44 protein-coding genes (1 of these 44 running past the window's edge) are annotated in these 57,671 nt (G+C 39.9%); 18 read left to right on the top strand and 26 right to left on the bottom strand.

Annotated elements, in window-relative coordinates:
* Both B3C94_RS08535 and B3C94_RS08530 read right to left on the bottom strand, forming a co-directional pair.
* Positions 1-1,111 carry the 5' portion of a cation:proton antiporter gene (locus tag B3C94_RS08535; protein WP_293901992.1) on the bottom strand. 131 nt of this gene lie to the left of the window's left edge, so only the first 1,111 of its 1,242 coding nucleotides appear in the window; its start codon is at positions 1,109-1,111; its stop codon lies beyond the left edge, outside the window.
* A 3-nt stretch (positions 1,112-1,114) separates the two neighbouring features.
* Positions 1,115-1,594 (bottom strand): cation:proton antiporter regulatory subunit, encoded by a 480-nt coding sequence (locus B3C94_RS08530; RefSeq protein WP_046672804.1) that lies wholly within the window; start codon positions 1,592-1,594, stop codon positions 1,115-1,117.
* Positions 1,595-2,184: 590 nt separating this feature from the next.
* On the opposite strand from B3C94_RS08530, the gene B3C94_RS08525 reads away from it, so the two are divergent.
* Both B3C94_RS08525 and B3C94_RS08520 read left to right on the top strand, forming a co-directional pair.
* Positions 2,185-5,214, top strand: coding sequence for a SusC/RagA family TonB-linked outer membrane protein (locus tag B3C94_RS08525; RefSeq protein WP_293901989.1), 3,030 nt, complete (start codon positions 2,185-2,187; stop codon positions 5,212-5,214).
* Between the two features lie 13 nt (positions 5,215-5,227).
* The gene (locus B3C94_RS08520) at positions 5,228-6,850 is read left to right on the top strand and encodes a RagB/SusD family nutrient uptake outer membrane protein (RefSeq protein ID WP_293901986.1); all 1,623 of its coding nucleotides are present in this window, start codon (positions 5,228-5,230) and stop codon (positions 6,848-6,850) included.
* 50 nt (positions 6,851-6,900) lie between these two features.
* Here B3C94_RS08520 and B3C94_RS08515 read toward each other — a convergent pair whose 3' ends face one another.
* A complete protein-coding gene (locus tag B3C94_RS08515; protein WP_293901983.1) occupies positions 6,901-7,683 on the bottom strand; it encodes an MBL fold metallo-hydrolase in 783 nt (260 codons plus the stop codon).
* A gap of 114 nt (positions 7,684-7,797) precedes the next feature.
* Here B3C94_RS08515 and recJ point away from each other — a divergent pair, with 114 nt between their 5' ends.
* The 3 genes from recJ to B3C94_RS08500 all read left to right on the top strand — a co-directional run bounded on the left by recJ (position 7,798) and on the right by B3C94_RS08500 (position 11,892).
* Complete coding sequence (gene recJ / locus B3C94_RS08510; RefSeq protein WP_293901980.1) at positions 7,798-9,498, top strand: single-stranded-DNA-specific exonuclease RecJ; 1,701 nt, start codon at positions 7,798-7,800, stop codon at positions 9,496-9,498.
* A gap of 123 nt (positions 9,499-9,621) precedes the next feature.
* Positions 9,622-10,356: an LPS export ABC transporter ATP-binding protein gene (lptB, locus tag B3C94_RS08505; RefSeq protein ID WP_028072074.1), complete on the top strand. Its 735-nt coding sequence runs from the start codon at positions 9,622-9,624 to the stop codon at positions 10,354-10,356.
* Positions 10,357-10,377: 21 nt separating this feature from the next.
* Positions 10,378-11,892: a GH3 auxin-responsive promoter family protein gene (locus B3C94_RS08500; protein ID WP_293901974.1), complete on the top strand. Its 1,515-nt coding sequence runs from the start codon at positions 10,378-10,380 to the stop codon at positions 11,890-11,892.
* Between the two features lie 196 nt (positions 11,893-12,088).
* On the opposite strand, the gene B3C94_RS08495 is transcribed toward B3C94_RS08500, so the two are convergent.
* Entirely contained in the window at positions 12,089-12,247 is a 159-nt protein-coding gene (locus tag B3C94_RS08495; protein ID WP_293901972.1) for a hypothetical protein, read from the bottom strand.
* A 325-nt stretch (positions 12,248-12,572) separates the two neighbouring features.
* On the opposite strand from B3C94_RS08495, the gene B3C94_RS08490 reads away from it, so the two are divergent.
* Positions 12,573-13,643, top strand: a complete 1,071-nt coding sequence (locus B3C94_RS08490; protein ID WP_293901969.1) for a branched-chain amino acid aminotransferase — start codon at positions 12,573-12,575, stop codon at positions 13,641-13,643.
* A gap of 210 nt (positions 13,644-13,853) precedes the next feature.
* Here the strand turns inward: B3C94_RS08490 and miaA are convergent, their stop codons facing one another.
* From miaA to pdxA, 4 genes are read right to left on the bottom strand one after another with little or no spacing between them, the layout of a single operon-like run.
* On the bottom strand, positions 13,854-14,771 hold the full coding sequence (miaA, locus tag B3C94_RS08485) for a tRNA (adenosine(37)-N6)-dimethylallyltransferase MiaA (RefSeq protein WP_293901966.1): 918 nt from the start codon (positions 14,769-14,771) through the stop codon (positions 13,854-13,856).
* A gap of 46 nt (positions 14,772-14,817) precedes the next feature.
* Positions 14,818-15,408 carry an IS1096 element passenger TnpR family protein gene (locus B3C94_RS08480; protein ID WP_293901963.1) on the bottom strand — a complete coding sequence of 197 codons (591 nt, stop codon included), beginning with the start codon at positions 15,406-15,408 and terminating at the stop codon, positions 14,818-14,820.
* Positions 15,409-15,453: 45 nt separating this feature from the next.
* Positions 15,454-16,887, bottom strand: a complete 1,434-nt coding sequence (locus B3C94_RS08475; RefSeq protein ID WP_293901961.1) for a CCA tRNA nucleotidyltransferase — start codon at positions 16,885-16,887, stop codon at positions 15,454-15,456.
* Positions 16,888-16,942: 55 nt separating this feature from the next.
* Complete coding sequence (gene pdxA / locus B3C94_RS08470; protein ID WP_293901958.1) at positions 16,943-17,998, bottom strand: 4-hydroxythreonine-4-phosphate dehydrogenase PdxA; 1,056 nt, start codon at positions 17,996-17,998, stop codon at positions 16,943-16,945.
* Between the two features lie 146 nt (positions 17,999-18,144).
* Between pdxA and rsmA the strand changes: the two genes are divergently transcribed.
* The 3 genes from rsmA to B3C94_RS08455 are packed head-to-tail and all read left to right on the top strand — an operon-like array spanning position 18,145 to position 21,098.
* Positions 18,145-18,924: a 16S rRNA (adenine(1518)-N(6)/adenine(1519)-N(6))-dimethyltransferase RsmA gene (rsmA, locus tag B3C94_RS08465; protein ID WP_293901955.1), complete on the top strand. Its 780-nt coding sequence runs from the start codon at positions 18,145-18,147 to the stop codon at positions 18,922-18,924.
* 1 nt (position 18,925) lies between these two features.
* Positions 18,926-20,110 carry an FAD-dependent monooxygenase gene (locus tag B3C94_RS08460; protein ID WP_293901952.1) on the top strand — a complete coding sequence of 395 codons (1,185 nt, stop codon included), beginning with the start codon at positions 18,926-18,928 and terminating at the stop codon, positions 20,108-20,110.
* 55 nt (positions 20,111-20,165) lie between these two features.
* Complete coding sequence (locus tag B3C94_RS08455) at positions 20,166-21,098, top strand: NAD(P)-dependent oxidoreductase (RefSeq protein ID WP_293901949.1); 933 nt, start codon at positions 20,166-20,168, stop codon at positions 21,096-21,098.
* A 153-nt stretch (positions 21,099-21,251) separates the two neighbouring features.
* On the opposite strand, the gene B3C94_RS08450 is transcribed toward B3C94_RS08455, so the two are convergent.
* A complete protein-coding gene (locus tag B3C94_RS08450; RefSeq protein WP_293901946.1) occupies positions 21,252-22,130 on the bottom strand; it encodes a hypothetical protein in 879 nt (292 codons plus the stop codon).
* A 184-nt stretch (positions 22,131-22,314) separates the two neighbouring features.
* Between B3C94_RS08450 and acs the strand changes: the two genes are divergently transcribed.
* Positions 22,315-24,231, top strand: coding sequence for an acetate--CoA ligase (acs, locus tag B3C94_RS08445; RefSeq protein ID WP_293901943.1), 1,917 nt, complete (start codon positions 22,315-22,317; stop codon positions 24,229-24,231).
* 48 nt (positions 24,232-24,279) lie between these two features.
* Here the strand turns inward: acs and B3C94_RS08440 are convergent, their stop codons facing one another.
* The 11 genes from B3C94_RS08440 to B3C94_RS08390 all read right to left on the bottom strand — a co-directional run bounded on the left by B3C94_RS08440 (position 24,280) and on the right by B3C94_RS08390 (position 39,334).
* Positions 24,280-25,278, bottom strand: a complete 999-nt coding sequence (locus B3C94_RS08440; protein WP_293901940.1) for an energy transducer TonB — start codon at positions 25,276-25,278, stop codon at positions 24,280-24,282.
* A 378-nt stretch (positions 25,279-25,656) separates the two neighbouring features.
* Entirely contained in the window at positions 25,657-26,088 is a 432-nt protein-coding gene (locus tag B3C94_RS08435) for a nuclear transport factor 2 family protein (protein ID WP_293901937.1), read from the bottom strand.
* Between the two features lie 1,227 nt (positions 26,089-27,315).
* Positions 27,316-27,978 (bottom strand): hypothetical protein, encoded by a 663-nt coding sequence (locus tag B3C94_RS08430; RefSeq protein ID WP_293901934.1) that lies wholly within the window; start codon positions 27,976-27,978, stop codon positions 27,316-27,318.
* Between the two features lie 173 nt (positions 27,979-28,151).
* The gene (locus tag B3C94_RS08425; RefSeq protein ID WP_293901931.1) at positions 28,152-28,592 is read right to left on the bottom strand and encodes a PH domain-containing protein; all 441 of its coding nucleotides are present in this window, start codon (positions 28,590-28,592) and stop codon (positions 28,152-28,154) included.
* Between the two features lie 18 nt (positions 28,593-28,610).
* Complete coding sequence (locus B3C94_RS08420; RefSeq protein WP_293901928.1) at positions 28,611-29,330, bottom strand: hypothetical protein; 720 nt, start codon at positions 29,328-29,330, stop codon at positions 28,611-28,613.
* Positions 29,331-29,527: 197 nt separating this feature from the next.
* Positions 29,528-30,847, bottom strand: coding sequence for a DUF4302 domain-containing protein (locus tag B3C94_RS08415; protein ID WP_293901925.1), 1,320 nt, complete (start codon positions 30,845-30,847; stop codon positions 29,528-29,530).
* Between the two features lies 1 nt (position 30,848).
* Positions 30,849-32,234, bottom strand: a complete 1,386-nt coding sequence (locus B3C94_RS08410) for a substrate import-associated zinc metallohydrolase lipoprotein (protein WP_293901922.1) — start codon at positions 32,232-32,234, stop codon at positions 30,849-30,851.
* Positions 32,235-32,237: 3 nt separating this feature from the next.
* Positions 32,238-33,707, bottom strand: coding sequence for a RagB/SusD family nutrient uptake outer membrane protein (locus B3C94_RS08405; RefSeq protein ID WP_293901919.1), 1,470 nt, complete (start codon positions 33,705-33,707; stop codon positions 32,238-32,240).
* A gap of 12 nt (positions 33,708-33,719) precedes the next feature.
* Entirely contained in the window at positions 33,720-37,346 is a 3,627-nt protein-coding gene (locus tag B3C94_RS08400) for a SusC/RagA family TonB-linked outer membrane protein (protein WP_293901916.1), read from the bottom strand.
* Between the two features lie 256 nt (positions 37,347-37,602).
* A complete protein-coding gene (locus B3C94_RS08395; RefSeq protein WP_293901913.1) occupies positions 37,603-38,760 on the bottom strand; it encodes a FecR family protein in 1,158 nt (385 codons plus the stop codon).
* Positions 38,761-38,806: 46 nt separating this feature from the next.
* Positions 38,807-39,334, bottom strand: a complete 528-nt coding sequence (locus B3C94_RS08390; RefSeq protein WP_293901910.1) for an RNA polymerase sigma factor — start codon at positions 39,332-39,334, stop codon at positions 38,807-38,809.
* Between the two features lie 392 nt (positions 39,335-39,726).
* Between B3C94_RS08390 and B3C94_RS08385 the strand changes: the two genes are divergently transcribed.
* The 7 genes from B3C94_RS08385 to mnhG are packed head-to-tail and all read left to right on the top strand — an operon-like array spanning position 39,727 to position 45,473.
* Positions 39,727-42,036 (top strand): putative monovalent cation/H+ antiporter subunit A, encoded by a 2,310-nt coding sequence (locus B3C94_RS08385; protein ID WP_293901907.1) that lies wholly within the window; start codon positions 39,727-39,729, stop codon positions 42,034-42,036.
* A 60-nt stretch (positions 42,037-42,096) separates the two neighbouring features.
* Positions 42,097-42,519: a Na+/H+ antiporter subunit B gene (locus B3C94_RS08380; RefSeq protein ID WP_046671608.1), complete on the top strand. Its 423-nt coding sequence runs from the start codon at positions 42,097-42,099 to the stop codon at positions 42,517-42,519.
* Positions 42,519-42,875: a Na+/H+ antiporter subunit C gene (locus B3C94_RS08375; RefSeq protein ID WP_293901901.1), complete on the top strand. Its 357-nt coding sequence runs from the start codon at positions 42,519-42,521 to the stop codon at positions 42,873-42,875. The genes B3C94_RS08380 and B3C94_RS08375 overlap by 1 nt, the downstream gene beginning before the upstream one ends.
* A complete protein-coding gene (locus tag B3C94_RS08370) occupies positions 42,872-44,380 on the top strand; it encodes a proton-conducting transporter membrane subunit (protein ID WP_293901898.1) in 1,509 nt (502 codons plus the stop codon). The genes B3C94_RS08375 and B3C94_RS08370 overlap by 4 nt, the downstream gene beginning before the upstream one ends.
* Before the next feature lie 19 nt (positions 44,381-44,399).
* The gene (locus B3C94_RS08365) at positions 44,400-44,858 is read left to right on the top strand and encodes a Na+/H+ antiporter subunit E (RefSeq protein ID WP_227550155.1); all 459 of its coding nucleotides are present in this window, start codon (positions 44,400-44,402) and stop codon (positions 44,856-44,858) included.
* Positions 44,855-45,130 carry a monovalent cation/H+ antiporter complex subunit F gene (locus B3C94_RS08360; protein WP_293901889.1) on the top strand — a complete coding sequence of 92 codons (276 nt, stop codon included), beginning with the start codon at positions 44,855-44,857 and terminating at the stop codon, positions 45,128-45,130. The genes B3C94_RS08365 and B3C94_RS08360 overlap by 4 nt, the downstream gene beginning before the upstream one ends.
* Positions 45,123-45,473, top strand: coding sequence for a monovalent cation/H(+) antiporter subunit G (gene mnhG, locus B3C94_RS08355; RefSeq protein ID WP_293901886.1), 351 nt, complete (start codon positions 45,123-45,125; stop codon positions 45,471-45,473). Before B3C94_RS08360 ends, mnhG begins: the two co-directional genes overlap by 8 nt.
* Before the next feature lie 41 nt (positions 45,474-45,514).
* Here the strand turns inward: mnhG and B3C94_RS08350 are convergent, their stop codons facing one another.
* Entirely contained in the window at positions 45,515-46,606 is a 1,092-nt protein-coding gene (locus tag B3C94_RS08350; RefSeq protein ID WP_293901883.1) for a lactonase family protein, read from the bottom strand.
* Positions 46,607-47,134: 528 nt separating this feature from the next.
* On the opposite strand from B3C94_RS08350, the gene B3C94_RS08345 reads away from it, so the two are divergent.
* The gene (locus B3C94_RS08345) at positions 47,135-48,484 is read left to right on the top strand and encodes a peptidylprolyl isomerase (RefSeq protein ID WP_293901880.1); all 1,350 of its coding nucleotides are present in this window, start codon (positions 47,135-47,137) and stop codon (positions 48,482-48,484) included.
* A gap of 75 nt (positions 48,485-48,559) precedes the next feature.
* Here B3C94_RS08345 and B3C94_RS08340 read toward each other — a convergent pair whose 3' ends face one another.
* The 5 genes from B3C94_RS08340 to B3C94_RS08320 form a co-directional block, all read right to left on the bottom strand.
* Complete coding sequence (locus B3C94_RS08340) at positions 48,560-49,444, bottom strand: DUF4440 domain-containing protein (protein ID WP_293901877.1); 885 nt, start codon at positions 49,442-49,444, stop codon at positions 48,560-48,562.
* A 50-nt stretch (positions 49,445-49,494) separates the two neighbouring features.
* Positions 49,495-50,961: a cysteine--tRNA ligase gene (cysS, locus tag B3C94_RS08335; RefSeq protein ID WP_293901874.1), complete on the bottom strand. Its 1,467-nt coding sequence runs from the start codon at positions 50,959-50,961 to the stop codon at positions 49,495-49,497.
* Between the two features lie 21 nt (positions 50,962-50,982).
* Positions 50,983-52,284, bottom strand: a complete 1,302-nt coding sequence (der, locus tag B3C94_RS08330) for a ribosome biogenesis GTPase Der (protein WP_293901871.1) — start codon at positions 52,282-52,284, stop codon at positions 50,983-50,985.
* Positions 52,285-52,453: 169 nt separating this feature from the next.
* Positions 52,454-54,199: a RagB/SusD family nutrient uptake outer membrane protein gene (locus tag B3C94_RS08325; protein ID WP_293901868.1), complete on the bottom strand. Its 1,746-nt coding sequence runs from the start codon at positions 54,197-54,199 to the stop codon at positions 52,454-52,456.
* Positions 54,200-54,222: 23 nt separating this feature from the next.
* Positions 54,223-57,312: a SusC/RagA family TonB-linked outer membrane protein gene (locus tag B3C94_RS08320; protein WP_293901865.1), complete on the bottom strand. Its 3,090-nt coding sequence runs from the start codon at positions 57,310-57,312 to the stop codon at positions 54,223-54,225.
* Positions 57,313-57,671 lie beyond the last annotated feature (359 nt).

The raw sequence follows: 57,671 nt of genomic DNA, 5'->3' as shown, positions 1-57,671 counted from the left end.
TGAGCACATATACGACTACAAAGGATTGAATAACCGGTAATAGAGCTCCAGCTTTACCAATATTCGCCATAATAATGGAAAATTCTCCCCGCGCAGACAAAGTAAAGCCAATATCAAATGAGGTTTTTGGTTTCATACCCGAAAATTTAGCTGCAAAATATCCCGAAGCAAGATTGCCCATCACCGTTACCAGCGCTGCAATCGAGGCCCACAATACAGCACCTCCAAGCGACATAATATCAATGGACAATCCGAAACTAAAGAAAAACATGGCGCCAAAAAAATCCTTATAAGGCAGCACCATTGATTCGATCTTTTTGATGTATTGCGAATCCGCCAGCACCAATCCGGCCATCAACGCGCCAATAGCCTCTGCCACATGAATCGTTTCGGAAAATCCCGCGACAATAAAAAGGAGCGCAAAGATGATCAATATGAATAATTCGGAAGTTTTCTCTTTCAATAGACGGTCGATCGAAGGCACCAGTTTTCTGCCCAAGATCAAAAAGGTCAATATAAATCCCAAGGCAAGCAGTGAAGTACCGGCAACTGTCCAAAACGAACTGCTCCCCGTCAGTATCAGACCCGAAAGGAAGGAGATATGCATTGCGATAAAAAGATCATCGAACATAATCATCCCCATAATTACCTCCGTCTCAGGGTTGGCCGTACGTTTAAGATCTGTCAGAACCTTTGCAACAATCGCGGTGGATGAACTTGTCATAATACCACATAGCACCATCATTTCTTTAAATGGCATATCCATTAGCCACCCGATCAACAAACCTGAGGTAAAATTCAATAAGACATAAATTGTCCCTCCGGTCACAATTGCTTTACCGGATTTAATAAGCCGATTGACTGAAAACTCAAGGCCAAGGTAGAACAGCAGGAACAAGACGCCTAGTCGCCCCATGAAATCTATAAAGGGCTTACTTTCTGTAAATGTCAAATCCACCATGCCAATTTGCGGAGCGTGCTGACCTAACACCATACCTATGATGATGAAAAACGGAATAACAGAAAACTTAAGTTTATTGGCGATTAAGCCAACAATGGCAACCAGTCCTACAGCGATTCCAATTTCCAGAATTAAGGTATGTGATAGCATAAATTACAGTAAAATTTCCTTTAAAAGTTTGATATTATTCTTCTTTCCGGCAATGACGAGGGTTGTACCCGGGCTAATCAAATAAGATGGTCCAGGATTGATAACCGTGTCATCATCCCGTATGCCAGCAATGATCGAAGCACCGGTACGCTGACGAACTTCCAGTTCACCGATTGTCTTTCCGGCACCCTCATTTTTACCCTCCACTTTGTACCATTCAATACGTAAATCGTCCAAAGCAACCTCAATTGTCTCCAAAGCCTTTGGCTTGTAGGAAAGGCCACCAATAATACCTGCGATCTGACGAGATTCATCGTCATTTAGTGTCATAACGCAACGTGACTCGTGCTCCTCGTCATCATAGCGATAAAGTTCCCGTCTGCCATCGTCATGGATAACAACAACCATGTTGTCTCCAGCATCGGTTTCAATTTGAAATTTTTTTCCAATTCCAATCAGATCGGACTCTCTTACAATAGACATAATCTTCTATTTAAATAAATACTGATAATAAAACCTCCAAAATTTTGTATGCCACAAAAGTGATGGAAACAAAAAAGGTTCTTTCTTGCCAATAACCAAGTGCAACGAGTTCATTGATACCTCTAAAAAGAAAAACGAATCAATAAAAACAAAACGCTTTCAGAAAAACAGCGTTAGCCCTTAGCTACTAAAATACAAATTTACCCAAAAAATCAATCTTAAACGAATCCGCAGGTATCTGACGGAATGGGCTAAAAGAAGCAAATTACCCCAAAATACTAAAAAAACAGCTGAAAAACAACCTTTTTAACCGATTTTCCCAGATTTTCTACCTAAAACTACTTGACAACTCCATTTTAAACACCCTACTAAGTCCACTTCCTAGCTGTTAAAGTGGTAACTCAAACGCTTAGCCTGTCAGATCAGATCGGACCAGATCCAATCAGCTTCCAATTTCATTACAAATGCCTATTTCTATAACGTTTTCGTAGTTCATGCAATCGTTTGTTCCAACAAGCGGAGAATTGACAACGCTTTATTTCTTTATAATTGCCCCCATTAAACACTTACTGAATCTAAATTACACACCTATGGTCAAAAAGAGTCATCTCATCCTTCTGACACCCTTATCAATTCTGTCATTAGCGGCACCTGTTTACGGAGCTGCGAATCCACGAAACTTGGTAGCAATAACTACCCCTTCACCTTTCCAGCAAGCTATTTCCGGTAAGGTCGTTGATGAAAACGGGAAACCAATAAGCGGCGTTACCGTTTCCGAGAAGGGTAAAGCGGCAGCCACGACAACCAATCAAGACGGTGTCTTCTCCCTGAACGTCAGTTCAAAGAGTGCCATCCTAACATTTAACTCCATCGGATTTATAGCGAAAGAAGTTCCTGTCTCACAGGCATCACAAATAACCTTAACGAAGTCCGAGGACGTTTTGGATGAAGTCGTGGTCGTGGGGTATGGTAAACAGAAAAAAAGCGATTTAACAGGAAGTATCGCGACAGTAGAAGCAAAATCGCTGGAGCGAATAAACTCACCAAATGTTGTCGACAAACTTCAGGGTAAAATTTCTGGTCTAGCGATCAATTCAGGATCGGCCAAACCCGGAGAAACAGCGTCCATCAATATTCGGGGCGAGAACTCGATCTCAGCTTCCAACGCCCCGTTGATTATCTTAGATGGTATTCCTTTTAGCGGTTCCCTAGGTGATATCTCCTCCAATACAATTGCCAGTATTTCCGTATTGAAAGATGCATCATCTACTGCAATCTATGGTTCAAGAGCTGCAAATGGCGTCATCCTCATCACGTCGAAAAAAGGATCGGCAGGAAAAGCACGCATCAATTATAACGGTTATTTTGGTGTTCAAAGTGTAGAACGCCGCCTTAAATTGATGAACGGCCCACAATACATCCAGTTTATGCGTGATTACCAGGCTTCAAAAGGAAAAACCGGCGACCAGCTGAATCCGGAGAATTATCTTTTTGCCAACGTTTTGGAACAGTACAAAAAAGGAGAAGAAGTCAATTGGCAGGATGAAGTATTCAATAGTGGCGCACCAGTCCAAGAACATCAGCTCAGCTTTTCAGGCGGAACGGATAAATCCGATTATTATGCTTCTGTCAGTTACCTCAATCAAGACGGCGTCGTAAAAAACACCCCATATGAAAGATACAATGTCAATCTAAATCTCAACCAGAGTTTAAGCTCCTGGTTAAAGCTAGGAATGACCATGCAAGCCTCGCAAGGCAACCGCGATGGCGTGCAGCCCAACCTGGAGAGCGTTGTCAAACTTTCTCCTTACAGTAAAAACCGCGAAGCTGATGGTACTGCTGTTACATATCCAATGTACGCACAAACACTTTGGGCACATCCTTTCGCAGACGAAAAAGGTCAATGGGATCAGACACGAAGAACAGTCTATGCAAATACCTGGCTAGATGTGAAACTCCCGATTGAAGGATTAAGTTTCAAAACCACTTTCGGCACAAATTACCGAAATGTCAACGAAAACTCGTACTACGGTTCAAATACGGTTACTGGACGCGGTGTCAATGGTACCGGTTCCATTTACAACGAACATTTCTGGGATTGGACCTGGGAAAATCTCTTAACCTATGACCGTACCTTTGGTGACCACAAGATTAATGTCGTGGGCCTCTATTCTTCGCAGAAAACAAATTTGAAAACGTCAAGAATGAATGGAGACGATTTTGTATCAGATGCCGGATATAACAACATGGCTTCTGCCTCCAAAAATCTCAAGATCGAATCCAATCTTCAAAATACAGCGATGATTTCCTACATGGGAAGAATCAACTATGCTTTTAAGGATCGCTACCTGTTAACCTTAACCGGTCGTTCGGATGGTTATAGTGCATTCTCTAAAAACAACCGATATGCATTTTTTCCATCCGTTGCAGGAGCCTGGGTAATTTCTAAAGAAGGAAACGTGCAAGACTATTTCGATCTGTTAAAACTTCGTGCTTCTTATGGTAAAAATGGAAATCAGGCCGTATCACCTTACCAAACTTACGACCGTCTGACCAACGTGGATTATATCTATGGTCTTGACCCGGTCAAAGGACTTGTGATGAATTTCAATGGGAGAGGAAGCAATCTAACCTGGGAAACGACGGCTTCGTTAAACCTTGGCTTTGATTTTGGCATCCTGAAAAATAGACTTTCAGGAACGATCGACTACTACTCATCCAAAACATCGGATCTTTTATTAAGCGAACAGGTCCCCGTCATGAATGGTTATAATACCATTTTAACCAACATCGGCGAAACTTCCAACAAAGGGATCGAAGTTACCTTGAACGCCATACCGGTCAAAAACGATAATTTTCAATGGAATGTTAATACAACCTTTGCCTATAACAACAACAAAATCACGAAACTGCGCGCTGATGGAAAAGACGATTTGACCAATGCCTGGTTAATCGGAAAGCCAATCCGCATTTTCTACGACTATAAGGTCATTGGTGTATGGCAAGAGAGCGACGACATCGCAAACTCCTATCAACCTAAAGCGAAACCTGGCGATGCCAAGTTAGCAGATTTGAATAACGATGGTAAAATTGATGCCAGTGACCGCACCGTGATGGGAAACAAAATATCCCCCTATACACTCGGTATCGGCAATGATTTCACCTATAAGAATTTCTCCCTATCATTCTTTATGAATGGAGCTTTTGGCGGAACGAAAATAGATGATTTCAAAAATATCGAACGCTTCTTGCCTAACAACGGGGCTAATTATCTTGCTGATATGCCTTACTGGACACCAGAGCGTACAAATACAGATATTCCTTCGCCGGGATACACACCTGTTAACAACCATACCTACTACATCAATTCATCGTACTGGCGAATCAGAGACTTTAGCCTCGGCTATACCTTTGATGGCGATTTTCTGAAAAAACTGAACCTCTCTTCCATTAAAGCATTTATCAATGCACGCAACCTCTATACATTCTCTAAGATCAAAGGTTACAACGTAGAAGCATTGAGTGTAAGTTCGACGACAGGTAATCCAACGACGACCAACATCGCCAGTCCTTATCCGGTTGCGAGAACATTCTCATTGGGCGTAAATGTTCAATTCTAAACACATCAACATCATGAAGAAAAGAAATACAACTTTATATGCAATGCTAGCCGGCCTAAGCTTACTTTTTATGGGCTGTAGCAAAAACTTCTTAAATGAAGACACCAGCAGTTTTCAGTCGCCAGATAATACTTATATTAATACAAAAGGATTCGAAACTGGTCTAAACGGCTTATATTCTTATGCCCGCATGGAGTTCCTGACCTGGAATGGAAGTATTTTTTCACAGGGAGCAACACCGCAGGAGGCGCTACAGGTTGGAACAGATATTGTTGCCATTAAAACCACGGGAACAGATGCTACATTGGCTCCATTTAGCAATTATACGCTAAACCCTGCTTCATCTTATGTCCGCAATTACTGGAAATATGCCTACGGCTTTATCGGCAATACCAACACGATCCTGGAAGCCTTAAAAAAGGATGGCATCAGTTGGACAGACAAGGATAACGATCCAAAACGTGTGGAAGCAACAGCCCGTTTCTTCCGCGCCTATAGCTATCGTTACTTAGTCAACCTGTATGGCGATGTGCCTTGGGTAGACAAAGTATCCGAAACACCACGCCGTGATTTCACCCGTACACCGAAAGCTGAAATCCTGACGCACATGATTGAAGACCTTAAGTATGCAAGTGAAAACCTACCTGACAATCCAGGGACAATTCAGGAAGGTAAATTGACAAAATGGGCTGCCTTACACTATCTCGCAGAGGCATATATCGAAGCTGGACAGCCAGATCTAGCTGCGGAGGCTGCCAACAAAGTGATTCAAAGCGGTTTCTTTAAGTTAAATGACCAGCGATTCGGCGCCGAAAAAGATAAAGCTGGAGATTATTTCCACGATATGTTTATCGAAAACAATCAAAATCGCGGTTCTGGTAACCAAGAAACAATCTGGGCCATCCAATTAGAATACAACACACAAGGCGGCGGTGACCGTTACACCGATTGGAGCAAACGTGCCTGGGTACCTTTCTATTCACAGCAAAAAGGATTTGCTTTGGCCGACTCACTTGGTGGAAGAGGTCTTGGTCATGTACGTCCTTATCAATGGTGGCTGGATAGTTATGAAAAACAAGATGTCAGAAACTCCTCTTTCAATATCAAACGCGATTGGTATTATAATGATCCTACCGTACCTGAACTCTATGGAAAGAAAATCGAACTTACAGACGCGATCAAGGAATCGGGTAATGTATTCCCGACAACAACCAAATTTTTCTACGGAAAGACAGCTGTTGATCCTGCATTTGAAGGAAATATGAAGGATCGCGTGAAAGTGCGTTTGGCGGAGACTTACCTGCTGTTGGCTGAAGCTTACTGGCGCGCCAATAAACCAGCACAAGCGAAAGATGCCATCAATGCTGTCCGTGCCCGTGCGAAAGCCTCCTTAATCGATGCTTCAGCGGTTAATGCAGACTTCATTCTAGACGAACGCGCAAGAGAACTTATTGGCGAGGAAATGCGCCGCATGACACTTGCCCGTTTCGGTGAGGATATTTTCCTGCGTCGGGTGCAAACACTGAATTCACAGTCGAAGGCCGTCGTCAAGAAAGAATTTATTCTTTGGCCTATCCCACAGGAGGTTATCGACAGTAACACTGGCGCAGCCTTCCCACAAAATCCAGGCTACTAGAACCTTCCTAAAAACCTTCATGTGCCACATAGGCCATGGAGGTTTTTCTTTTATGACTTTGCATCAATCAGCTTATAGGTACTATCTTCACGTAGCTGACTACGGCCGATGCTGATGTTTTTTGAGTGGTAAAATAAAAAAATCCAGCCTGCTGCCGCGCCTTCTGCCCAATACGCCTGACGCAGCTCTTTAGAGCGTCGGCCATCAAAATCATATTTGGCAACATAGTTATGAAAAATCTCTTCGGGCTCAGGCAACACATCACCGCCAAAGAAATAATGTTCACCACGGGTCTCAATGTGAAACGCCTGATGATGTGCCGTATGTCCACCATTGAGTGCATAGCTGATTTCAGCATTTATTCTTCCTTCACCTTCCACCAGAACCAAATTTCCACTGCGTTGAATCACATCAAAAATCTCTGTTCGATATGAACTGGAGATGCCTGAATAGGCATCTTCCCATTCCCCTCGCTGGACAATATACTCGGCTTCTGGAAATGCGATACGCCCAGTTCCATTTTCAAATGTCACCATCCCACCAGCATGATCTTTATGAAGATGAGACATCAAAACATATTTCACATCTGCTGGTGTGAACCCCTGCTTACGAATATTAGCATGCAACTGCAGTCCACCATTTTCATCGGTATAGCCCAATCCTGTATCACATAACACAAGTCCCGCATCAGTTTCAATCAAAAAAGGGTGAACTTGAATAAATAGGGAGCCAGGACGGTCCTGAGGGTTATCTATTAACGGATCAAAGGGGATAAATTTCCGGCTCTTGTCTACTGAAAAAGAACCTTCATATAAAGAATAAGCCTGCACCATATTTAAAACATTGGGAATATGCACGTTAAGCATCAGCGGACCAATACCGGGTTTAGGAATTAGGTAAGTCCAGCCTTAAAACGTATATTTACACTTAAAATATTGTGCAAAGATATGCAAAAAAGGTGGGTACTAAAATCTAAAACTGATGTCAAAATAACCAACAAACTGCGCGAGGAATTAAACATCAACACTGTATTGGCAGAGTTGCTCGTGAGCAGGGGAATTGGGACCTTTGGCGAATCAAAGCAGTTTTTTAGACCTCAATTATCGGATTTGCACGATCCATTTTTGATGCGGGATATGGAGAAAGCCATCACCCGTATTATCCAAGCCATCGGCAACAAAGAAAAAATTCTGATTTATGGAGACTATGATGTGGACGGTACAACTGCAGTGGCCGTTGTTTATAGTTTTTTCAGAGAATTTCATAGTCAGTTGGAGTTTTATATCCCAGACCGTTATGCCGAAGGGTATGGTATCTCCACACAAGGAATTGACTACGCAGCGGCCAATGGTTTCAGCTTGATTATCGCCCTGGACTGCGGTATCAAGGCAATCGATAAAATAGATTACGCAAACAGCAAAGGGATTGATTTTATCATCGGCGATCATCACCTTCCCGGTGAAGAGCTGCCCAAAGCCTATGCCGTATTGGATCCCAAGCGGGCGGATTGTGAATATCCCTACAAAGAACTTTCAGGTTGTGGAATTGGCTTTAAGATAATTCAGGCTTTTATACTGACCAACGGCATGGATATCAATGCCTGTTATCAATTTCTAGATCTCGTGGCCGTCAGTATTGCGTCAGATATCGTTCCGATTACCGGTGAAAACAGAATACTCAGCCACTTTGGTCTAATCAAACTCAATACGAATCCCTGCGTCGGATTAAAGGCACTCATTGACTTATCCAACAACCGAACGAAGATCTTTACGGTCAATGACATTGTGTTCCAGATTGGCCCCCGCATCAATGCTGCGGGCAGAATAGACCATGCAAAAGACGCTGTCAAACTTCTGATCTCCAAATCGCTGCAGGAAGCCAAAGACTTTAGTTCCAGCATAGATGATCAAAACAATGTCCGTAAAGACTTTGACCTCAAAATAACAGAAGAAGCACTTGCACTTATTGAAGATAATGCCCTGCTTAAAAGCCGTAAATCAACGGTATTGTATAAAGCAGACTGGCACAAGGGAGTCATTGGCATCGTAGCCTCCCGTCTGACCGAAAAATATTACCGTCCGACAATTATATTGACGGAAACAAATGGTCATATAGCGGGCTCCTGCCGTTCGGTTCTGGGTTTTGATCTATATGAGGCATTGAGCGAATGCGCTGATTTATTGGAACAATTTGGTGGCCATAAATATGCTGCCGGACTAACGATGTCCTTAGATAATGTTACATTATTCCAGGATCGTTTTGAGGAAGTGGTATCGCGACGTATCAGTCCGGAAATGCTTACGCAGGAAATTTTGATCGATGCAAAGTTAGCATTGAAGGACATCGACGCTAAATTCTTTCGGATTCTCCAACAGTTTGAACCTTTCGGTCCCCAGAATGAAGCTCCTATTTTCCTCAGTAAAAAAGTAAACGCAGTAGGACAAGCCTTTATAGTAGGCACCAATCATCTCAAAATGACGGTTGTTCAGGAAGACTCCCCTTCGTTTGACTGTATCGGTTTTGGCCTGGCCGAACATATCACACATATCAATTCTGGACAAAGTTTCGACATCTGCTACAGCATTGAAGAGAATGTGTGGCGCAACAAAAGAAACTTACAGCTAAACATCAAAGGGATTAAGTATTAGTATTGCAATAGTAAGAAGATATTAAATATATTTACACAAGATTTGTCCGAGGCAAAGAACCCACATACTGGATTGAATACCACGTATGAAAGCATACCATAAAACACAAGACATTCCACGAAGATGATTTTAAAGGCAGAACATCTCATAAAAAAATATAAACAACGCACCGTTGTCAACAATGTTTCCTTCCATGTAGAACAAGGAGAGATTGTCGGATTATTGGGACCTAATGGAGCGGGAAAAACCACTTCTTTCTATATGATTGTTGGTCTTATCAAGCCCAATGAAGGTAAAGTATTCCTCGATGATCAAGAAATTACACAAGATGCGATGTACCAGCGTGCTCAACGTGGCATAGGGTATTTAGCCCAGGAGGCTTCCGTCTTTCGGAAGCTTTCTGTAGAAAACAATATCCTGGCTGTATTAGAAATCCACTATCCAAATAAAGAGGAACGTTTGGCCAAACTGGAAGAACTGCTTACCGAATTCAGTTTACACCGTGTCCGTAAAAATAGAGGCGATCTACTATCCGGGGGTGAACGTCGACGTACTGAAATTGCGAGAGCATTAGCTGCAAATCCATCCTTTATACTTTTGGATGAGCCTTTTGCAGGGGTTGACCCAATCGCCGTGGAAGAAATTCAGACGATTGTAGCCAAACTCAAAACCCGTAATATTGGCATCTTAATTACCGATCACAACGTACAGGAAACCTTATCGATCACCGATAGGGCCTACCTCCTCACCGAAGGAAAGATTATGTTGACGGGTACACCTGAGGAAATTGCAGATAATGAACTCGCCCGTAAATTTTACCTCGGTCGACATTTTGAATTAAGAAGGAAAAAATTTTAAAGACTAAAGAATCTCCCCCCTATGGCCTTATTAAACTCCATTTTTACTTGGTTCATGAAAAAAAGAATCCATCAGATTGAACTTTTCATGAAATACCCTCACGATGTACAAGAAGAATGGTTCCAGAGTTTAATTGCCACTGCTGAGGCGACGGAGTGGGGAAAAAAATACGACTACACCAGTATTTTGACACCGGAGATTTTCAAGGAACGTGTTCCGATACAGGATTATGATGATATCAAAGGTTATGTTGACCGTATGATAAAAGGCGAACAGAATATACTGTGGCCTTCCGATATCAAGTGGTTTGCAAAATCTTCAGGTACCACATCGGATCGTAGCAAATTTATTCCTGTTAGCGAAGAAGCACTCGAGGAATGTCATTTTCAGGGGGGCAAGGATATGCTGACGATCTATTGCCATAATAGGCCCGAAAATCGCGTTTTTACCGGAAAATCCGTCGTTATCGGGGGATCCTCGCAAATAAACAATTTCAGTCCGGATTCCTATTATGGGGATCTTTCATCAATCCTCATCCGTAATCTTCCTTTTTGGGCTGAATTTAAGCGAACTCCCAATATGGAGGTTACGCTAAACCCCAACTTTGAGGAGAAAATTGAGCAAATAGCCCAAATAACGATTAAAGAAAACGTAACGAGCCTAGCGGGCGTACCGACCTGGAATATTGTTATGGCCAAGCGCATCCTTGAAATTACTGGCAAAGACAACCTCTTGGAGGTCTGGCCAAACCTAGAGTTTTATGGACATGGCGGGGTGAGCTTCAAACCTTATCGCGAGCAGTTCCAAAAATTAATTCCTTCGGACAACATGTATTATCTCGAGAATTATAACGCCTCCGAAGGATATTTTGGTTTACAGGATCAATCTGATTCGGAAGATCTACTTCTTATGCTGGATTATGGTATCTATTACGAATTCTTGCCGACAGAGCATATGCATGAAGAAAATCCGTCCACTTTACGTTTGGATCAGGTGGAGCTCGGTAAAAACTATGCATTGATCATCTCTACCAACGCTGGTTTATGGCGTTATAAAATCGGAGATACCATCAAATTCACTTCATTATCGCCTTACCGTTTCCAGATCTCCGGTCGTACCAAGCAATACATCAATACGTTTGGTGAAGAGGTTATTGTTGACAATGCCGAACAGGCACTAGCCGAAGCGAGTAAATTGACACAGGCACGTATAAAAGATTATACAGCCGGACCTGTGTATTTTAAAGATGCTGAAGCTGGAGCACATGAATGGGTCATTGAATTTGAACAACAACCCAATGATTTTAAGCGCTTCTGTGAGATATTAGACGCCAAACTCCGTGAAATCAATTCGGATTACGACGCCAAACGTTTTAAGAATATGGCTCTACGGCCACCTATAATACACAATGCGCCCGAAGATACGTTCTATAAATGGATGAAATCAAGAGGTAAGCTAGGTGGACAAAATAAGGTTCCAAGATTGAGCAATAGTCGCGAATATCTCGACCCGCTCTTGAAAATACTCGCCGAATAATACGACGTATCGACTGGAAAAATACCGTATACTGACTGAATAATAGGCTGGTCTCCGGCTGGAGATTAGCCAAAATTTCCTGGGTTTCCCTATATTTTGGCTAATCTCTTATTGCTGAATTTTGTTGTTTTAAAGAACTGCTGTGAGTTCGTCTAATTGATAAGCTCAAGAAAGCTTAGACTATAATGGAGGTTTATTAAGGTTTAATTGCCGTTTTATATAAAAAAACAAAAAAACCAAGGATAAAATTCATAGAAATACCTTTCTTCTGAACTTCAACATCACCCTGTAACACGGAGCGATTATCGCCTGATGTTACTTCACTACTTTTGTTAAGACTGTGAGTCAATTCCATACTAAGTTTATTTTTATGATAAGTGATTTTATAGCGTTACTGCGGACCAGAAAGCCCATCTAAAGGACCGCATTCTTTACAGCCAAACTTTATGCCATAATATGAAGACCGCGTGTTAATTAATATATTGTTAACGTATTTAATTAAAAATACAGAATAGCATAAAAGAATGTTTTGAAATTCTTCCATTTCAAAAAAAAGTGTAGTAAAATAGGGAACAACTGTCCGAAATAACAGGCATATCAAAGTAAGTAAATTATCGGAATATAGGTACAGCTTATATTTTATTTTTTTCCTAACTTAGCCTAAGTAATTAAACAATAAGATGAACGCGACAGAGAACTATTCAATTCGCGTAGAGCCAACTCAAAATTCAAGACTCTCGCAAGTAGATTTCGACAATCTAAAATTCGGAAAGATTTTATCCGACCACATGCTGGTCGCAAACTATGATGACGGTGAATGGAAAGATGTCAGCATCGTCCCTTATGGAGATATCAGTATTAGTCCTTCGATGTCCGCTTTACATTATGGTCAAGCAATCTTTGAAGGAATCAAAGCTTATAAATTTGCAGATGGAACAGTGAGTATCTTCCGTCCCGACAGAAACTGGGAAAGATTCAACAAATCTGCCGCACGTCTTCAAATGCCAGAAGTACCTGAGGAGATTTTTATGGATGGCCTAAGCAAGCTATTGGAGATCGACCGTAACTGGGTTCCAGCAAAAGAAGGTTCATCCTTGTATATCCGTCCTTTTATGTTCGGAACAGAAGCAGCTTTAGGTGTGCATCCTTCTAAGTCCTACAAATTTATCATTATCACAGGCCCAGTAGGTGCGTATTACAGTAAACCAATCAGCCTAAAAGTAGAGACCTACTATACACGTGCAGCTGAAGGTGGTGTCGGCTTTTCTAAAAATGCCGGTAACTACGCCTTATCGCTTTACCCTACGCAATTGGCTAATGATGAAGGTTATGACCAAATTATGTGGACAGATGCTTCTGAACATAAATATATTGAAGAAGCAGGTACAGCAAACCTTATTTTCCGCATTGGCGATACGATCATCACACCACATGGTGATACAATCCTACACGGTGTGACACGCCGTACCATCATGGAACTGGCAGAGAAATGGGGTTATAAGGCCGAACAAAGAAAAGTATCTATACAAGAACTGATTGACGGAATTAAGGCGGGCACAGTAACGGAAGCTTTCGCAGCCGGTACTGCAGCAACCATCACAGATATCAGCCGTATCGGTTTTGAAGGCCAAGATTATCACTTGCCTCCTGTTGAAGGCCGCGAGTTTTCAAATCGTGTATTGCATTATTTGAACGAATTGCGCTATGGCAAAGTAGAAGATCCGTTCGGATGGAACTATTTAGTGAAGTAAACATTAACTTGAAAATAAAACCTTCATGATTTCAAAAACTACGGCAGCTATGAGATCAAATTGAAGGTTCTTTCTGGTCAATAAAACTTATACTTTCAGAAACAAAGCCTTTGTTGTAAAAAACAAAGGCTTTGTTTATTTCCTGCATGGTATTACCCTGCAGAAGCTGGTTTAGAGGCTTCGTTCAGCAGGGCAAACATTGCGGCTGGATTAGTGTGCTCCTTCCAGCTCTTTCTGAATGAAATCGATAATAGCGGTAGTGTCCTGAGACTGGAACCAATGTGTATGACCATATTTTTTAAACCAGGTAATCTGCCGCTTGGCATAACGCCTCGAATTTTGCTTGATTTTCTCTACAGCTTCTGCCAAAGATTGTTTTCCATCTAGATAATCAAACAACTCCGCATACCCTACAGTGAGCAATGCGGGTTTCGTCTTAAAGGGAAGTAGATTTTTCACTTCGTCCAGTAAACCATTTGCCATCATCAAATCTACACGTAAATTTATCCTTTCATACAACTTTGCCCGATCCATATTCAAACCAATGGTAAGTATATCAAAAGGTCTTTTCTCGACATCTTTCTTATGGTAAAATGACATCGGTTTGCCTGTCGCCTCAAAAACTTCTAGAGCCCGGACTACCCGTTGCGGATTGTCGATGTCTGCAGTTTGAAAATAGACGGGATCGATGCTTTTCAATCGATCTTTTAAAACTTCCAATCCATCAACGGCAAGTTCATGATTAAGTCGCTCACGCACTTCATCACCGGCCTTGGGCAGATCATCCAATCCCTCACATAGCGCGCGGACGAACAAACCGGAACCACCTACCATAATTACTACATTATGCAATTGAAACAGTTCTTCCAGTTTCTGTAAGGCTTCCCGCTCAAAATCACCTGCAGAATAGTCCTGCGTGATCGTATGTGAGTCGATAAAATAATGTGGAGCAGCCTGAAGTTCCTCCGGATCAGGCTTTGCTGTACCAATAGACATTTCCCGATAGAACTGACGGGAATCTGCGGAAATTATCGCTGTTTTAAAATATTGAGCCAATGAAATAGCCATTGCAGTCTTACCAACAGCAGTTGGCCCCACAATGGCTATCAATGTTTTTTTATTCGCCATACTATAGCACTCCACAGACTGAAAAATACCTGTGAAGTATTCTTAATTAATATTCGTCTTCGTAGCCGTTGGATTCCTCACGCTCTTCACCGCCATCTTCACCTTCCTCCTCATCATCGCTATCAAAGCCATCCAGTTCGTCTTCATCGTCTACACCATATTGTGTATCGTCTTCCTCTACATACTCGTCCTCTTCAACAGCATCTGATACCGGGAAATTAGCAGCAGTCATCGTTTTAGGGACTTGACCAATCGATTTAAATAGAGCCGGATAATCCTTGCCATCCTCTTCTTTTAAAATCTTGATCAACTCAACCTGAAAATCATAAGGACGATCAAAATTGTAAACGTAGTAAAATTTTTGATGTGGATCATCGATAAACTTACTTAAACGGATATTCTCCATCAACAACACCTCAGCATCTTTTTTACGCTGTGTAGGCTTAAATGCGATCTCAGTTCCCTTTTTCCATTGATCGTTGCTCACATAGAAAGAGGAAGATGCATCCGCAGCATACCCTGTTGATTTATGGATTTCCTCATGTAGCTCTATAAATGTACTTTTTGAAGGCATGTCGATTTCACGATATACATCTTCATAATCTTCAAAAGTAACTCTAAATCTATAAATTGCCATCTCTGCTATTTTCTTCTTTTAACCTTTTAAAAATAATACTATATTTTAAGAATTGGAAATTTCCAATGGGATTTCTTGTTTGATCGTCAGGTTCATTTCCCTGCCTTTTTTTACCAAGAATTGATACGCCTCTACACGGGAATTTGGAATTTCACCTTCCAAAATAGCTTCTCGGATCAAATTTTTCAGTTGCCCTACTGTACGCCCCGGAGCTAAGCCAAACAAGACCATAATATCTTCTCCGCTGACCGGAGGCTGCCAGTTTCGGACTTTATCCCGCTCTTCAACATCCTTCAGTTTTTGCTTGACAAGTTCGAAGTTCTGGCGATATTTTTTCTTTTTAAACTCATTTTTCGTCGTCACATCGGCATGGCACAGCATCATCAGCGCTTCAATATCATCGCCAGCCTCAAATAGCAGACGACGTACGGCAGAATCTGTTACGATATCTTGTGCGAGGACAATCGGCCGGAGATGCAGCTGTACAAGCTTCTGCACAAATTTCATTTTCTCATTGAGTGGAAGCTTCAATTCTGCAAAAAGCTTAGGTACCATCCGTGCACCACGATCTTCGTGGCCGTGAAAAGTCCAGCCGAGCTTTTTATCGAAACGTTTTGTTGCCGGTTTGGCAATATCGTGCATAATCGCCGCCCAACGTAACCAGAGATCATCCGATAATTCGCATACATTATCCAATACTTCCAAGGTATGGTAAAAATTATCTTTATGCCCCTTGCCATCAATAATATCCACACCATGTAAATTATACATCGCCGGAAATATCAATTCCAATAGACCAGTATCAAACAGGTATTTGAAACCTACCGACGGTTTTGATGAAAGAATAATCTTATTGATTTCATCAATAATCCGTTCTTTGGAAATAATTTTTATCCGCTCTTTGGTATCGGTGATCGCTGTAATGGCTTCGATAGCAATTTTAAAATTTAACTGTGTAGCGAAGCGAATAGCCCGCATCATCCGCAATGGATCATCTGAAAACGTTTCTATCGGATCTAAGGGCGTTCGAATAATGCGCTGTTCAAGATCTTGTATACCTTCAAATGGATCGACTAAAGTACCGTAATCGGACTTATTTAAGGAAAAGGCCATCGCATTGATCGTAAAATCACGGCGATTTTGATCATCGGTTAAAGTACCATCTTCTACAATCGGCTTGCGTGAATTGGCACGGTAGGATTCCCTTCGGGCACCGACAAACTCTACATTCAGTCCTTCATAAACAAGCATTGCTGTACCGAAATTTTTATATACGGCAACTTTGGTATGGAGCTTTTCGCCCAATAAAGTGGCAAATTCAATACCGCTACCGACAACAACAATATCCACATCATTCTTAAAAGGGCGCTTCATTATATAGTCGCGGACATACCCACCGATGACATAACATTCGGTGTTTGTTGTCTCGGCGAGTTCCTTAATGATTGAAAAGATTGGATGTTGTAAATTATCGTACATAGTCAAAACAGCAGGTAAAAAACCAAACAGTTTGCAAAAGTAACAATTTTTTCCCCTAATCCCTATCTTTGGATAATTTACGGAAAGCAAGTGGATTTTTAAGCAATTCGGCTTGTTCACGGCGGCGCTTTACAATGTGCAAAGCTGAAAAAATGGCTTCTACAAAAGAACTTTCGGAAGCTAGATTTTTTCCTGCGATATCATAGCCCGTACCATGATCTGGCGAAGTGCGTACGATGGGTAGACCAGCGGTATAGTTCACTCCTGCACCTTTGGCGATATGTTTGAAAGGAATTAATCCTTGATCGTGATACATCGCCAATACCGCATCAAATTTTTCGTAAGCTCCTTTTGCAAAGAATCCATCGGCGGGGTAAGGTCCAAAACAGAAGATCCCCTGTTCGTTTGCTTTTTCTACCGTAGGTCTAATGATCTGATCATCTTCGGTGCCAATAATCCCATGATCACCAGCATGCGGATTAAGTCCCAAAACTGCAATCTTAGGTTTTTCAATCCAAAAATCTTTCTTTAAAGAGTCATTCATCAACGCAAGCTTCTTAAGAATGGCTTCTTCTGTAATATGAGCAGCGACCTCATGCAGGGGAATGTGACCTGTCACTACACCAATACGCAATTCATCACACACCATAAACATCAGCACATCATCGGCTCCAACTTTGTCTTGCAAGTATTCGGTATGACCCGGAAATTGAAATCCTTCCTGCTGGATGTTGTGCTTATTGATCGGAGCCGTCACCAAAGCATCGATTTTACCCGCTTTTAGATCTTCAACGGCCTTCTCCAGGGATAGGAATGCATATTTGCCGCCTATTTCGTTTTCTTCACCCAACGAAATCTTAACGTCTTCCTGCCAACAATTGATCATATTCGCTCTTTTGGAATGCGCCTGCTCAGCATCATTAATCACATTAAAGCTAAAATCATTTACGCCGATCGCTTTACGGTGAAAAGAAGCAACCTTTGTGTTTCCGTAAACCACTGGTGTAAAAAAGTCACACATACGTTGATCCACCAAAGATTTAATGATTACTTCAAGTCCAATGCCGTTAATATCGCCTACGGTAATTCCGATTTTTAATTTATCGCTCATTCTGTTTAAATGCTTTGATTCAAAAATAGGGATTTTTTTTTAGTATTGGGTATTGTCCTTTATCCTTGTTCTTTGCTCCTGGCTCATTTTTAAGTTTTAGCTTTTTACTTCTGACTTTAGTTTTTAATTTTCATTACTTTTGCAACATGAGTACAGTAAGAGCAAAAAAACATTTAGGACAGCATTTCTTGAACGATAAAAATGCTGCACAAAAGATTGTGGAAGCATTGGATCCTAAATTGGGTTTTAGCCAGGTGCTTGAAGTCGGTCCAGGAATGGGGGTACTTTCGGATTTTCTGTTGCAGAAGGAGGAATATGAGACCTATCTGATCGACGTGGATGATGAATCCATTGCTTATTTGGATGATAAATATCCCCAATTGGGCAAGCGATTGATCCACGGTGATTTTCTGAATCTTGACTTTTCACAATATTTTGGGGAGAAAATGGCCGTTATTGGCAATTTTCCTTACAATATCTCTTCCCAAATTCTTTTTAAAATTTTGGAGGAGCGCCAGCGTGTCGTTCAGATGGCGGGTATGTTCCAGAAAGAGGTGGCAGAACGCTGTACGGCTAAAGCGGGCAGCAAGGAATATGGCATATTAAGTGTCTTTTTACAGGCTTACTATAAGGTAGAATATCTATTTACCGTCAAGGCAGGAGCATTTAATCCGCCGCCAAAAGTACTCTCGGGCGTTATTCGCATGACCCGCAATGACCGCGAGCAATTGAATTGTGATGAAAAACTATTTTGGCGTGTTGTAAAAGCGGGCTTCAACCAACGTCGTAAGACCCTCCGAAACTCACTTTCGGGTGTCGTTCCTAAAGACAGAATGTCCGACAATCCGCTGTATGAACTACGTGCAGAACGACTGACGGTAGATGATTTTGTGGGCTTAACAAATGAAATAGCAAATAGTCTTTAATATGCAGGCGGCAGACAGCACATTTATTATCGTTGGTGGAGGTATCGCGGGATTATGTGCTGCAATAGGACTTGCAAAGCTGGGCATTGAAGCACATGTCTATGAAAGCGTTTCCGAACTCAAGGGCATAGGTGCAGGATTCGGACTTGCGGCCAACGCCATGCAGGCTTTGGAACATTTAGGCCTGAAAGACGAGATCATTCCCATAGGACATTACCTTGCATCCTATAATATCTTGGATCAAAAAGGAAATATCCTGGCCGAACCAGATACCAAATCAATCAGCCAAAAATATCAACAGGACAACTTTGCTATCCATCGGGCAGATCTGCATCAGTTTCTATTATCCAAAATCCCAAATACACAAATCCACCTTGGCAAACGCGCTGTTTCCTTTGATCGCGAGGGCGGAGATATTCGAGTTTATTTTGAAGATGGAAGCCATGCACAAGGTCAGGCCCTTTTGATTGCCGACGGAGTACATTCGCCGTTGCGGCAACAACTCATTCCGGGCTCCGCACCCCGCTATTCGGGCTATACCTGTTGGCGAGCTACCATAGACAACAGCAGCATACAGCTGGAGAAAGGCACAGAAACCTGGGGTACAAAAGGACGCTTTGGCATGACCCCACTTGTCAATAACCGCATCTATTGGTACGCTTGCATCAATACTGAGGCACAGAATCCTGTTTTAAAAAATTGGAAAACAAAGGAGCTGCTCGACAACTTCAGCGATTATCATACTCCTATTCCAACAATCCTCTCGGAAACGAAGGATAGCGAGCTGATAGCAAATGATATCATCGACATTGCTCCGCTCCATCAGCTTGCATTTGACAATATAGTATTGCTGGGAGATGCCGGGCATGCCACGACGCCAAACTTGGGTCAGGGAGCCTGTCAGGCCATTGAAGATATTGCCGTACTGATGGACGAGCTTCAAACAGCAGCTTCTATTACCTTGGCCTTCCAACGGTTCGAAAAAAGGCGATTGGATCGAGTAAATTATATCTGCAATACATCCTGGAGGATAGGCAAAATTGCACAATGGGAAAATCCGTTCCTAATAGGAATGCGAAATTTTTGCATGAAAATCATGCCGAACCGCATGAAACAACAACAGCTAAACAAATTACTTTCTGTAGATTTTATGCAGATTAACCGTAATCATGACGCCGGAAACTAAATCATAATGCTCAACAGAAGCACTATGATTTAGTTCCCGCATAAAAAATAATTGGATGAAAACTACTATTCTGATCGTCGACGACATTCATGAGATCATGCTTGAGAAATTTGAGCAGGCCGGTATTCCTTACGATTATCAACCTGCTATCAGCCGGGAAGAAGCCGAAAAAATTATTCCCAACTATTCGGGTATGGTCATCCGTTCAAAATTTCAGGTCGATAAAGCTTTTTTTGACTTAGCGCCAAACCTCCGCTTTATCGCCCGCGCTGGTGCCGGCATGGACAATATTGACGATACAATAGCTGCTCAACGGGGTGTGCTGTTAATTCCGGCCAACGAAGGCAATCGGGATGCCGTGGGAGAACATATGATCGGCATGTTGTTAAGTTTAATGAACAATCTGAATCGCGGCGACCAGCAAATCAGATCGGGACACTGGCTTCGGGAAGCCAACCGTGGTTTTGAACTTAAGGGGCGCACCGTTGGTTTAATCGGTTATGGGCACAACGGGATGGCGATGGCAAAAAAACTATCCGGTTTTGATGTCCATGTACTCGCCTATGACAAATATCGGACAGACTACACAGATCAGTATGCAGAAGCGGCAGCTATGGAGAAGATCTACCAAGAAGCCGATGTAATCAGTTTCCATATTCCTTTAACAGACGAAACACGTGGAATGATTGATGCGGATTATCTGGCTAAATTTGAAAAACCTATTTTCTTTTTACTCGGAGCACGCGGCGGTATTGTGCAGGTACCTGCAGTGCTTGATCAGCTCGATTCTGGAGCCATTCTCGGTGCAGCATTTGATGTGTTACCTATAGAAAAATTTCCAAAACTTGCTGAACAAACATGGTATACAAATCTGATTCAAAGAGATAATGTGATCTTATCACCACATGTTGCCGGCTGGACTTTTGAAAGTTATTATAAATTATCGGAAGTGGCCGCAGATAAGATCATAGCCTTTCTGGCATCTTAATTTTTGTGCGGCCTATCTGCCAAAATATCCTTTCAATGAATCCAATCAATCAATCAATCAATCAATCAATCAATCAATCAATCAATCAATCCCTCCTATTCATACACGCTTAGGAGGTTAAAGTAACCTATTACTTTTGAAACGTATAAAAACTTATGTTCCAGGACTAAAGATACCAATAAGAACAACGATCAGAAACTGCAACACCAGGCTACCGTCCAGTAGATAAGCGTAGTGGTAATGATCTTTCGTTTTGAAAACTGCCAGTTTTAGTAAGGCAAATATGAGCATGTTCGTCAGAATCAATCCAATTTTTATGGATATTGAATAAGGTACCGTCAAAATCAAAATGCAGTGAAGGCCCAGCAGCACATAAGTTAGATTTTTAGCTTTCTGTTCGCCCAGCATATTAGGCAAAGTCCGTAAGTGATAATAGGAATCCTGCTGAATATCGCGGATATCAAAAGGCAATGTACAGATAACCAAAAATATAAACTTCAATCCGCAAAGGGCGATAAAAACCCACTGATCAATTTTGACACCCACGTTGGCCAATTCTACATAGGGCAGTACCACGCTGCTGCAGACCCAGACCAGCGCAATATGAAAAATCTTGGCTCCCGGGATCTGCCGAAGGCCAACCTTGCGATCATGGAAGGTAAACAGGGGCATCCCGTATAAGAGGCTTAAGATTCCAATGAATCCCAAAAACAGAAAAGAATACAGGTGGATATACCACAAGCAATATACCAGCACCAGCAAAGCAACACCATTATTTAACCACATGACCCATTCATGATTAAAGATCCAGCGTGTTCGGGGGAATTTTGATTCTTTTGGATTTTTCGGTTTGGACCACCATAGGCTAAAATTATAAAGCAACAAAGTCGCTGTCCCTTCCACTAAAACGATGTACCAATTGATAGAGCGTTCGAATATGATATAAGTAAGCGCACATTGCGCCATGGCCGCCATGGCGATCAGAAGATTTGTATAGATTGTAATATAGAATAGCTTTCTTAGAAAAGACATCTTGGTAAATCTTGATGCAAGATAACAATCTTATAGCTAAAAGTAGTTTAACATTATATTAAACATCAATTTTTTGATAAAATGGGCAAAAACCGCTAAATTGTACACCGAAATCGAAACATCAAAAACAATTTCGCAACGATAACAATATAAATTAAAATAATTCATAATAATCCTAATAACGATGAGCCTACAAATAAAATCATTTGAAGAATATCAAAGTGAATATAAGCGAAGTGTAGAACAACCTGAGGAGTTTTGGGCGAGTATTGCAGATCATTTTTTCTGGAAGAGAAAATGGAATAAAGTGCTGAACTGGAACTTTGAAGAACCCAATGTCAAATGGTTTGAGGGTGCAAAATTAAATATTACAGAAAACTGTCTTGACCGCCATATTTATGCGAACGGTGATAAACCAGCCATCATCTGGGAACCTAATGATCCAAATGAAGCACACCGCATTCTATCCTATAAGCAATTGTTACAAAAAGTAGAACAATTTGCCAACGTACTTAAAAATAATAACATCAAAAAAGGGGATCGGGTATGTATTTACCTACCAATGGTTCCGGAATTGGTCATTGCTGTATTGGCCTGTGCACGTATTGGTGCTATTCACTCCGTGGTCTTTGGAGGCTTTTCAGCGCGTTCTATTGCGGACCGTATCGTAGATGCGGAATGCAAGCTGATTGTTACTTCAGACGGTAGTTACCGCGGAAATAAAACCATTGGTCTAAAAAATATTGTCGACGATGCGTTAATGCAATGTGACACCGTTGAGAAAGTCATTGTCTTAACACGTACGCGTACACCGGTTTCGATGATCAAAGGACGTGACGTATGGTGGGAAGATGAGATCAAAAAAGTAGAAACACAAGGAAATCCAGCATGTCCGGCTGAAGAAATGGATGCTGAAGATACCTTATTTATCCTTTATACATCCGGATCCACAGGTAAACCTAAAGGAGTTGTACACACTTGCGGCGGTTATATGGTGTATACAGGCTATACTTTTATGAATACGTTCCAGTATAAGCCAAACGATGTGTTTTTCTGTACAGCAGATATTGGCTGGATTACGGGACACAGTTATATCGTGTATGGACCTTTGTCACAAGGAGCTACTTCATTGATGTTTGAAGGTGTACCAACTTTCCCTGACGCAAGCCGTTATTGGGATATTGTAGATAAATTCAAAGTCAATATTATCTATACTTCTCCCACAGCTATACGCTCATTAATGGCTTTTGGCGACGAATTTGTCGACAAAAACGATCTTTCCTCTTTGCGTGTTTTGGGGTCCGTAGGAGAACCAATCAACGAAGAAGCCTGGAACTGGTTTAACGAAAAAGTTGGTAAAACGAACTGCCCTATTGTGGATACCTATTGGCAAACAGAGAATGGCGGTCACTTAATCACATCGCTTGCCGGCGTAACACCTGAAAAAGCAAGTTATGCGATGTTCCCGATGCCGGGAATTCAACCAGCATTGATGGATGAGAATGGAAAAGAAATTGAGGGCAATGATGTGACAGGCAATCTGTGTATCAAATTCCCATGGCCAGGTATGTTACGCACGACATGGGGAGATCATGACCGCTGTCGTCAAACCTATTTCTCGACGTATAAGGATATGTATTTTACGGGCGATGGATGTTTCCGCAGTCCAGAAGGCTATTACAAAATCACAGGCCGTGTAGATGATGTACTGAACGTTTCGGGCCACCGTATTGGTACAGCAGAGGTAGAAAATGCCATCAATATGCACGCCGATGTTGTAGAGTCTGCTATTGTCGGTTACCCGCACCCAGTAAAAGGCCAGGGCATCTATGCCTATGTGATTGCCAACCACCATACGGATGCCGAAGCAACCAAAAAAGATATCATGGAAACTGTTTCACGCATTATCGGTCCGATTGCGAAACCAGACATTATCCAGTTTGTGGATGACCTACCAAAGACACGCTCAGGAAAAATCATGCGCCGTATCTTACGCAAGATTGCCGAAGACGATATCGCCAATGTAGGTGATACTTCGACACTTCAAGATCCTGCTGTTGTGGAGGGTATCATTAAAGGCGCTGCAGCTTTGAAAAAATAGTATATAAAGTATCTTTAAAAAAACAGCCTTCCAAATGGAAGGCTGTTTTTATATTCCCCTCAAATTTAACCTTATCGGCAACGTATAGCCAACCCTTACAGGTTCACCACGGAGCATACCGGGTTTCCATTTTCTAAGCTTTTTGACGACCTTGATACCAGCTTCGCCTGTACCGAAACCCAGATCGTTTTTTAATTTCACATCTTCTATCCGGCCCTGTTTATTTATAATGAACTCTATTTCTACAGTACCGCTTATACCATTCATCATGGCTTGTTTGGGATAGTCATAATTTCTTGCCACAAAATACATCATTTCCTTGGTTCCTCCAGGATATTCGGGCTGTACTTTATAGGTCGTAGAATCATATGAAATGACAGTACCATTTTCTTTTGATTTAGTGCCTGAAAGCAATTTATCCTCCTTATAATGCTCGACAAAAGAATCCCGTCCACTTTTTCCTCGCCACTCCCCCTCGCGCAGATTATTAACCAGCTGACCTTCTTCGGCTTCTTCCTTCTCATCTATACTAAAGCGAATAAAACCGTTTCCATTTTCTAACTTTTTATTATTTAAAGAGTCATAATACACAACATAGATAGGCTTCTTGATCAATAGTTTCTTTTTCTTCAATTCACTCGGATAGAATACGATCATCTTCAACTTATTATTCGGATAGAGATAAAAAGCCGAATCAATAAGATTGCTATCATCGCTAAATTTCTCGAAACTCTTTAGCGTACCATTTTCATGGAATTCATATTTTTTACCCAAAAATCTGAATGGCGGGCGTCCACTCTCACTTATCCCATTGAGTTTTAGTGAGTCATTCCGCAAATAGTATTCCTCTATTCGATAGACTTTATCTTTCCCCTGTATATCCACATGAACTGCTCTTAAAAAATAAGCCGAGTCTTGCGTCTTAGTCTCCTCTCCATCTTTCCTATGGTAAGTGGTAAAAGTAACTTGTGCGGAAAGGCTCAATCCGCACAGATTCAGTAGAAAAAAACAAATAAGCTTCGTCGAAAAGTCTAAATAATACTTCATAATAATTGTCAATACAACAGTAATATTAAGAAATATCCCAGTTAATTAAAAAATTAATAGGTTAAATAAAGTTTATTTCTTTATGCAACCCCCTGTCACGGCTAAGTTTTCCACAAGATGTTAATAACATTGTTGATAACTTAGAGAACTTGGTCACTTTCTCCCTCTCGAAGCCTGATAATTTCTTCCAATATCCTGAACATCGATCCGGTTCTTTGGTCTATTGAAAGTCTTTTTATGAGCGATGAGCTAGTCTTTCATATCTGCCAAAACTCCAAGATTTCTTGATCAAAAAATATCCATACGCTATTTCCGATAAAAAAAGCCACATCATCCCGACGTGGCTAAAATAAACATATGAATTTAATTAAACAGTTTCTATTTATAGGAGTTTACGGAACTTGCAACCTTCCAGGTTCCTGATTCATTGATTAATGTCACCAAATCTGTTTTCGTGAAATCGTCAAACTTCATGGTGATCCGTGCAACCATATAGTTTTCAGATTCCTCAAGGACTTCAGTACTTGTGCTACAATTTAACTTTTCACCTTTTTGCTTTTTCAAGAATGAAATAACTTCCGAACGACTATTGGTACGTGAAGCTTTTCCTTGAACTTTTTGATTGAATTCGGATGCGAACAATTTTTCTACGCCCTGAGACGCGCCTTCTGTCATTACTGACACGTAGCTATCGATGGCCAAATCGGCTGTGGAAAGGTTCAACGCTTTACCTGGGTCAGCTGCTGCCATTGAAACAGTCGATAGTGTAATCAATGCTGCTGCTGCGAATGTTTTTACTAAAGTTTTCATAATTGCTATACTTTATATTGTTAGTTTTTTTATCCCTTTTCTAATTGTCGCAAGGATCTTGATTTTGTTGCATCAATTCCTTTAAGATTATGATTCAAAAGTAAGACAACACAGCATTCCTTTTTATTACATTTAGATCAACGGAATAAAAAAGTCGGTAAATGGAGGTAATGGAGCGGTAAATGGAGAACGATATCGACTAGATAAACAATTCCTAGGTAATATCTCTTTTGTAGTGAGAAGTTATCAACAAAGGACCCAAAACTATACAAATCGCTTTCTTAAAAATAACTTTTGACCAAATCAAAAACGACTCCTGAAGGCTAGTGAATTGTTAAAAAGTTATAGGCAAGGAGAATGCACTATAAAATATACCCAATGGAGGATTCGCTGCACAAACAAGGTGATTACAGTCAGAAGTTGACTATAAATTGGGACGGGGCTGGTATCAGGAAAATATAATTATGTACGTTGAGTGACCTTGTAAAACTTTGAGAAGAAAGTAATCACAATAGTGCTTGCTATAGAAGCCACAAACAAGGAGTCGCGAATAGAAGATTTTTCATCCAAAAAATAATAGATTGTTGCTGTTATTGAAAAGCAGACAATCAAGCACAATATTAAAATAAATATAAATTTGATTTTCATCAGTGAAATGTCAATATAATGGTATTACTAAATATACGAAAAAGTACTTAGACTTGTAGGCTAATGAACTTCATCTACAAATTATAAATTTCAATAAGACAGATCAAAACGTTTTCCACATAGTTATTAACATCGCGTGGAAAACTCCACTAGCGTATACCTGTTGAAACATTTGTTCTGAATCAATGAAAGTACATTACACCCAATGTGTAATAGTTCTGTCCTGTTTGGCTTTATAAATAGCTCCCTATCTATTAACTTTTTTAGTTCTTATTTCTACAAACGTTAGTGTCACCGCTCCTATGATCAAAAAAATAAAGTTGGCGGTTATCCGACCTATAGTAAACTCAGCTACTTCACCTCGAAAGTAAACATCAATAACTTGCTGACTTAATATTATTACTGACATGATAAAGCAGTATATAAAAAATAATTTGCCGTGTGCTTTCATCATAAGTTATTAGTCGTAAGTATTTATATCTACGAATCTACCAAAACTATCATTTAAATTAATCTTTTCAATAGTATTTATTAACTTAATGATACCCTTTAAGTAGAAATATTTAGAATTTAGCTTTTCTATCGTCCAATACCCCAAGCTAATTGCACATAGAAATGTCCCAGTCTATCCTTCGGAACATTTGAAACTGCAGCATTCACTACTTTCCATTCATTCTGCGTAATAGAAGATTTATAACCGATTCTACATTCCGGGCGAAATCTAGTTCGTTCGGAATTGAATGTTTTCAACGTAACACTTAGATCAACAATAGCAGCATCATATTCCATTTTTGTTTGGTTGGAATGTGTGGTCAAAAAATCTCCAAATTCCCCATTCAGATTTTTCTTTTGAACAGTAAAGGTAGTAGACTGCGTACCTATTCCCAGCTGCGGGCTAAAGATCAATCCGCCTATACGTATCGCATTGGTAGATACATAAAGCGTAAAATCTCCGGCATTCATTGTATTGTCGTTTTTACTGCTTGTCGACAGGCTAAAATTCACGCCAATAAGGGTTTGTTTGATCCTGTATGCAAGTCCAGCTCCAGCATTCCATCCAAATCCGGGTACCTTTCCGGAATCATAATCTTTCAAAATCCTATTCAGATTGCTAGCGTTGTTAAATTGAACACCGGCGAAATAGATCGTCTCAAATGGTAGATGTTTAGTTTGATTGGTTTTTTGTTGCGCGAATAACGGAAATGCAAAAACAAATACAAGAGCACTAAAAAAATACTTCATAAAATTTACAATTTGGTTTATATCAATTAAACTAATCAAGGTAAGGCCTATACCCTTTAATTATGACAACTGAATCAACAGATTCATTACATCAGAAACGAGATTTACAAAAACCTTCACCCAAAGCAACGAGAAACCAATTCGTATTGACGAAACTTTATTGAGGAAAAAGACTATTTCGATTCGATAACATTGATATTGGGTGCAATTTGTTTTAATTTATCAATAAATTGGGTTGGATTTTCCGGATCAACGAATATATCATCAATCACATTATAATGCAGAATCATTCCCCTTCTATAGGGCCTTAAAACGGTGAACCTCATCGATCCAAACCAAAATACCTTATCAGCTTCAACTTTGCGAATGGAGTTGACATCAACAGAATCTGTTCCCCAGATACTTTTAATAAACAGTTTATTGTCTTCAATCCAATAACGTTTATAGAAGAAAGTGAAATACCAGGTTAATGCAAATACCGCAAACAACAAAAGTGCCCCAGTGTAAAGTCCTTGTTCCAAGTCACCATATGATACCATGGCAATAAATATAATCATCCCAGCCCCCCATATATAACTACCGAAGGGTATGTGGGTATTAAATACTTCTTTCATAATCAATAGTTTGATAAGTCAGTTACTTTTATTCCAAACGGTAAAATTTTGCTTAACTGAATGCGGGAACAAATTATAGACTTCACGATATTGTTCGAAATCTTCTTTCGTATTAACCTGAATATGATAGATATGAGAAATGACCTCGTTATCTATATTATTTTTCATAAAATTTATTTCTTCACGTAACAATGCTGCTTTCACATTTGGCAACCAATCTTTTGTTAAGAGCGTATTCAATCGCTCTGAATTTTCGATTAATTTAAGACCATTGTAATGCGCTGATTGCAGAAGGCTGTCTTTTTGCTGCCGATTTTTAGCTTTATAACGATCCACTAATGTTAAATATTCATTATAGAGTTTATTATTTGCTCCATCAGATACGACCGCCATTTTAATTGATTCGCCCTTATTCTTCGCCAACAATAGTTCTTCTAGTTCCGCTTGCTGATAGGTCGTGTCCAATAACAGTTTATAATTATCAGACTCTTTGTCATCCAGCCAAAATGTGGTTGACATATAATATTTCGGTGTACCAAGTTCCGGTTGACGGGTAAATCGTTCGATCTCCTGTGGCTTTACCACATCCCTCTCCCAGGAAAAAACGATTTGATAGATTCCCTTCGAAAGCTGCTCAACATTTAATTCAAAATTTTGCTTAGACGATGTATCTGACAACACCTTTACTCCACTCTTTAAATTGTATAAATCTATATCGAAATGAGTTGATATTGGCATACTGCCAGTAATCTTATCGGAGGTACGTATATTACATGCCGATAAGAAAAATATAATTATATATAGATAGATATGCCAATTCCTAGTCATGATATCAAGTTAAAAGATCTTTTAATTTACAGACCATTAAAGTATAGCAAGCAGTGAGGTCTTTTGAAAAGCAGTGACCGCATTTTCTTGCAATCACTGCTTTCATCTTAATATAAATCAAAAGTCATCGTAATTGACGGGTTCTGTACTGATCTTAACATACCACAGATAACTCCGTTGGCAACGTAATATTCAAGTGTAAAACTATTTGTTTTTAAAAAGCTATCCATTTTATCCATAATTCCACCTACATATCCCCCTGATGCTCCTTGTTTTAGTTTAAAAGTAAAGGCTTTTGTAGCTTCGTTGAATGTATAATCATAGACAATTTTTGTCTCCCAACCACTTGCACCACCGTTTTGACTAGAGAATCCAATCAGAGTTACAATTCCCTTGTCTTTTTCCCAATTCAAATCCATGTAGCCGTAATTAAAATAATATCCGGCAGCACCATTTCCCAATCCATCATGAAAACGTTTTAAAATTGCCAAACCATCAGTAGACGTTCCAGGAAGGTAGCTTTTATAGTCACTTACTAATTCGGAATATTTGGTCCCTATCACTTCATACAACTGCCTAAAGGGAGCATTACTTTTGTTTACTGAATATTTTTTTCCATTTTTATCAACTGCTATCAAGCCACTCCCTTCCCAAACGAGCTCTTTCAAAATTACGTCCTTATAGGGAAGACCATTAACAAATTCAATTCCCTTCAGAGTAAAAGCAAAAACGGCAGCATCCAAAGTGGAAAAGCTTCCATCAGAGTTTCTAGCTTCCAACGTGGTCGATTTACCTCTGTAATCAAATCCAAATTCGAATTGTGTATCACCGATGCTAAGCTTCGAAAAGGGATTATTCGCAAAATAGTTTTTAAATTTATTTACGGCTTCTTCATACCCCCCGCCCATATAAGATTCTTGTTCTATCTTAGTTGCTTTTACTAACTTTAGCGGTTTTTGAAATTTTCGACCTTCAAAAAACAAAGTGTCACCATGAGTTTTTACGTAGTCAAACTCTACATCACTCCCCATACCCTTTCCAGCTTGTCCGCCGAATGTACTAGGGGTAGGATCTTGCAACATTGTCAAGTAAGTATATGTATCAAAAGATAATGTAGCAGCCATAATTTGACGAATACGGTAAGTCGATTCTTTAGGCACCGATGCGGTGTTATCGTTCAAATCTGCAACCATTTTTAAACGATCATTGTTACCAAATTGCATATAAAACCCATATCCACCAGAATACTCTGTCGTCAAACTTGCTTTCCATCCATAGGGTGCTTCCACTAATGTTTTTCTTACATAGGAAAGTGTATCCGAAATACGGGAGTCAGGATCAGCCCCCAATTCCAGCTCGACTTCTTTTGGTTTTGTACAACTCATCGCTAGTAATACAAAACATATAAAATAAAATATTTTTTTCATACTAATATTTTCTTGGAGTTATTTGACCCAGCATAATCGCTTTTGAATCTTTGCTATCCTTAAAATTTATAAATTTTAGATATTCCTGTGGTGTAACGTCTTTCAATGGAGTATACCAGTCCAAGTTAAAACTTGTATTTCCTAAGTAATTAATTAAAGGCTGTACATCGCTAGCAATCCAACTTATTTTTGCATATTCGTACGCATTCTCATCAAATGGATTTTCCTCACCCTGCTCTTCCGATAGTTCAAAAACAAAGGTATCATTTGAATTTTTAGTGATTGAAAAATCATACGCCGCAGCCCATGTATTTGAATTATCCCCAAAGGTGATATATAATGTGGCTTTATTGGCTGACATCAATCTGAACTGCAATGACTTTGTAGTATAACCTCCCAAGCCATCGAGGATCGGATTTAGCACTTCTTTTTGCTTAGCAGAAACTGGTTTACTGATCGACCAGCTATTACGAATATCCCAATCCAACCAACCGACTTGGTTTCTCGCGATTAAAGTAGGAAATTTAAATGCTGTACTTTTATACTGTTCCTCCATTACTCGCTGAAATTCCATTTGCAACTGCGTCACATCAATATTAAAATACTTGATCATATAATCCCTAACAATAGTCTCTTTCTTCCCGAATTTGGGATAGGCAGTCTCTCCAGATTCATAGGCATAACTATCATAAAACAACTGTCCCTGCACGATTAAATGGGAAAGCGTTTCCGCAAAGTCTTCACCTACAGATTTTCGAGAATATGGAGAGATAAAACCCAATGCCCTTGCTGTTGCTTCATCATTTTCTTGCGCAGTCCAATTGGAGTAATAATCTCCAACACATACTTTTTCAAAATCAACTGGTATAAATCGTGTTTGGTTTAGTATGTGGGTAAATTCGTGATGAATAACTTGCAAATTCCCAATTACTGAATTAGGATTATTCTCATTCAGTCCATTTAATCCATAGAGTGTTATCCGGCGTCCACCATCAGCTGTTCCTCCTTTCACTGAGCCATCTGGGTCATAATCTCCGGAACCAAATAATGCAAATTGTTTTGGGGTATAGGTTTTAATGAAGGTGGCTCCCCCAATTTTATTGTATACATCCAAAAATCCCTTTTTAACAATATCCATTTGCGGAATCACTTTCGATTCATCAGCTGGAGATATATTTTTGTTTATATCATGCATATTGCGCTGATAGCGATAGACCACCTCAATATTATAGGGATCTGTTAGATTTTTAGTAATCCATTCGTCAATAGCCCCAGGTACAAATGTATCGTAGTTCTGAAGCGTGTAATTTAGTTTATCTTCTTTATTGCAGGAAAAGATTAATCCGATCAGACCAACTCCTGTAAATATTTTAACAATTGTTTTCATGATTTATCTTGGGTTTAGTTCGACACCTGCTAATTTTGCCTCTTGAGGAATTTGAAATACTCTCCTCGGATCCTCTGGCTTAAGTTCAAGAATAGTTTCACGTTCATCGTTCCCAATCATATTATGTTTAACCGTTAAGCCTTTCCGTATAATATCAAACCAACGGAGCCCCATCGACATAAATCCAATTTGTTTAAACTGTAATGTTGTTTCAATCAAGGCTTCTTTTTCATCAGCCACACCAAAAAACTCCTTGGATTTTGCAACAGTCACCGCATGCGTATTGGGATTATAATTATTGATTCTATTGCTGGCAAATAAATTAAGATCCGCCAAGGCACTATTGGCATTCCCCAATACAGCGTAAGCTTCTGCACGATTTAAAAGAACCTCATCAGTAATCAATACGGGCACCATTAACATCGGAAAACCTGTATTTGCAGTTGGATTAGTCACATACCAAAACTCTTTCCACAGATAAGTTGTATAATGCGGTGATCCATAACTTACTCCAAAATTATAGAGCTTTGCCCCTGCAGCGGTCATGCCATTATAAATATTTTGGAACACATTTATCCCCATAGCATAACGATTGTTCCACCATCTTTGGTAACCGCTATAAGTTTCATTAATCAATAAGTTATAGGGTTGTTCGGCCTTGGCAAATTCGGTACGAACGGACTCAAAGCCTAATGTCTTGAAAGTGGAATTATAAGGGATTAATTTACCTGTAAAATTACCACCAAAGATCTTATTGGCATTATCCACTACTTTTTGCCATTCTCCTGTGAACAAGTAGAAACGTGTAGCGAAAGCATGAGCAGCCTCAGGTGTAAAATGGTATTTAGGAACATCCCAAAGGCCTTTTCCTTTGTCCAATAATGCTAACCCTTCCTCCAGATCCTGACGGATATTATCATAAGTCGATTTAACAGTTCCTCGATCATATTTTTTTATAAGTACCGTTTCAGGTTCTTTCACATATGGTATACCCGGAGAATCATTACTAGCTCCCGATTTTGGGTCATATACTTTTGCAAAATAGTTAGCAAGCATAAAATGACAATAAGCACGAGCAACCAATGCTTCGCCTTTATAAGGTAAAACATCAGCGCCAAAATCGTTCTTCTCAATGGCATCCAGCGCATGATTAGCCGCTGCAATTGCTTCATAACATGCATTCCAATAAGCGGTTGGCGAATCCGTATCGTCGCCGATAATATCTTTCCACTCATAAAGGGCAGGAACTGGCTGATACAAATCGCCAACACCTTTGTCTTCGACATTGTCCGAATACGTTTCAGCCATAGCCAAAGAATTTCGGCCAGGATAGGCTGATGCAATCAATCGCTTAACTTTATCTACAGTATTGATCTGAGCACGCATATCAGGCTCTTGATCAAGATACTTGCTACATCCACTGAACAAAAAAGCAGAGGATAAAAGAATATATTTAATAGTATTTAATTTCATGATTAACCTTTTTTAGAATCCTAACTTCACTGATAGTGTAATTTGTTTTGGTACAGGAAGAGCTACTCCACCATTACTATAAAACTCCGGATCGACTCCATTTAACTTCTTATCTGAGTATAATAACCATAAATTATTCCCCACGAGATTAAACTGCGCTGTTCTGAATTTAATGCGTGAAACTAATTCCTTTGGCACATTATATCCAATAGAAATTTGCGACAAACGTATATAGTCGCCCTTCGCTACACGCTCGGATGAATAGTTATAAGCATTGTAGGTGTAATTTGCAGCATTTCTTTCTTCCAAAGCATTCTTGACATCAAATTCTGCCGACAAAGGATCCAAAGTCGAAGGAATTACTGTTAAATACTCATCACCACGATATAAAAACCTATTGATCAGATCTTTAGATACATTATACATATCCAAATAAGATGAAGAGTAACTAGGTTGCAAACGGACTTTATTACCAAAAGCAAATTTCATTAAAAAGGACAAGCTGAAATTTTTGTATTCTAATCGGTTATAGTATCCTCCTGCTATTGTTGGATCCACCGGTCCCTCATATTTCAAGAAATCCGTTTCATTATCCTGTAACCAAAAATAGGTTGCGCCCGGAGTTCCATCAGTACCGATAAACATAGGGTATCCACCTCTAGCGTTAAGCTTATCGAAATCGATAGAATACAATCCACGATGCGGATTTCCTAATTTGGCTCCACCTTCAGCAGAAACCAAATTCCAGATATTACGTGTCACATCAAGTTTTGTGATCTCGGTTTTATTGAATCCTAACGTAAACTGTGTTCTCCAGGTAAAACCTTGTGGATCTTTAAACGGATACCCGCCTAATTGAATATCAACACCATGACCTTTCATATCTGCATAGTTACCCAGCTTTTCGAATTGACCTCCGATACCTGATGTTCGAATAGGCCCAATCAAATCGAAAATGTTTCTTCTATAATAATCAAAGTTCAAATCAATTCGACGATTTAAAAAGCTTAGGTCAGTACCAATATTCAATTCGTACATCTTTTCCCAAGTCAATTCTGAATTTTCTAAACCGTCAATATTAATTTTACCTTCTTTCTCCGATTCGTAAGGTCTATATGCCACAGCATTATAAAATACGGCAGAGGAGTTTGAAGCATTTCCCATATTTGCCACAAGACCATACGTTGCTCTTAAGCGTGCTGAAGAGAGAATTTTATTTTCACGGTTGAAGAAATTTTCTTGGTCAATATCCCATGCACCTGATAAATTCCAAGTTGGCAGCCAGCGGGCTACATTAGAATGCCCCATTTTGTTTGAGCCATCATATCTTGTTGTAAAGTTGAATGAGTACTTGTCTTTAAAATTATAAGCACCTCGAAGAGCATAGGCTAATTTTCGATCGTAATTATAAGCCATTGAAAAAGGAACGTTACCACTTTCAATCGCATATTTGTAATAGCGATAGGTCGGCATTACTAAATTTCCATTACCATATTCTATCCCTGGGCCGTTGAAATCATGATTTTGTTTGTCCGCATACTGAAGTTCGTAGGTTCCAAATAGATTTAATGTATGATCATTCCACTTTTGGTTGTACTCCAAATTGTGGCGCATGTAATAACTAATCATATTGTTATTGGCTACATTGAAGAATCCTCCATTGGGTAATATCACATATTTATCGGTATTAGGGAAATCTGGGTCTGCATACAAAAATCGGTTCCCAGCATTTACCGTTTGATCTTGATTTGCTCGGTATGCTTTGGAAAGATTAGCATTTTCTGTGATCATATGCTGTCTTTCGGAATTATAATAGCGATACATTCCATTAGCAGAATAGGTCAGAGAAGGTAAAATTTTATACGTTATCCCAGCTTGAACCTTAATATCCATCAATTTTAATTTGATATAATTATTATCAAGTTCATTGAGGATATTGAAAGGTGCGTAGTCTCTATTAAAATATTCTAGATTTCCATTTTCATCATAAGCTGTGATGATACGACTCGTATTTAGAGAATATGAGTAAGGATTAATATCAAAATCGCGGGAATAGCTACCATACACAGCGTCCGAAACTCTATTTAATGTTCCTGGAGTACGCTGATCCCGAATATTACTTTGAAAGATAAATTCGGTGCTTAATTTATCATTGATCTTGTAATTATTACGGACATTCGCGGTAAAACGCTTTGCAGAGTTCCCCAAAGTAAAACCAGAATCATTCATAAAACTAGTAGATGCATAAGTCTGGCTTTTAGCTGTCCCTGTAGACATACTTAAAGAGTGATCATGAACTAGCGATTGCTTAAAAAGTAAGTCAAACCAATCTGTATTTGCATTGGTATAACGTTGCAAAAATTGATAGCGAGAAGGAGCATCATTGCGCAAAGCATAAGAATCAGTAGAAGGATCGTAATCGTACATCAGATTATACATCTTGTTAAAGACACCTCCAGTTGGGGAGCGAGAAACCTGCGAGTGATTTAAATATCCTTTGTTTTCCATATCAATTATCAATTGCATCTGCTCTGCCGAGTTCATGATATCAAATTGATTGTAATTCGGCTTGATATAAGTGGTGAAGTTTCCTGAATAATTAAAATTGACAACACCTTCTGTATTCCGTCCCCTTTTCGTATTTACAACGACTACACCGTTCATTGCAGCAGCACCGTACATAGCTGTGGCAGCAGCATCCTTTAACACAGTAATCGACTCAATATCATCGGGGTTCAAACCCGCTACAGACGAACCTAATAGCGTATTCGCATCCCCTGTCGACAATGCCTCATTGGAGATATTGACCGCCTCATCCAAGATGACACCGTCGATTACCCATAATGGCTTATTATCTCCTGTTAAAGAAGTAGCCCCACGCACCCGAATTTTGGGTGCCGCACCAAACGTACCGGACACGTTCTGAACGGAAACACCCGCAGCTTGTCCCTCCAACATACGAGAAATATCAGGAACCCCTGCACGTTCAGCCTCCTTCGCATCGATCTTCGAAGACGCCCCTGTGAATAATTTACGGTCCAAATTTTGATAACCGGTAGCAACCACGTTGACTTCATCTAATTTTTGATCATTAGCTGTAAGTACGACATTTATAGTTGACTTTCCTGCCATCGAAATTTCCCTAGTTCCAAACCCGACATACCGAACGACCAAAACTGCAGATGAAGAGGCATTAATCCTAAAGTGACCTGAATCATCTGTCTGTGTCGAAATGGAAGTTCCCTTAACAGTTACAGTAGCACCGCTTAACCCCTTTCCGTTTTTATCCGTGACCGTTCCTGAAACAGATTGCTGTATCGATAATGGGACGGTCATGCTGACGTTCTTTGCATTACTATTGACAGAAATAGTATTGGCAATAATTTTGTATTCAATATTATTGCTTTTTAAGACGGCATTCAGCGCCTCCTCAACAGTAGCATTTTTGACATTGACTGAAATTCGCGCTTTAGAATTGAGGCTTTCACTGTACAGCACACGCAGATGGGACTGCTTGGAGATTGCGGAGAGCGCTTCTTCAATGCGGGCATTTTTCATATTCAACGTGACCTTTTGCGCCGTGCCCTTAGCATGCACGCCTGTCACAAATGCGAATAGAAGACATGTACTAATTTTCATAATACGTAATGGTTTGCAAAATCGTGGGTCTTGAGGGATCAAGGACCACCTTTTGCTAAGTGGTAAGTTATTCATACATTTACACTTTGTGGTTAATTGGGGTTTAATTGTTTAATCTTTAGATTTAGGACCTGATGATCACATCTTTTTTCGGAACAGGGATGCTGCAACATTCCTGTTCTCTTTTTTTAGGTCATTGTTGTTGATGTATTATTTTATCATAGGCATACTATTTATTTCCGCATATCTTTCTATCTTAACTTCTGGTAGCAATAATCAATTTATTGCCTTCTACTTCGAATTTTAGGTTACTGACATAAGATAACATCTCCAATACCTGCGACAACTTTACATCACGCTCAATACTCCCGGTATACTCTTTGTCCAGCTGCACATCGCCGCGGAAGGTAACATCAAGATCATACCAGCGCGACAATTGATGCGCAATATTCGTTATCGTTTCCTTTTTGAAATAAAACTCATTATTGTGCCAAGCAAGATCATGGGCTAGATCTGCCTTTCCTTTAATTAAATTGTCCTTAAAAGAAGAAGCATATTCACCGGGAAATAATTCCACTCGTTGATCATTTTTACGTACCTCGACTCTTCCCTCTGCTAAAGTTGTTCGAACATGATCCGAATAAGAATTAATATTAAAATGCGTTCCGAGCACTTTAATTTCATTGCCTCTAGATTCCACAATAAAAGGCTGGTCTGACTTGGGAGTAACTTCGAAATAGGCTTCTCCATCCAAAAAGACTCTACGTTCTTTCGGCGAAAACTGTGCAGGAAATTTCAATTGAGATAGCGCATTCACCCAAACTTTTGTTCCGTCAGCCAGAGTCATCTTATAAAAACTTGCCTTTGGGACAATCAAAGAGTTATATTGTAATGGGATCGCTTGATCTGTTTGCTTAACGATAAGTTCATTGTTGTTCCCGATCAGATTATTGTTTTTAGTCAAAGTTTTTGTGGAATCATCATTTAAAGAGACTTTGGTGCCATCAGCCAGAATTAATACTGCTCCGCTCGTAGCTGGAGAAATATCTTGTTTTTTGGAAACAATCTCATCCTTATAGTCGGAATGGAATGGAAAGAAATCGCCTTTCCATAATAAAAAACTTCCTAGCAAAAATAGAATGGATGCCGCAATACCCAAGTACCATTTCCGGAAAGATCTAGCACTGTTAGTTTTTTTACTGTTCAGCCGATCCCATGCTTGATTTGCATCCAACTGCCGAATAACGGCTAAATCTTGTGCTATATTTTCTGCCTTTCGGAAGGATTCTAAAAGTTGTTTATTTTGTGAACTTGCATTGAGCCATTCATCAAACTGTACTTGTTCCTCCGCTGTCAATTGACCACAAAGGAATTTTTGTATTAAATCAGTGATATGTCTTGTGTTTTCTTTCATTAATTACAATAAAGAAACCTAAGACGAGGAAAAGGGTGACAAAAATTTAAATATTTTTTAACAAAAATATAATAAGGGGAATAAACTCGGGATTCAAACGCTTAAGTAACATTTTCATGCCACGTTGCTTCTGTGTTTTTACGGTATTGATACTAATCTGTAGCTCTCGTGTAATTTCAAGATTAGATAAACCCTCCAGATAACCAAGCCGAAAAACTTGTTGACAGGCAAAAGGCATTTCTTCTATAATTTTATATATTTCCTGAATGACTTCACTGTGAATCATATTCAATTCGAGCGCTGTATTATCCTCTTCAGTAAAACCTACAACATTCCAATACTTTTGACGAACCTTTTCATGACGGATATGATTATAACAAGCGAAACGCACAGAACTGTATAGATAGTTCTTTATTGCAATCTCATTATCACTGACTTGATCCGTATTTTTGAAATAAGCGATAAAAGAATCCTGCACCAGATCTTCGGCTAAAGAAAGATCACCAACAATCTTCCAAGCGAAATGGCAAAGTCCATTATAGTGTGTCTTAAATAATACTTCTTCTTTCTGCATAGTTAGATCTCTTCCACACTCAGATTCTATTATCTTTATAAATGAGATTATTTAGGGTAAAAAACACATCCGATTGAGGATGTTTAATAATTGTATCGTAAAAATGCTCTTTTTTTTTGTTAATCCCAAATAATAATTTTAAACCCGCATTTATTCATCTCTAGATTGCTAAACTAGTTTAGTTTTTTTTCGACAACCAAAACAAAATCCCTGCTTTTATCATTTATATACAGGAAAAACGGTCAAAAACTAACGTTTTTTCGCTTTTTTTTACTATATTGTAAACTTTCAAAAAACCTTCATCGCTATATAAGCGTTGGCAACTATGAAATGTAGAAGGTTCTTATTGACAAATAAACAAACACTTCAATAAAAATTAAAACAAAGACTAAATGCTATTTACTGTTCTATCAGGACTAATAACATCGAGCCTTATTGTTCCATTTGGTCGATTCCTAAAAACCAGATGGGGTTTTATTCTCGCATTCTTACCGGTACTTCTATTTCTATACTTTGCTCGATATATCGTACCTATTGGTCAAGGTTCCTATTTCGTACAATCAACGTCGTGGGTGCCCTCCTTAGGCATTAATCTGGATTTTAAATTAGATGGACTATCCCTACTTTTCGCTTTATTGATTACTGGGATCGGTGCTTGTATCTTTTTCTATGCGAATGCCTATCTGAAAGGGCATCGGTATATCGATCGGTTCTTCGGTTACCTCTGCCTTTTTATGTCGGCTATGCTAGGGCTTGTCCTATCGGACAATATGCTGTTACTCTTCATCTTTTGGGAATTAACTTCAATTAGCTCGTTTTTTCTGATCGGCTTTAACAATGACAATAACGATTCAAGAAAAAGTGCATTGACTGCATTGTCCATTACAGGTTTCGGTGGTTTTTTTCTGCTGGCAGGTTTTATTTTACTGGGTAATATTGCCGGTACTTACCACATTACAGCACTCATCGGCAAAGTATCAGTCATTCAGCAACACCCGCTATTCCCCTTGGTCTTTGGCCTCATAGCACTTGGGGCAATTACAAAATCAGCACAATTCCCTTTCCATTTTTGGTTACCCGGTGCCATGAAAGCACCGACTCCGGTATCGGCCTACCTACATTCGGCAACTATGGTCAAAGCGGGAATCTATCTTTTGGCCCGTTTTTCACCAATTCTTGGTGGCAATCCGATCTGGACGTATTCGCTTATGATTATTGGTGGTCTCACGATGCTCTATGCAGCCTTCCATTCGCTTTTCAGAACAGACCTCAAGGGTGTTCTTGCCTATTCAACAATATCCGCCCTCGGGATTTTAGTTTTCTTGTTGGGACTAGGTACCAAGAATGCCGTTATCGCGGCAAGTGTCTTTATACTCGTACATGCCTTATATAAAGCTGCTTTATTCTTGATTACTGGGATTATAGACCATGAAACCGGAACAAGAGATCTTACAATTCTACGTGGGCTACGCCAAGTTTTAATGCCTGTCGCTATCGCAGGTTTTCTAGCTGCGCTTTCCAGTGCCGGTATCCCACTTACATTTGGATTTATCGGAAAGGATCTGATTTATGAGGCCACGCTACATGCCACACCCAATTTATTTCTCTATTTGACAATAGCAGCAGTAGTCACCAATATCCTATTGGTATCTGCCGGATTTATGGCCGGCATAAAACCATTTATGGGGAAGCTGCCCGAGCAATTTAATACAATCCATCTGCCCTATAAAGCCATGTGGATCCCACCTCTACTTCTAGCCGTTCTCGGTGTCGTTTTTGGCTGTATCCCTGGACTTATCGGCGACTGGATTGCTGGACCGACAGCGGTAAGCATACTTGCAAAGCCCGAAACGTTTCATTTGAAAATCTGGCATGGCTTTAATTTAGTCCTGCTATTAAGCACTATTACAATTGCCGCGGGTACCTTACTTTATTTCGCAAACAGGCCTAGCGATAAAAAATTGGCGTGGATTGCAAATTTCAATAGGATTTCTCCTGAATATATCATCCAGTTAGCTGCGCAGGAAATTGTTTTATTCTCTGCCTTCTTCACAAACAAAATGCACAACGGATATTTGCGTTCGTATTTATTGAAAATTATCTTGTTTGCTGAATTGCTGATTGCTTATCAGCTGTACCTAGGTGGCCCGCTCCATATCAAATGGGATACGCTATCTCCCGTGAGTTTTTACGAAGTCACCACAGTCTGCATTCTGATCGGTGCTATTGTATTGACTATCCGCACTTCATCCCGATTGACAGCCGTAGTTGCAACCAGTGTTGTAGGTTATGCCATATGTCTTATTTTCGTATTTTACAGTGCACCGGATCTAGCCATGACGCAATTCACCATCGACACCCTAACCGTGGTACTCTTTGTGTTGGTACTCTTTAAACTCCCTTCGTTCTTAAATCTGGCAAATCGACGCACCGTCATTCGTGACGCTGTCGTCGCTATCATTTTTGGCGTTTTACTGTCCATGGTCGCTCTTCGTGTTCTGCATGAACCAACAACGACAAATATCAGTGATTTCTATGGTGATTATGCCTATGTACTCGCCAAAGGAAAAAATGTGGTCAATGTATTGCTGGTGGATTTCAGGGGTTTTGACACCATGTTTGAAATCGTCGTATTGAGTATTGCTGCATTAGGAGTATATAGCTTATTAAAATTACGTTTAAAATCGTCGGATAAAGAATAATGATGTTTAACAGCTATACATTCATGAGCTAAGATCTCGTGCATAGCTAAATAATAACAGATGAACAGTACAATATTACAGACCGCTACGCGGTATTTATTACCGATACTTTTACTTTTTTCGGTATTCCTCCTGCTAAGAGGACACTATTATCCGGGTGGAGGTTTCGTTGGCGGCCTCGTTGCTTCGATCGCCTTTGTGCTGCATAGTTTTGCCTTTGGCCCTCAAAATACCATGAAATTGATTCAGTACAAACCCCTGTCACTCATCCCCATCGGATTGGGGATTTCGGCCATCAGTATGTTCCTACCTGCATTTTTTGGCTATCCCGTTATGACCGGGCTTTGGCTTGAAGAGAAAATTCCGGTCATCGGGATGATCGGAACGGCCTTGTTTTTTGACCTCGGAGTATACTTTGTTGTCATAGGTGTCGTTCTGACAATTTTATTTACGATTGCTTTAACTACTGAAGAAGAAGAATAATGGAACTGATACTCGTCTTACTGATCGGCATCCTTTATGCTGCCGGAATATACCTGATCCTGCGTCGAAGCATGGTAAAATTGTTGTTGGGCATTATGTTGCTGGGCAATGGTACCAATATATTGATCTTCTTATTGGGTAATATCATTAAAGGTAAACCACCTATTATTGGCCCGGATCTGAAGGTATTCATCGATATTTATGCGGATCCGATTCCGCAAGCACTGATTTTAACGGCCATCGTGATCAGCTTTGGCCTAACCTCCTTTGCCATCGTTTTACTCAAGCGTGTATATGCGTTGCTGGGTACAGATGATCTGGATGATTTGAACACGCCTGAGGAAGAAGATATATGATAGACAACCACATTATTGCCACGATTATCGTGCATTTATTTATTGCTATTGTCCAACTGATGTTGTGGCGCAAATCCACCGCACAACGTTTTCTGAGCGTTGGCGGAAGCTTGCTTGCACTCATTCTGGCCTTTAAACTATTCTTCAAGGTTTATGATGGCGGTATTTTGACCATGAATGCGGCCAATTGGAAAGCTCCTTTTGGAATCGTTTTTGTTGCCGATCTATTCAGCAGTACTCTTGTTCTCCTGACTTCTATCGCAGGTCTGGCGGTCTCCATCTTTTCCTGTGTCGGTGTTGGACGCCAGCGCATCCTCTATGGTTATTTCCCGATCTTTCACTTTTTGATGATGGGACTTAACGGCGCCTTTCTGACAGGAGATATCTTCAACCTGTATGTATGGTTTGAAGTTATTATTATCTCTTCTTTTGTGCTCATGACCCTCGGCGGAAGAAAATCCCAACTGGAAGGTGCGGTAAAATATATGGCCATGAATATCCTGGCTTCGACATTTTTCTTAACAGGTATTGGCATACTCTATGGCATTTCGGGTTCATTAAACATGGCCGACCTGGCCCTACGTATCCCCAAAATACAAAATCAGGCGCTAGTAGAAATTACAGCAACATTTTTCCTGATCGGTTTTGGCATTAAATCCGCCGTATTTCCGCTCTATTTCTGGTTACCCTCTTCTTACCATACTCCGCCTTCGGCCGTAGCAGCGACATTTGGGGGCTTATTGACTAAGGTAGGAATTTACGCCTTGTTTAGGGTATTTTCATTGTTGTTTATCCCCAACCATTTTACCAAGGAACTCCTTATCGCGCTAGCCATATTAACGATTCTGACAGGTGCTTTTGGTGCATTGATCAAAACCAATATCCGAAGGTTGTTTTCCTATCTGATCGTTTGTCATATTGGTTTTATGATCGGAGGATTGGGCTTATATAGTAAATGGGCCTTATTAGGTGCAGTGTTCTACCTCATCCACGATATTATGGTCAAGACGAATTTATTCCTCATGGCCGGTGTTATAAGGCAACTCCGTGGTACCATGGATATGAAAAAGCTTGGAGGCATCTATGCTCAGTACCCTAAGATATCGTTACTTTTTGCCATTGTGCTTTTTTCGCTCGTAGGTATACCACCTCTTTCGGGATTCTGGCCTAAAATCTATCTATTCAAAGATGCTTTCCAACTGGAAAAATATGCTTTCGCAGGTGCCCTGATTATCGGTAGTTTTATCACCTTGTTTGTCATTGCCAAAATGTGGGCACAGGTATTCTGGAAAGATGCACCCGATCAGGAAATCATTGAGGATAAATTTGCTGGCATGGTCGGTTATAAAAGAACAATGCTCATACTTCCTGTCGTTATTTTAGCATCTGCATCCTTGTACATCGGACTCAATGCCGAAGCGATCATCCATGTGGCAGATCAGATTGCGACACAATTATTGGACACATCACCTTATATAAATGCTGTATTAGGAGGGCAGAATTGATATGATAAAACAGTTTTTAATGAACCTTATGCTATCCTTTATTTGGGTCGCATTGACAGGATCGATGTATTACACCAACTTTCTCTTCGGCTTTATGCTGGGATTTGGCATCCTCTGGCTGATGAATAGGAATGAGGTCGATCAGCGATACTTTTATCGGGTACCGAAAACATTGAGTTTTATTCTCTTTTTCCTGTGGGAAATGATTGTCGCCAATGTACAGGTGGCCTATGACGTGATAACACCTAAGTTTTTTATCAAACCCGCGATTGTCAAGTATCCCATGGATGCAAAAACGGATTTAGAAATCAACCTGCTTTCAACCTTTATCTCTTTGACCCCCGGAACACTTATTCTGGATGTAAGTGAAGATAAAAAGACACTCTTTATCCATGTGATGTACATGAAGAGCAAGGAACAGTTTGTTTCGACCCTTAAAAACAATGTTGAACGAAGACTTTTAGAACTTTTAAGATGACTTTAAATAGCTATTTCGATTATGTGATCCTCCCGATCCTGACTATTTCAGTCATACTGGCTTTTATTCGGCTGTATAAAGGTCCCCAGATATTTGATCGTGTGATCGCCCTGGATCTCATTATCACTACTGGAATTGGAATTATTACCGTCTATAGTATACGAACTTCGCAGGAAGTGTTTTTAGATATTGCCATGATCTTGGCACTCATCGCGTTTCTGGGTACGATAGCCTTTTCATTTTATTTAGAAAAACAAAGCAAAGATGATTGATATTACTTTAGCCTTACTCAGCACCATTGGGGCACTGGCCATACTATTTGCGTCTATTGGTATCTTGCGGATGCCCGATTTTTATTTACGTCTTTCGGTTACCGTAAAGGCGGCAACATTGGGGGTTGGACTTTTACTGATCTGTGCAGCCATGACCTTCCCAGATGTATCTGTAACGACCAAAGCCATCGCCATTGGATTTTTCCTGATCCTAACGGCTCCTGTTGCAGCACATATGATCGGAAGAGCTGCCTATATCCAACGGGTTAAAACATGGAAGGGAACGACCTTAAATGATCTTGAGAACGAAGGCAAATTAGATTGTCGAAAAGAAGATTTTTAAGAGAAACAGATCTGTTTCTCTTAAAAATCTGCCTGTCGTAATTAGAATATGATACAAACAGGTGCTGGTAACGAAATTTCTTTCCCAGTATCTGTCAGCAAACCGGTTTTGGCGTCCCGGCTAAATAAAACAATATTATTGGTATATTGATTGGCGACCAAAAGATATTTTCCGTCCGGAGAAAGGTTGAAATTACGAGGTCCTTTACCTTTCACTGAAAGATTGGATATTTTCTTTAGATCCCCATTCTTCTCAACAGAAAATGTAGCTATTGTATTTGCGTCGCCACGGTTGGTCGCATACAGAAATTTCCCATCAGCAGACATTTTAATATCCGCGCCGCCGTTATTCCCCTTAAAACCTTCAGGATTGATCTCAAAAGTACTTTGGTACATCCACGCATCACCGTCTTTCTTATATGATGCTATTTGACCGGTCATTTCCAATACGACATACAGGAATTTTTCTTTCTTATCAAATACAATATGTCGTGGACCACCGCCAGCAGGTGTAAAGATATCTTCCGATTCCTCGGCAAGAGTATAGGTATTCCCGTTTTTGTTCACCGGAAATATGGAGATCTCATCCAGGCCAAGATCCTGAACATATAACTTATCTCCTTTATTGGAAAAAAAAGTAGAATGTACATGTGGCTTTTCCTGACGCTTCGGATCAACTCCCTTGCCTTCATGTTGTATTAATCGTGCTCTCTTACTCAAAACACCATTACTTTCTAAATCAAACAAAGCTGCTGACCCACCCGTATAATTCGCCACAGCAAGCAGACTTCCTTTCGGATGCACTTCCACAAAACAAGGTGACTCTCCACCAGATGGAAGGGAGTTTAGAAATGTTAAATGACCGTCCTTAAAAGAATAAGCTGAAATACTTCCCTCCTGGTTGGGAACCTCATTGACGGCATAGATAAAGTTATTATTTCGCGCCAAAAATGAAGGGTCCTTACTCTCCTGTGTACTCGACAAGGTTGTTTCACCTGTTTTAACATCGAAATTATAAATATAGATGCCTTTGCTTTCAGTTTTGCTGGTATACGTTCCCACAAACATAGGAATCTGCTGAGCAAAACTAGCAAGTGGAAAAATCGTCATCAAATAAATAAATGCTTTTTTCATTGAAATTATGTTATAAGTGTTGATACTCATTTGTTTAATGAGACCTTTAAATCAACTTCGTTCCTAAACTATACGAGATCCATCTTAAATTTGTCTATCTATTTCTACACAAGAAGATCTGAAAACGCTAGCCTTTTTGATAAGCGCAAATATCGTCAATAGACTTGTTAAATTTGGTTAAAACCGCCCTTTCTAATAGGCAAATGCGTATTTTAGCGCATCAATTTTAACAATTCTAAAATCGCTAATTTTAAATATTGCGAATACAAAAATATTGTTAAATAAAAGTACGAATAATTCATATAATCTGATAATTTTGTGCTGTTGTTCAAAAAAGTATATATTGAACAGGATTATGACTTACATCGGCAAAGGCTTGTGCCTTTAATCATGAATGAATCATAAATAAAATACGAATGAGCCGAACGAAGTCAGCTCACGAATACCTTAGAGTACTAATTTAATGAGTAAACGAGTTCATTTAAAAAGATGATGAACACTCATTAATATCTTAAATAATTTATACGGATGAAAAAAAACATTTATATATTGTTTTTATTGCTGTTTGCATCAATTCAGGCTAGTTTTGCGCAACGTCAGGTTATTGATCGCGTTGTAGCAACGGTTGGATCGGGCATTATCTTACAGTCCGATGTGGATATGCAATATTCGCAATGGTTAGCGCAAGGAAACAAACCTAACGAAAAATTTAAATGTGGCGTACTGGAGCAATTAATTATTCAGAAACTGCTCTCTCAACAGGCAGTAATTGACTCCATTGATGTAACCGAAACCGAGGTTGATGACAACCTCAATGCGCGTTTACGTCACATGTCCCAACAGGCAGGTGGGCAAGAACGTCTTGAGAAATTCCTCAACCGCTCGCTTTTACAATATAAGGAAGAAATGCGTCCCAGTGTATTTGAACAGTTGAAAGCAAATAAAATGCAACAAAATATTGTTCAAAAAGTCGATGTAACACCCTTGGAGGTCAAACGTTATTATGAAGGTCTAAACCAAGACAGTCTTCCTTATTTTAATACCGAGGTGGAAATTGGTGAGATTGTCATGATGCCCAAATTGACGGATGCTGAGAAAAAGGAACAGCGGGAGAAAATAGAAGGTATTCGCAAACAGATTGTAGATGGATCCGACTTTGGTACAATGGCTCGTTTATATTCACAGGATCCTGGTTCTGCCCCTTATGGTGGTGATTTAGGCTTTGGTACACGCGACAATTATGTAAAAGAATTCTCTGCGATGGCCTTCAAATTAAAACCCGGCGAAATTTCACCTATTGTAGAATCAAAATTTGGCTTCCATATTATTCAGGTACTCGAAAGACGTGGTGAAGAGGTACACACACGCCATATCCTCATGAAGATCAATCCCGGTGCAGCCGCGTTGGAACGCACTAAAAATAAACTGGACAGTATCTATAAATTGGTGGTTGACAAAAAAATGGATTTTTATCATGCCGCTACCAATTATTCGGATGCGGAAGAAAGTAAGTTCAATGGAGGTATGATCCTAAATCAAGAGGGTTCAAGCCGTACCACTGTGATTCCTATGGATGGATTGGAGAAATCGGTATTTACAGCAATTGACCAGCTAAAACCTGGCGAATATTCTAAACCAGAGCAATTTACAGACAAAATGGGCGATGTTGGGTATCGCTTCAATTACCTGAAAACACGTATCCCGCCGCATAAAGCAAATTTGGATGAGGATTTCACCAAAATTAAAGAAGCTGCCAAACAAGATAAAATCAATCGCAATCTAAGTAAATGGTTCGATGATAAATCGAAAACAACATTTATCAATATCAGTGACGAGTTTGGTTCATGCGATGAATTGAAAAAATGGAAAAAACAATAGGCGCGCGACGCTAATCACATATAATAAAAAGGGCTTGAATAAAATATTCAAGCCCTTTTTATTTTGCAGTCGTAATTATTTCTCAAACATCATCTCGATCAAAATATTCCAATTGGCTTTCTTCACATCATCTTTTGCCAATTCGCTCAGCTGCCAGATACGGATATAATTATACTTCACAACTTTATCCTTCTGCCTCACTGTTGCAGTTCCCTTTGTATACGCAAAATCACCACTATAGGAACGTTTTACTTCCTCAGGCACCGTTTCTATCGTCATCCGTTGTTTTTTGAGATAAGCCATCATTGTAGCCTTTCCTTCCATCGGACTGGTCCAAGGAAATAAAAACCGTACATCGTCGCTCAAAAACTCCTTGTATGCTGTAGGGTTGTCTGCTTTCAATACTGTTGACATCAACTTGTCCGTCTCTAAGACAATATCCTCACGCTGATTTAAACGAACTTTAGAGCGATGTTTCAAATACCAAGAATCGGTAGGTTCGATATATTCAAGATCAAACTCCCCATCCTTTCCATTGTTTTCAACTTCGGCACGAATATCAACCAACCACTTGCCCTTTTTATTCCGCTTCCATACAGTCAGATATTCTCCATGACGCAATCGAGCACCTACTTTTTGAAAATCCATGGAACCCGAGGTAACACCAAATTCCTGACTCTTGGCAATCAGTGCAAATGTAGGCTGCCAATTCAAAACATCGGGAATATTTGGCCGATTATTGAGGTAGTTGTAAGCATTTACTGCCGATGGAACATAAAACGTAGATTCCTTATCAATGATCGATAGAAATGCCTGATGCGGCGTAGACGCTTTCGACAATGCGGCGGCGTCCTTATCTGCCTGTAATAGGCTTCCAACTTTCTCAGGTATCTGCGCATATAGTGTCGTACCAGCGACACTCATCAATGCGACGACGGATAGCCTATTCCAAAAATTCATATGCAAATGATCTTTCTTTCCTCTTTTTATAAATTCGATTTTCTTATCTATCAAATCTTATTCCAAAGTGTTCCTTCTTTGCTATCTTTCAACTGAATTCCAATAGAATTAAGCTCATCACGAATACGATCTGAAGTCACGAAGTCTTTATTCGCCTTTGCCTCATTACGTAACTTAATAACTAGGTTCATCACATCATCGATATCATCAGATGCGGATGTCTGATCGTTTCTAAGCCCTAGGATATCCTCAACAAATTCTTTCAAGAATATTTTAAGGCCTGCTAATCCCTCTTCCGTTATCTTCGCCTTACCATCATAAATTGAGTTGATGATACGTACAATTTCAAACAATTCGGCAATGAGCACAGGACTATTGAAATCATCATCCATCGCAGCATAACATTTACGGCGAATTTCTGCTAAATTGAATGAATCAGCACCTTTCGATACCTTCAATTTATCCAAAAGACCGATGGCTGTCATAAGACGTTTATACCCCTTATCAGCCGCATCCAATGCCTCATTGGAGAAATCCAACGTACTTCTATAATGTGCTTGTAACATGAAGAAGCGAACAGCCATGGGCGAATAACCTCTATTCAATAGCGGATGATTTCCTGTAAAAAGCTCTCCCGGCAAAAATCCATTCCCTGCGGATTTGGACATCCGGGCACCGTTTACAGTCAACATATTGGTATGCATCCAGTATTTGGCAGGACTTGTATGGTTACATGCCTCGGACTGTGCAATTTCATTGGTATGATGTGTAGCTGCCAGATCCATTCCACCACCGTGAATATCAAATTGATCGCCTAAGTATTTTCTGCTCATGGCCGAACATTCAATATGCCATCCCGGAAATCCAACACTCCATGGAGCTGGCCAGCGCATAATCGTTTCAGGTTTTGCTTTGATCCATAAAGCAAAATCCAAACGACCTTTTTTCTCGTCCTGACCACTCAATTCGCGGGTGTTGTTGAGCATATCTTCCAATTTTCGATTGGTCAATACGGTATAGTCGTATTGCTCAACATACTTCTCAACGTCAAAATAAACGGTACCATCCCTTTCATAAGCATAGCCATTCTCCATAATTTGTTCAATCATTTCGATCTGCTCGGAAATATGTCCTGTCGCAGTAGGCTCTATACTTGGAGGCAACGTATTGAAAAGACGCAACACATCATGGAAACCTATGGTATATTTCTGAACGATTTCCATCGGTTCCAATTGTTCCAATTTTGCTTTTTTTGCAAATTTGTCATCCCCTTCATCACGATCGCCTTCTAAATGCCCTGCATCTGTAATATTGCGCACATAACGCACTTTATAACCAAGATGGCGCAGATATCTAAAAATTAGATCAAAAGAGACAAACGTCCGGCAGTTTCCCAAATGCACATCGCTGTATACCGTAGGTCCACAGACGTACATACCGACAAGATTGGGATGAATAGGTTCGAATTTTTCTTTTGTTCGCGAAAGCGTATTGTATAAAAAGAGATTATGGTCCATGTTTAATCGCTACTTGAAAATCTATTTCTGTCTAAAATATATTTGAATTGGCACACCTGTAAAGTCAAAGTTTTCACGCAATTTGTTTTCAATAAAACGTTTGTACGGATCTTTGATGTATTGTGGCAGATTACAGAAGAATGCAAACATCGGTGTCCGTCCAGGCAGCTGTGTTGCATATTTAATTTTGATATATTTTCCCTTTAAGGATGGCGGTGGATAATTCTCGATAATATCCAACATCACTTCATTTAACTTGGACGTAGGGATTTTCTTTGTCTTGTTTGCGTACACCTTATCGGCAACCTCCAACACCTTAAGAACACGCTGTTTTTCGGTTACGGAAGTAAAGATGATAGGCACATCTGTAAATGGCGCTATTTTCTCTCTGATGCGATCTTCAAAGGCCTTCATTGTTTTATTGTCCTTTTCGATCAAATCCCATTTATTGACAACAATCACGATACCTTTACGGTTTTTCTCCGCTAAGTTGAAGATATTCACGTCTTGCGCTTCCAGTCCATCTTGCGCATCGAGCATTAAAATCGTTACATCGGAATCTTCCAATGCTTTGATCGTACGCATAACCGAATAAAACTCAATATCTTCATTAACTTTAGACTTACGGCGAAGACCAGCAGTATCAATCAATAAAAAATTATGTCCGTATTGATTATAATGTATACGGATTGAATCACGTGTTGTCCCTGCCATTGGCGTTACAATATTGCGATCTTTACCGATCAAAGCATTTGTCAAGGAGGATTTACCCACATTCGGGCGGCCTACGATGGTATATTTAGGTAAGGATTCTTCTTCTTCCTCTTCCACTTCGAAATGAGAAACAACAGCATCCAACAATTCGCCTGTACCTGATCCTGTAGCCGATGAGATATTGAAGACCTCACCTAAACCAAAGGCATAAAACTCTGCCGATTCATGGTGCAATTTAGCGTGATCGACTTTATTGGCCACTACATACACAGGTTTGGAGCTTCTTCTCAGAATATCAGCGATTTCGTCATCCAAGTCGGTAATGCCAGTTGTGACATCCACCATGAATATAACGACCGAAGCTTCTTCAATAGCGATATAGACCTGATCACGAATCGCCTCTTCAAAGACATCATCCGAACCATGTACAAAACCACCTGTATCAATTACTGTAAATTTCTTTCCGATCCACTCGGCTGTTTCATAATGACGGTCGCGCGTCACCCCGCTAAAGTCATCAACAATCGCTTTTCTACTTTCTGTAAGACGATTGAATAAGGTAGATTTACCAACATTTGGACGACCAACAATTGCAACAATATTTGCCATATTTATTTTATTTGATCCAGCCACTATCACAGCAGATGGCACTTTTATGCTAAAAATATACTTAAGGGAACAAAGATACGGATTCGAAAGGGATTATCGCGACACAAAAACAAAAATGGCTTTACCGTGGAGTAAAGCCATTTATTGGGTTTAAATTATAAATATTCGCCTAATTAGACGTTGGATTCTGAGTCAATTTCCCTGGATATGAATTGATCGCATCCTGAGGAATAAAATACGTCACTCTAAAATCTGTAGGTACAATATCTTCAAATTGTTTTTGTGGCCCCGGATAGGTACGGTTTAATGGATCTCCGTTACGGAACACATCATAACTGCGTTCTGCCTGATAGGCCAATTCCAACTGACGCTCTTTGTCGATCAGTTTGCTTGCATTGGCCGCATCAATTGAAGTATATCCGCCATTGACAATAGAACGATTTCTGATGGTATTCAAATCATTTAGAGCAGCACCATAATTACCCAATTTCGCATAAGCTTCGGCACGATTCAAATAAATTTCACCCAAACGGCTAATTACTGGTGAATGTAATTGTGACTCTTCTCCTTCACGTGAGCATTTCACAATATAGAATTGCGGATAAGCACGGTTTAAGGAAATATAATAATCTATCATACCTGAGTAGGTATTGCCATCTTCATAAGTAATTGAATAGGTCTGTTGATTAGCATTAATTGCCGTCAATGTATATTCTTTAACAACCTCATTATCACCCACCTTTTTAACTTCTCGCGCAATAACAGTATTTCCGTTAATTATAGCTGGAATTTGCAGATAGCTCATTGTTTTGGGATCACCGGCTTTTGCAGGTACATCTTGTTTGATAAATCGAAACACAGTTGAGTATTTGCCTGCCTTATCTTTGGAATAAGTAGGTTCAATAAAAGCCGCACGTGCGTCGACAATCGTATAATGATCAGGTCTCCAGTCATTACGGCCAGTCTCATTTAATAGATCAATATACTTGGCGCTTGAATACATCTCGCCCCAACCCATACCACCGATATTGGAATACATACCACCAATACCATAATAGTGATCGTCGCCCGAAAATTCAGAAGCAACACGTTTCACTGCAAAAATGGTCTCTTTGTTATCTTCTGGTCTAAATGTATTGTATTTCATGAATTGCTCACGGGCCAACAGCACATATTTACCTGAATTAATCACCTTATCCGCATATTCTACAGAAAGACGCGCATATTCCGCATTTGGATTTTTATACGTACCACTCATATAGAGGTAAATACGGGAAAGCATTGCTTGTGCCGCTCCCTTGGAAGCATATACCGCCCCTTTATCGAGCGTCAATAACGCTTCTGCTTTTTTCAGATCGCTGATTGCCTGCGCATAAGTATCTTTTACAGACGCACGGTCCGGTAAGTTCAAATCATTGAATACATCTTCAGGTGTACCATTGACAATTGGAACGCCCAAGTTTGTTTCAGGACTTTGATAATAAGGCTTCCCGAATGCGCGACAAAGGTAAAAATACATCATTCCACGGATGTAATAACATTCACCCAACTTATTATCCATCTCTTCACTTTGACCTTCGGCAAACATCTTAATGACGTTCGAAGATTGTGCAATAGCTTTATAACCGCTATCCCAAAAGTTCTGCAAACGGTAATTATTAGGCGTTCTCGCATAGGAGATAAATTCGTAAAACGCGTCTGTCGATGACCCGCGGATCATCATATTATCACCAGCATATTCACCAAGGCGGTGCATTGGGTCGGACCAAGCTTTTAACTGCGCATAAGTACCTGTTACCATGGCATCAGGATTACTTGCAATATTCTCTTCGTCCATCGAAGTATAAGGAAGACGATCTATATCGCAGGAGGATACTGCCGATGCGATCAAAAGTCCGATTAATATCTTTTTCATTATTGATTTTCTAAACGTTAAAATTAAAATGTCACACTTGCGCCGAACATGTATTTACGAACCATTGGATATACAGAAACGCCTGTAGATCTGATCATTTGACCACCCCCGCCTTTGCCATCTGGTTCAGTCAATGGAAGCTCTGGATCAACACCCGAGTAGTTTGTAATAGTAAACAAATTCTCTCCAGCTAAGAATACACGTAAATTTTTGATGTTATACTTTTTCAGATCGAAGTTGTAACCCAACGTCAAGGATCTCATTTTTAAGAAATTGTTACTTTCCAAAAAGCGTGTTGACGGTGAATTACCTTTATCTTGGTTATCGTACCTTGCTATCGGATGAGTAGCAACATCACCTGGTTTTTCCCAACGGCTCCAACCATCCTGTAACTTCATCTGGTTGCGATCAGTATAAGTTCCATCCGAGTCAAATTCTTGGCGCGAATAATTATATAACTTACCGCCCAAAGAGAACCCGAACACAGCATTTAGATCAAACTGCTTATAACTTAAGGCTGTACTGAAACCTCCAAAGAGATCTGCATTTCCTTTTCCTGCATTACGGAAAGTTGCATTGGAATAGTTTGATGTTGTAGTCCTCGTTTCATTGCCATTGGCATCTGTCTCGTATCGATACCACATTGGCAAACCATTATCTACGTTAACACCTGCCCATTCTTTTAAGTAATAGGTATCTACCGGAAAACCAGGCTGAAGTAAACGTTGCGCTGATCCAGCGATACCCGATCCGTCACCTGCGATAATTGGTTTTGAAACAAGATTACCATTGGCATCTTTTGTCGCAAATAGCTCGGTCAATTTATTCACATTGTGACTCAAATTAACATCCAAGCTCCAATGCACATTGTCATTTCGAACGATGTCGCCACCGATGGTCAATTCAATCCCGCGGTTTTGCATCTTACCAATATTTTTCCAGATAGAAGTAACGCCGGTCAGACCACTGATTGGCACTTGATAAAGCACATTATCAGTCTTCTTATCGTAATAATCAACATTAAATCTTAGCCTATTCTTAAATAAGGCTGCATCAACCCCAAAACCAGTTGTGTAGGTTTTTTCCCAAGTCAGATCTTTATTACCGATTTGGCTGATTAATGCCCCTGGTATTCCATTATAGCTTGATGATGCCGATACCGAATAAAGGCTATATTGTGGATATAATGAGCTCGGTCTATTACCTACCGATCCGTAAGCCGCTCGTAGTTTTAAGTTATCTACCCAATCAGCCTTGAACCACTCTTCTTTATTGATATTCCAACCACCGCTGACTGAAAAGAAATTTCCGTATTTGGCATTGGTACCAAAATTGGACGCCCCATCACGACGGAAAGATACCTGTGCCAGATATTTATTATCGTATGCATAGTTTGCATTCGACAAGAATGACTGTACTGCCCATTCAGAAATTCCACCTTTCGTACGTTCTGGCTTTGCAACAACATCCAATACCTCGAAACCATTTACAATACCTGTTCCATAAGCATCTAATGTTTTTGTCCAATAGTCGTTAAATTCGTATGCAGCCAATCCATTCAGGCTATGTTTATCCCAAGTCTTGTTGAAACGTAAAATCTGGTTGGTATACCGACGGGCAAATTCCATGCGATAATCTGTCACACGACCAATTACACTTTCGCCGCTGTTTGATCGTGGATCTTGATATCCGCTATCGGAGTAACTATTGTAACGATAATTGTTGACTGAGGAGAAGGTCAACCAATCTGTTAATTTGATATCGAAATCTAAGTTACCCATAAATTCATAATTGGTATTGGCACTATGATTCCATTGCAAGTCATACAAATAATTTGTACTGGCATTATTAACCCAGCCACTATAACGGTGTGGTACTAGATTTCCATTTGCATCGTAAGGACTATCCCAAGGAAGGTTGCCGTACATGGCATTGACATCATATTGACGATCATCTACAGCACGTCTTGATCCCGCAATAGATGGCTTAATGGTCAACCAATCGAAAGGCTTATAGTTGGTACGTAATCTAAAGTTATAACGATCGTAATCATATCCTTTTACTGCACCGGCTTCGTTGTAGTAACCTAAAGACAAATAAGACTGTAATTTATCATTTCCACCCTGAATAGACAAATTGTGGTTTTGGACAAATCCGTTTTTTGTCGCCAGTTTCCACCAGTCAAAATTACTGTTGCGCAAATCCGAATTCCAACGCGGGAATTTGATATCGGCGGGATTCGAAAATGAAGCAAAGTAGTCATAAAGTTCAGCTCCATCCATCATTTCCATGTGTCCATTGGAAAGTTGGTTGATACCCATTTTTGTAGAAAAGCTAATGCTTGTTTTGGATGCTGTAGGGTTTTTAGTTGTCACAACGACAACACCATTTGCACCTTGAGAACCATAAATAGATGTTGAGGCAGCATCTTTTAGGATAGTTAAGGATTCAATATCGTCCGGATTGATATCACCTGGACTTGAGCCAACGATAACACCATCAATAACCCACAACGGGTTCGTTGTACCACTTAATGTTGCCTGGCCGCGAATAACAACACCACCATTTGACCCCGGTTTACCAGCTCCTGGTGCAACATACACACCGGCTGCTTTACCATTCAACATGTTTTCAACCGATGGCGTAGTGACATCACGTAATTTGTTTCCTTTAACAGCCTGAAGGGCGCCGGTCAAACTTTCTTTTTTCTGTTGTGTGCCATACCCAACAACAACAACTTCCTGGAGTGCCTCGCTATTGGACTCTAGATTGATGGTAACAACCGGTCCTGCCACAGTCACTTCTTGTGCTTTATAACCAACACTTGTAACGACTAGTACATCACCATTTTTAGCATCTATTGTAAATCGTCCATCTACTCCTGCAGATGTCGATTTAGTGCTCCCCTTAACACTAATGGTTGCTCCAGCCAATGGGCCGTCTGTAGACTGCACTTTTCCATTCACTTTTTGTTGATAAACCGCGTCATTCAACAAAATATTGTTGTCTGGAAACGTAAGACCATTAGCATTAGCCGAGTTGTGTGTACTTGTAATGAGTAAAGCTAATGATAACAGACTCAACTTGTGATTGTCGAGAATCTTTGAAATCATAATATTTAATAGTTAGTTTAAAAATTGATTAGCTTGCTAATCAAAATTTAGGTACATGAATGCTAAAACTAAAGGATGATGACAGTATATCAAAATTTTGGAACAACGAAATCGATTGCGCCAATTAAACAAACGATTGCATAAACATGCATTTTACAGCGCAATCCAACATCAAAAAATTAGAATTATTAAATAACAGCAAAAGACAGTTTTTAGCAAGCACACGACAATCGAGAAAAAGAAATTTAGAAGAGTAGAAAAAAGATATTCCTGAGAAACAGGCGGTATTGTAGCATAAATAAGGACACAAAAAAAGCCAAGATATTCACCTCGGCTTTTTTCTTTTAGTAGCGGGGACC

It is taken from the genome of Sphingobacterium sp. UBA5670 (genome assembly GCF_002420705.1).
Lineage (GTDB): Bacteria > Bacteroidota > Bacteroidia > Sphingobacteriales > Sphingobacteriaceae > Sphingobacterium.
Note: the sequence above shows the minus strand (reverse complement) of the source record. Positions and strands in the feature narration are given on the sequence as shown.

Bases quoted from the DNA above. Each gene is read 5' to 3' on its own strand.
- B3C94_RS08530 (WP_046672804.1), bottom strand. From the start codon at position 1,594: ATGTCTATTGTAAGAGAGTCCGATCTGATTGGAATTGGAAAAAAATTT.
- B3C94_RS08525 (WP_293901989.1), top strand. From the start codon at position 2,185: ATGGTCAAAAAGAGTCATCTCATCCTTCTGACACCCTTATCAATTCTG.
- B3C94_RS08520 (WP_293901986.1), top strand. From the start codon at position 5,228: ATGAAGAAAAGAAATACAACTTTATATGCAATGCTAGCCGGCCTAAGC.
- B3C94_RS08515 (WP_293901983.1), bottom strand. From the start codon at position 7,683: ATGGTGCAGGCTTATTCTTTATATGAAGGTTCTTTTTCAGTAGACAAG.
- recJ (WP_293901980.1), top strand. From the start codon at position 7,798: ATGCAAAAAAGGTGGGTACTAAAATCTAAAACTGATGTCAAAATAACC.
- lptB (WP_028072074.1), top strand. From the start codon at position 9,622: ATGATTTTAAAGGCAGAACATCTCATAAAAAAATATAAACAACGCACC.
- B3C94_RS08500 (WP_293901974.1), top strand. From the start codon at position 10,378: ATGGCCTTATTAAACTCCATTTTTACTTGGTTCATGAAAAAAAGAATC.
- B3C94_RS08495 (WP_293901972.1), bottom strand. From the start codon at position 12,247: ATGGAATTGACTCACAGTCTTAACAAAAGTAGTGAAGTAACATCAGGC.
- B3C94_RS08490 (WP_293901969.1), top strand. From the start codon at position 12,573: ATGAACGCGACAGAGAACTATTCAATTCGCGTAGAGCCAACTCAAAAT.
- miaA (WP_293901966.1), bottom strand. From the start codon at position 14,771: ATGGCGAATAAAAAAACATTGATAGCCATTGTGGGGCCAACTGCTGTT.
- B3C94_RS08480 (WP_293901963.1), bottom strand. From the start codon at position 15,408: ATGGCAATTTATAGATTTAGAGTTACTTTTGAAGATTATGAAGATGTA.
- B3C94_RS08475 (WP_293901961.1), bottom strand. From the start codon at position 16,887: ATGTACGATAATTTACAACATCCAATCTTTTCAATCATTAAGGAACTC.
- pdxA (WP_293901958.1), bottom strand. From the start codon at position 17,998: ATGAGCGATAAATTAAAAATCGGAATTACCGTAGGCGATATTAACGGC.
- rsmA (WP_293901955.1), top strand. From the start codon at position 18,145: ATGAGTACAGTAAGAGCAAAAAAACATTTAGGACAGCATTTCTTGAAC.
- B3C94_RS08460 (WP_293901952.1), top strand. From the start codon at position 18,926: ATGCAGGCGGCAGACAGCACATTTATTATCGTTGGTGGAGGTATCGCG.
- B3C94_RS08455 (WP_293901949.1), top strand. From the start codon at position 20,166: ATGAAAACTACTATTCTGATCGTCGACGACATTCATGAGATCATGCTT.
- B3C94_RS08450 (WP_293901946.1), bottom strand. From the start codon at position 22,130: ATGTCTTTTCTAAGAAAGCTATTCTATATTACAATCTATACAAATCTT.
- acs (WP_293901943.1), top strand. From the start codon at position 22,315: ATGAGCCTACAAATAAAATCATTTGAAGAATATCAAAGTGAATATAAG.
- B3C94_RS08440 (WP_293901940.1), bottom strand. From the start codon at position 25,278: ATGAAGTATTATTTAGACTTTTCGACGAAGCTTATTTGTTTTTTTCTA.
- B3C94_RS08435 (WP_293901937.1), bottom strand. From the start codon at position 26,088: ATGAAAACTTTAGTAAAAACATTCGCAGCAGCAGCATTGATTACACTA.
- B3C94_RS08430 (WP_293901934.1), bottom strand. From the start codon at position 27,978: ATGAAGTATTTTTTTAGTGCTCTTGTATTTGTTTTTGCATTTCCGTTA.
- B3C94_RS08425 (WP_293901931.1), bottom strand. From the start codon at position 28,592: ATGAAAGAAGTATTTAATACCCACATACCCTTCGGTAGTTATATATGG.
- B3C94_RS08420 (WP_293901928.1), bottom strand. From the start codon at position 29,330: ATGCCAATATCAACTCATTTCGATATAGATTTATACAATTTAAAGAGT.
- B3C94_RS08415 (WP_293901925.1), bottom strand. From the start codon at position 30,847: ATGAAAAAAATATTTTATTTTATATGTTTTGTATTACTAGCGATGAGT.
- B3C94_RS08410 (WP_293901922.1), bottom strand. From the start codon at position 32,234: ATGAAAACAATTGTTAAAATATTTACAGGAGTTGGTCTGATCGGATTA.
- B3C94_RS08405 (WP_293901919.1), bottom strand. From the start codon at position 33,707: ATGAAATTAAATACTATTAAATATATTCTTTTATCCTCTGCTTTTTTG.
- B3C94_RS08400 (WP_293901916.1), bottom strand. From the start codon at position 37,346: ATGAAAATTAGTACATGTCTTCTATTCGCATTTGTGACAGGCGTGCAT.
- B3C94_RS08395 (WP_293901913.1), bottom strand. From the start codon at position 38,760: ATGAAAGAAAACACAAGACATATCACTGATTTAATACAAAAATTCCTT.
- B3C94_RS08390 (WP_293901910.1), bottom strand. From the start codon at position 39,334: ATGCAGAAAGAAGAAGTATTATTTAAGACACACTATAATGGACTTTGC.
- B3C94_RS08385 (WP_293901907.1), top strand. From the start codon at position 39,727: ATGCTATTTACTGTTCTATCAGGACTAATAACATCGAGCCTTATTGTT.
- B3C94_RS08380 (WP_046671608.1), top strand. From the start codon at position 42,097: ATGAACAGTACAATATTACAGACCGCTACGCGGTATTTATTACCGATA.
- B3C94_RS08375 (WP_293901901.1), top strand. From the start codon at position 42,519: ATGGAACTGATACTCGTCTTACTGATCGGCATCCTTTATGCTGCCGGA.
- B3C94_RS08370 (WP_293901898.1), top strand. From the start codon at position 42,872: ATGATAGACAACCACATTATTGCCACGATTATCGTGCATTTATTTATT.
- B3C94_RS08365 (WP_227550155.1), top strand. From the start codon at position 44,400: ATGAACCTTATGCTATCCTTTATTTGGGTCGCATTGACAGGATCGATG.
- B3C94_RS08360 (WP_293901889.1), top strand. From the start codon at position 44,855: ATGACTTTAAATAGCTATTTCGATTATGTGATCCTCCCGATCCTGACT.
- mnhG (WP_293901886.1), top strand. From the start codon at position 45,123: ATGATTGATATTACTTTAGCCTTACTCAGCACCATTGGGGCACTGGCC.
- B3C94_RS08350 (WP_293901883.1), bottom strand. From the start codon at position 46,606: ATGAAAAAAGCATTTATTTATTTGATGACGATTTTTCCACTTGCTAGT.
- B3C94_RS08345 (WP_293901880.1), top strand. From the start codon at position 47,135: ATGAAAAAAAACATTTATATATTGTTTTTATTGCTGTTTGCATCAATT.
- B3C94_RS08340 (WP_293901877.1), bottom strand. From the start codon at position 49,444: ATGAATTTTTGGAATAGGCTATCCGTCGTCGCATTGATGAGTGTCGCT.
- cysS (WP_293901874.1), bottom strand. From the start codon at position 50,961: ATGGACCATAATCTCTTTTTATACAATACGCTTTCGCGAACAAAAGAA.
- der (WP_293901871.1), bottom strand. From the start codon at position 52,284: ATGGCAAATATTGTTGCAATTGTTGGTCGTCCAAATGTTGGTAAATCT.
- B3C94_RS08325 (WP_293901868.1), bottom strand. From the start codon at position 54,199: ATGAAAAAGATATTAATCGGACTTTTGATCGCATCGGCAGTATCCTCC.
- B3C94_RS08320 (WP_293901865.1), bottom strand. From the start codon at position 57,312: ATGATTTCAAAGATTCTCGACAATCACAAGTTGAGTCTGTTATCATTA.